The 57,488-nt window shown below is 58.2% G+C and carries 49 protein-coding genes, 1 tRNA gene and 3 pseudogenes (1 of these 53 cut by a window edge); 26 read left to right on the forward strand and 27 right to left on the reverse strand.

What is annotated here, in order from left to right; all coding sequences use genetic code 11:
* The first annotated feature begins 184 nt into the window (after positions 1–184).
* From ACMXYJ_RS14665 to ACMXYJ_RS14710, 10 genes are all read left to right on the forward strand, one after another.
* Complete coding sequence (locus ACMXYJ_RS14665; protein WP_095129765.1) at positions 185–433, forward strand: type II toxin-antitoxin system Phd/YefM family antitoxin; 249 nt, start codon at positions 185–187, stop codon at positions 431–433.
* Positions 423–704: a type II toxin-antitoxin system RelE family toxin gene (locus ACMXYJ_RS14670; protein WP_415760395.1), complete on the forward strand. Its 282-nt coding sequence runs from the start codon at positions 423–425 to the stop codon at positions 702–704. Before ACMXYJ_RS14665 ends, ACMXYJ_RS14670 begins: the two co-directional genes overlap by 11 nt.
* A gap of 297 nt (positions 705–1,001) precedes the next feature.
* A complete protein-coding gene (locus ACMXYJ_RS14675) occupies positions 1,002–1,850 on the forward strand; it encodes a transporter substrate-binding domain-containing protein (RefSeq protein WP_415760396.1) in 849 nt (282 codons plus the stop codon).
* A 51-nt stretch (positions 1,851–1,901) separates the two neighbouring features.
* Complete coding sequence (locus tag ACMXYJ_RS14680) at positions 1,902–2,564, forward strand: amino acid ABC transporter permease (protein ID WP_415760397.1); 663 nt, start codon at positions 1,902–1,904, stop codon at positions 2,562–2,564.
* Between the two features lie 9 nt (positions 2,565–2,573).
* A complete protein-coding gene (locus ACMXYJ_RS14685) occupies positions 2,574–3,236 on the forward strand; it encodes an amino acid ABC transporter permease (protein WP_415760398.1) in 663 nt (220 codons plus the stop codon).
* Positions 3,233–4,039 carry an amino acid ABC transporter ATP-binding protein gene (locus ACMXYJ_RS14690; protein ID WP_415760399.1) on the forward strand — a complete coding sequence of 269 codons (807 nt, stop codon included), beginning with the start codon at positions 3,233–3,235 and terminating at the stop codon, positions 4,037–4,039. Before ACMXYJ_RS14685 ends, ACMXYJ_RS14690 begins: the two co-directional genes overlap by 4 nt.
* A 44-nt stretch (positions 4,040–4,083) precedes the next feature.
* Entirely contained in the window at positions 4,084–4,473 is a 390-nt protein-coding gene (locus ACMXYJ_RS14695; RefSeq protein ID WP_415760400.1) for a RidA family protein, read from the forward strand.
* A 156-nt stretch (positions 4,474–4,629) separates the two neighbouring features.
* Positions 4,630–5,394: an IclR family transcriptional regulator gene (locus ACMXYJ_RS14700; RefSeq protein ID WP_415760401.1), complete on the forward strand. Its 765-nt coding sequence runs from the start codon at positions 4,630–4,632 to the stop codon at positions 5,392–5,394.
* A gap of 39 nt (positions 5,395–5,433) precedes the next feature.
* On the forward strand, positions 5,434–6,651 hold the full coding sequence (locus ACMXYJ_RS14705; RefSeq protein WP_415760402.1) for an amino acid deaminase: 1,218 nt from the start codon (positions 5,434–5,436) through the stop codon (positions 6,649–6,651).
* A gap of 126 nt (positions 6,652–6,777) precedes the next feature.
* On the forward strand, positions 6,778–7,758 hold the full coding sequence (locus tag ACMXYJ_RS14710) for a sugar kinase (protein ID WP_415760403.1): 981 nt from the start codon (positions 6,778–6,780) through the stop codon (positions 7,756–7,758).
* A gap of 33 nt (positions 7,759–7,791) precedes the next feature.
* Here ACMXYJ_RS14710 and ACMXYJ_RS14715 read toward each other — a convergent pair whose 3' ends face one another.
* Together ACMXYJ_RS14715 and ACMXYJ_RS14720 are read right to left on the reverse strand one after the other, a co-directional pair.
* Positions 7,792–8,067: a peptidylprolyl isomerase gene (locus tag ACMXYJ_RS14715; RefSeq protein ID WP_007898282.1), complete on the reverse strand. Its 276-nt coding sequence runs from the start codon at positions 8,065–8,067 to the stop codon at positions 7,792–7,794.
* Positions 8,068–8,135: 68 nt separating this feature from the next.
* Positions 8,136–10,673 (reverse strand): PAS domain-containing hybrid sensor histidine kinase/response regulator, encoded by a 2,538-nt coding sequence (locus tag ACMXYJ_RS14720; protein WP_415760404.1) that lies wholly within the window; start codon positions 10,671–10,673, stop codon positions 8,136–8,138.
* Between the two features lie 120 nt (positions 10,674–10,793).
* On the opposite strand from ACMXYJ_RS14720, the gene ACMXYJ_RS14725 reads away from it, so the two are divergent.
* Positions 10,794–11,903 (forward strand): PilT/PilU family type 4a pilus ATPase, encoded by a 1,110-nt coding sequence (locus ACMXYJ_RS14725; RefSeq protein WP_415760405.1) that lies wholly within the window; start codon positions 10,794–10,796, stop codon positions 11,901–11,903.
* 115 nt (positions 11,904–12,018) lie between these two features.
* Here ACMXYJ_RS14725 and ACMXYJ_RS14730 read toward each other — a convergent pair whose 3' ends face one another.
* The 11 genes from ACMXYJ_RS14730 to ACMXYJ_RS14780 all read right to left on the reverse strand — a co-directional run bounded on the left by ACMXYJ_RS14730 (position 12,019) and on the right by ACMXYJ_RS14780 (position 26,489).
* Positions 12,019–13,974 (reverse strand): acetoacetate--CoA ligase, encoded by a 1,956-nt coding sequence (locus tag ACMXYJ_RS14730; RefSeq protein WP_415760406.1) that lies wholly within the window; start codon positions 13,972–13,974, stop codon positions 12,019–12,021.
* A gap of 161 nt (positions 13,975–14,135) precedes the next feature.
* Complete coding sequence (gene hbdH / locus ACMXYJ_RS14735; RefSeq protein ID WP_415760407.1) at positions 14,136–14,909, reverse strand: 3-hydroxybutyrate dehydrogenase; 774 nt, start codon at positions 14,907–14,909, stop codon at positions 14,136–14,138.
* A gap of 7 nt (positions 14,910–14,916) precedes the next feature.
* Positions 14,917–16,308, reverse strand: a complete 1,392-nt coding sequence (locus ACMXYJ_RS14740; protein ID WP_415760408.1) for a GntP family permease — start codon at positions 16,306–16,308, stop codon at positions 14,917–14,919.
* A gap of 287 nt (positions 16,309–16,595) precedes the next feature.
* A complete protein-coding gene (locus tag ACMXYJ_RS14745; protein WP_415760409.1) occupies positions 16,596–18,011 on the reverse strand; it encodes a sigma-54 interaction domain-containing protein in 1,416 nt (471 codons plus the stop codon).
* A gap of 153 nt (positions 18,012–18,164) precedes the next feature.
* Positions 18,165–19,739: an ABC transporter ATP-binding protein gene (locus ACMXYJ_RS14750; RefSeq protein ID WP_415760410.1), complete on the reverse strand. Its 1,575-nt coding sequence runs from the start codon at positions 19,737–19,739 to the stop codon at positions 18,165–18,167.
* Positions 19,740–19,753: 14 nt separating this feature from the next.
* On the reverse strand, positions 19,754–20,776 hold the full coding sequence (locus ACMXYJ_RS14755; RefSeq protein WP_033061673.1) for an ABC transporter permease: 1,023 nt from the start codon (positions 20,774–20,776) through the stop codon (positions 19,754–19,756).
* Positions 20,776–21,837, reverse strand: coding sequence for a microcin C ABC transporter permease YejB (locus ACMXYJ_RS14760; protein WP_123368175.1), 1,062 nt, complete (start codon positions 21,835–21,837; stop codon positions 20,776–20,778). The genes ACMXYJ_RS14755 and ACMXYJ_RS14760 overlap by 1 nt, the downstream gene beginning before the upstream one ends.
* Positions 21,837–23,705, reverse strand: coding sequence for an extracellular solute-binding protein (locus ACMXYJ_RS14765; protein WP_415760411.1), 1,869 nt, complete (start codon positions 23,703–23,705; stop codon positions 21,837–21,839). Before ACMXYJ_RS14765 ends, ACMXYJ_RS14760 begins: the two co-directional genes overlap by 1 nt.
* Positions 23,706–23,840: 135 nt before the next feature.
* Positions 23,841–24,122 (reverse strand): peptidylprolyl isomerase, encoded by a 282-nt coding sequence (locus tag ACMXYJ_RS14770; RefSeq protein ID WP_046048458.1) that lies wholly within the window; start codon positions 24,120–24,122, stop codon positions 23,841–23,843.
* Between the two features lie 108 nt (positions 24,123–24,230).
* Entirely contained in the window at positions 24,231–25,112 is an 882-nt protein-coding gene (locus tag ACMXYJ_RS14775; RefSeq protein ID WP_415760412.1) for a lipase family alpha/beta hydrolase, read from the reverse strand.
* Positions 25,113–25,400: 288 nt separating this feature from the next.
* On the reverse strand, positions 25,401–26,489 hold the full coding sequence (locus ACMXYJ_RS14780; RefSeq protein ID WP_415760413.1) for a 3-deoxy-7-phosphoheptulonate synthase: 1,089 nt from the start codon (positions 26,487–26,489) through the stop codon (positions 25,401–25,403).
* Between the two features lie 625 nt (positions 26,490–27,114).
* On the opposite strand from ACMXYJ_RS14780, the gene ACMXYJ_RS14785 reads away from it, so the two are divergent.
* The 7 genes and pseudogenes from ACMXYJ_RS14785 to ACMXYJ_RS14815 all read left to right on the forward strand — a co-directional run.
* Positions 27,115–27,873 carry a carbon-nitrogen hydrolase family protein gene (locus tag ACMXYJ_RS14785; protein WP_415760414.1) on the forward strand — a complete coding sequence of 253 codons (759 nt, stop codon included), beginning with the start codon at positions 27,115–27,117 and terminating at the stop codon, positions 27,871–27,873.
* The gene (locus ACMXYJ_RS14790) at positions 27,873–28,316 is read left to right on the forward strand and encodes a GNAT family N-acetyltransferase (RefSeq protein WP_415760415.1); all 444 of its coding nucleotides are present in this window, start codon (positions 27,873–27,875) and stop codon (positions 28,314–28,316) included. The genes ACMXYJ_RS14785 and ACMXYJ_RS14790 overlap by 1 nt, the downstream gene beginning before the upstream one ends.
* A gap of 126 nt (positions 28,317–28,442) precedes the next feature.
* The gene (gacA, locus tag ACMXYJ_RS14795) at positions 28,443–29,084 is read left to right on the forward strand and encodes a response regulator transcription factor GacA (protein WP_008015884.1); all 642 of its coding nucleotides are present in this window, start codon (positions 28,443–28,445) and stop codon (positions 29,082–29,084) included.
* A 2-nt stretch (positions 29,085–29,086) separates the two neighbouring features.
* Entirely contained in the window at positions 29,087–30,910 is a 1,824-nt protein-coding gene (gene uvrC / locus ACMXYJ_RS14800; protein WP_415760416.1) for an excinuclease ABC subunit UvrC, read from the forward strand.
* A gap of 32 nt (positions 30,911–30,942) precedes the next feature.
* Positions 30,943–31,503, forward strand: a complete 561-nt coding sequence (pgsA, locus tag ACMXYJ_RS14805; RefSeq protein WP_415760417.1) for a CDP-diacylglycerol--glycerol-3-phosphate 3-phosphatidyltransferase — start codon at positions 30,943–30,945, stop codon at positions 31,501–31,503.
* Positions 31,504–31,565: 62 nt separating this feature from the next.
* A tRNA-Gly gene (locus tag ACMXYJ_RS14810) sits at positions 31,566–31,641 on the forward strand.
* Between the two features lie 167 nt (positions 31,642–31,808).
* Positions 31,809–31,945: pseudogene (locus ACMXYJ_RS14815) on the forward strand (oxidoreductase); the annotation flags it as partial.
* A 64-nt stretch (positions 31,946–32,009) separates the two neighbouring features.
* Here the strand turns inward: ACMXYJ_RS14815 and ACMXYJ_RS14820 are convergent.
* The 6 genes from ACMXYJ_RS14820 to ACMXYJ_RS14845 form a co-directional block, all read right to left on the reverse strand.
* Entirely contained in the window at positions 32,010–33,002 is a 993-nt protein-coding gene (locus tag ACMXYJ_RS14820; protein WP_415760418.1) for a LacI family DNA-binding transcriptional regulator, read from the reverse strand.
* A 75-nt stretch (positions 33,003–33,077) separates the two neighbouring features.
* Complete coding sequence (locus tag ACMXYJ_RS14825) at positions 33,078–34,547, reverse strand: glycoside hydrolase family 32 protein (RefSeq protein WP_415760419.1); 1,470 nt, start codon at positions 34,545–34,547, stop codon at positions 33,078–33,080.
* 29 nt (positions 34,548–34,576) lie between these two features.
* Complete coding sequence (locus tag ACMXYJ_RS14830; RefSeq protein ID WP_415760420.1) at positions 34,577–35,722, reverse strand: ABC transporter ATP-binding protein; 1,146 nt, start codon at positions 35,720–35,722, stop codon at positions 34,577–34,579.
* A 27-nt stretch (positions 35,723–35,749) separates the two neighbouring features.
* Positions 35,750–36,592 (reverse strand): carbohydrate ABC transporter permease, encoded by an 843-nt coding sequence (locus tag ACMXYJ_RS14835; RefSeq protein ID WP_415760421.1) that lies wholly within the window; start codon positions 36,590–36,592, stop codon positions 35,750–35,752.
* Positions 36,589–37,551: a carbohydrate ABC transporter permease gene (locus ACMXYJ_RS14840; protein WP_415760422.1), complete on the reverse strand. Its 963-nt coding sequence runs from the start codon at positions 37,549–37,551 to the stop codon at positions 36,589–36,591. Before ACMXYJ_RS14840 ends, ACMXYJ_RS14835 begins: the two co-directional genes overlap by 4 nt.
* Before the next feature lie 21 nt (positions 37,552–37,572).
* Positions 37,573–38,847, reverse strand: a complete 1,275-nt coding sequence (locus ACMXYJ_RS14845; RefSeq protein WP_415760423.1) for an ABC transporter substrate-binding protein — start codon at positions 38,845–38,847, stop codon at positions 37,573–37,575.
* A gap of 168 nt (positions 38,848–39,015) precedes the next feature.
* Here ACMXYJ_RS14845 and ACMXYJ_RS14850 point away from each other — a divergent pair, with 168 nt between their 5' ends.
* Positions 39,016–40,581 (forward strand): carbohydrate porin, encoded by a 1,566-nt coding sequence (locus ACMXYJ_RS14850; protein ID WP_415760727.1) that lies wholly within the window; start codon positions 39,016–39,018, stop codon positions 40,579–40,581.
* Between the two features lie 611 nt (positions 40,582–41,192).
* Here ACMXYJ_RS14850 and ACMXYJ_RS14855 read toward each other — a convergent pair.
* Together ACMXYJ_RS14855 and ACMXYJ_RS14860 are read right to left on the reverse strand one after the other, a co-directional pair.
* Positions 41,193–41,573, reverse strand: a pseudogene (locus ACMXYJ_RS14855) (LysR substrate-binding domain-containing protein); the annotation flags it as partial.
* 48 nt (positions 41,574–41,621) lie between these two features.
* Entirely contained in the window at positions 41,622–43,445 is a 1,824-nt protein-coding gene (locus ACMXYJ_RS14860) for an NAD(P)-binding domain-containing protein (protein ID WP_415760424.1), read from the reverse strand.
* 243 nt (positions 43,446–43,688) lie between these two features.
* Between ACMXYJ_RS14860 and ACMXYJ_RS14865 the strand changes: the two genes are divergently transcribed.
* The 3 genes and pseudogenes from ACMXYJ_RS14865 to ACMXYJ_RS14875 form a co-directional block, all read left to right on the forward strand.
* Positions 43,689–45,584: a sigma-54-dependent Fis family transcriptional regulator gene (locus tag ACMXYJ_RS14865; protein WP_415760425.1), complete on the forward strand. Its 1,896-nt coding sequence runs from the start codon at positions 43,689–43,691 to the stop codon at positions 45,582–45,584.
* A 365-nt stretch (positions 45,585–45,949) separates the two neighbouring features.
* A complete protein-coding gene (locus ACMXYJ_RS14870; RefSeq protein WP_134100720.1) occupies positions 45,950–46,165 on the forward strand; it encodes a hypothetical protein in 216 nt (71 codons plus the stop codon).
* Positions 46,166–46,327 (forward strand): annotated as a pseudogene (locus ACMXYJ_RS14875) (LysE family translocator); the annotation flags it as partial.
* A 47-nt stretch (positions 46,328–46,374) separates the two neighbouring features.
* Here ACMXYJ_RS14875 and ACMXYJ_RS14880 read toward each other — a convergent pair.
* Entirely contained in the window at positions 46,375–46,686 is a 312-nt protein-coding gene (locus ACMXYJ_RS14880) for a hypothetical protein (RefSeq protein WP_415760426.1), read from the reverse strand.
* A gap of 317 nt (positions 46,687–47,003) precedes the next feature.
* Here ACMXYJ_RS14880 and ACMXYJ_RS14885 point away from each other — a divergent pair, with 317 nt between their 5' ends.
* Entirely contained in the window at positions 47,004–48,041 is a 1,038-nt protein-coding gene (locus tag ACMXYJ_RS14885) for a GGDEF domain-containing protein (RefSeq protein WP_415760427.1), read from the forward strand.
* Positions 48,042–48,504: 463 nt separating this feature from the next.
* Here the strand turns inward: ACMXYJ_RS14885 and ACMXYJ_RS14890 are convergent, their stop codons facing one another.
* Together ACMXYJ_RS14890 and tnpC are read right to left on the reverse strand one after the other, a co-directional pair.
* Complete coding sequence (locus ACMXYJ_RS14890) at positions 48,505–48,882, reverse strand: DUF6678 family protein (protein ID WP_414925747.1); 378 nt, start codon at positions 48,880–48,882, stop codon at positions 48,505–48,507.
* Positions 48,883–48,938: 56 nt separating this feature from the next.
* On the reverse strand, positions 48,939–50,465 hold the full coding sequence (tnpC, locus tag ACMXYJ_RS14895) for an IS66 family transposase (protein WP_415760428.1): 1,527 nt from the start codon (positions 50,463–50,465) through the stop codon (positions 48,939–48,941).
* 119 nt (positions 50,466–50,584) lie between these two features.
* Here tnpC and ACMXYJ_RS14900 point away from each other — a divergent pair, with 119 nt between their 5' ends.
* Together ACMXYJ_RS14900 and ACMXYJ_RS14905 are read left to right on the forward strand one after the other, a co-directional pair.
* Positions 50,585–52,123, forward strand: coding sequence for an IS3 family transposase (locus ACMXYJ_RS14900; RefSeq protein WP_415760429.1), 1,539 nt, complete (start codon positions 50,585–50,587; stop codon positions 52,121–52,123).
* A 166-nt stretch (positions 52,124–52,289) separates the two neighbouring features.
* A complete protein-coding gene (locus tag ACMXYJ_RS14905) occupies positions 52,290–52,640 on the forward strand; it encodes a RidA family protein (RefSeq protein ID WP_415760728.1) in 351 nt (116 codons plus the stop codon).
* Between the two features lie 194 nt (positions 52,641–52,834).
* Here the strand turns inward: ACMXYJ_RS14905 and ACMXYJ_RS14910 are convergent, their stop codons facing one another.
* Positions 52,835–54,121, reverse strand: coding sequence for an MFS transporter (locus ACMXYJ_RS14910; protein WP_415760430.1), 1,287 nt, complete (start codon positions 54,119–54,121; stop codon positions 52,835–52,837).
* A gap of 100 nt (positions 54,122–54,221) precedes the next feature.
* A complete protein-coding gene (gene phnA / locus ACMXYJ_RS14915) occupies positions 54,222–55,445 on the reverse strand; it encodes a phosphonoacetate hydrolase (RefSeq protein WP_415760431.1) in 1,224 nt (407 codons plus the stop codon).
* A gap of 199 nt (positions 55,446–55,644) precedes the next feature.
* On the opposite strand from phnA, the gene ACMXYJ_RS14920 reads away from it, so the two are divergent.
* The gene (locus tag ACMXYJ_RS14920; RefSeq protein WP_415760432.1) at positions 55,645–56,514 is read left to right on the forward strand and encodes a LysR substrate-binding domain-containing protein; all 870 of its coding nucleotides are present in this window, start codon (positions 55,645–55,647) and stop codon (positions 56,512–56,514) included.
* Between the two features lie 28 nt (positions 56,515–56,542).
* On the opposite strand, the gene ACMXYJ_RS14925 is transcribed toward ACMXYJ_RS14920, so the two are convergent.
* Positions 56,543–57,488 carry the 3' portion of an MFS transporter gene (locus ACMXYJ_RS14925; protein ID WP_415760433.1) on the reverse strand. The gene runs 374 nt beyond the window's last position, so 946 of the gene's 1,320 nt are visible here — the last part of the coding sequence; its start codon lies beyond the right edge, outside the window; it ends in the stop codon at positions 56,543–56,545.

Raw genomic sequence — 57,488 nt, forward strand, 5'->3', positions numbered from 1 at the left:
CATGGACTGTGGAAAAGGAGTGTCTGAACAGATGAGTAGAAACCTGGAGCACAAGATCAATCCGCGAATCGAAGGGCTCAAAGCGGCAAATACTGAAGGCCTCCTTTATGACAAAAGGATAGAGGTAGATACGCTTCGGAGTGCTATTTTTAGCACTTCTAAAAGCACCCTAAGGAATAACTTCATGACACATATCGTGCTTTCGCAGGTGGTGGCGAGCATTTCTGAATTGAAAAAAAATCCTATGGGAACGGTCGCCGCCGGCGGTGGCCTGTCTGTTGCGATCCTTAACCGCAATGAGCCGGCTTTCTATTGTGTTCCCGCAAAAGAGTACGAAGCCATGATGAATCGCCTGGATGACTTGGAGTTACTTGCCCTTTGTAAAGAGCGGGAGAACGATCCAACCATAAAGGTTTCGATTGATGACCTATGAGCTGGAGTTTTCAGAAAAAGCCTGGAAAGAATGGAAAAAGCTCGGAGTAAACCTGAAGGAACAATTCAAAAGGAAACTTCAGGAGCATCTTGTAAACCCGCACGTTCCCGCTGACCGACTCAGCGGGCTTGGAAATGCTTACAAAATCAAGCTGCGTAGTGCCGGGTATCGAATGGTTTATCGCGTGCTCGATGATGTGCTGGTAGTGACCGTGATAGCAGTGGGGAAAAGAGAGCGGAGCGATGTTTACAAGGATGCAGCCGATCGCTGATCGGCCTTGTTAAGTTTATTGTCCGGCTGTCTTGTCTAGCGCAGCGCCGCACCGAATTAGCCCATCAAAACTCCAACTGTGAACCAGGTACCCGCACTTTGTAGCCAACGGTAGCGGTCGTTCACCTGTGCACTTCGTAACGTCGGTGTTGTATTTTTTTCCATCCATTTGATTCAAAACACTTTTCAATCTCCCCAACATTCCCCTCACATCCTGTGGCACACTTTCTGCTGTCTATTCCGTTGTTACACACCTACATCCGGTATAGCGGAATAACATCACCCTGGAGTGCTTGCCATGCATCGCCGACCTTCCTTGTTTAAAGCGTGTGTTTTTGTTCTCGCGGCTTCGGCTGCTGCCATGGGCGTGGTCCAGGCGGCGGACAGCAAGCTCGATAGCGTGCTGGCCCGCGGGAAACTGATTGTGGGCACGGGCAGTACCAATGCGCCGTGGCACTTCCAGGGAGCGGATGGCAAGTTGCAGGGTTTTGATATCGATATTGCGCGGATGGTGGCCAAGGGGTTGTTCAACGACCCGAGCAAGGTCGAGTTCGTGGTGCAGTCGTCTGATGCGCGGATTCCGAACCTGCTGACGGACAAGGTCGACATGAGCTGCCAGTTCATCACCGTGACTGCCAGCCGTGCCCAGCAAGTGGCGTTCACGCTGCCGTACTACCGCGAAGGTGTCGGCCTGCTGTTGCCGGCCAACAGTAAGTACAAGGAAATCGAAGACCTGAAAGCCGCCGGTGACGGCGTGACCGTGGCAGTGCTGCAGAACGTGTACGCCGAAGAACTGGTGCATCAGGCATTGCCCAAGGCCAAGGTCGATCAGTACGACAGCGTGGACTTGATGTATCAGGCGGTGAACTCCGGTCGCGCCGACGCCGCGGCCACCGATCAGTCGTCGGTGAAATACCTGATGGTGCAGAACCAGGGTCGCTATCGCAGCCCGGCTTATGCCTGGAGCCCGCAAACCTACGCGTGCGCGGTCAAACGCGGCGATCAGGACTGGCTGAACTTCGTCAACACGGTTTTGCATGAAGGCATGACAGGCGTGGAGTTCCCGGCCTACGCGGCGTCGTTCAAGCAGTGGTTCGGTGTCGATCTCCCGACTCCAGCCATCGGTTTCCCTGTCGAATTCAAATGATCCCGTGAGGGCGGGGCGGTTCCGATCGCCCCGTTCAAGGTACTGCTGACCATGAACTATCAGTTGAATTTTGCCGCCGTGTGGCGCGACTTCGACACCTTGCTGGCGGGGCTCGGTCTGGGCCTTGAGCTGGCGCTGGTGTCGATCGCCATCGGTTGCGTGATCGGCTTGATGATGGCGTTTGCTTTGCTGTCAAAGCACCGCGCATTGCGGGTGATGGCGTCGGTGTATGTGACGGTGATCCGTAACACGCCGATCCTGGTGTTGATTCTGTTGATCTACTTCGCCTTGCCGAGCCTGGGGATCCGTCTGGACAAGATCCCGTCGTTCATCATCACGCTGTCGCTGTATGCCGGGGCCTATCTGACCGAAGTGTTTCGCGGCGGGCTGTTGAGCATTCCCAAAGGCCAGCGGGAAGCCGGGTTGGCAATCGGTCTGGCCGAGTGGCAAGTCAAGGCGTACGTCACCGTGCCGGTGATGCTGCGCAATGTGCTGCCGGCCTTGTCGAACAACTTCATTTCGCTGTTCAAGGACACCTCGCTGGCCGCGGCGATTGCCGTGCCGGAGCTGACCTATTACGCGCGCAAGATCAATGTCGAGAGCTACCGGGTGATCGAAACCTGGCTGGTGACCACAGCGCTCTATGTGGCGGCCTGTTACCTCATTGCCATGATGCTGCGTTACCTCGAGCAGCGTCTGGCGATTCGCCGATAGGAGGCCCACATGTACGAATCCCCCAGTTGGTTGCATGAGTTATGGGTTGTCCGTGAAGTGTTGTGGCAAGGTTTTCTGACCAGTGTGCAGGTGTCGGCCCTGGCGATTCTGTTGGGCACGATGCTCGGCGTTGTTGCCGGTCTGGTGCTGACCTACGGCAGGTTCTGGATGCGCGCACCGTTTCGGTTTTACGTCGACATCATTCGCGGCACGCCGGTGTTTGTATTGGTGCTGGCCTGCTTCTACATGGCGCCGGCGCTGGGTTGGCAGATCAGCGCCTTTCAGGCCGGTGCGTTGGGGCTGACGCTATTTTGCGGCTCCCACGTCGCCGAGATCGTGCGCGGTGCGTTGCAAGCGCTGCCCAGTGGTCAGATGGAAGCGAGCAAGGCCATTGGCCTGACGTTTTATCAAGCGCTCGGTTACGTGTTGTTGCCTCAGGCGTTGCGGCAGATCTTGCCGACCTGGGTCAACTCGTCCACCGAGATCGTCAAAGCCTCCACGCTGCTGTCGGTGATCGGTGTGGCTGAATTGTTGCTCAGCACGCAACAGATCATCGCCCGGACCTTCATGACCCTCGAGTTTTACCTGTTCGCCGGATTTCTGTTTTTCGTCATCAACTACGCCATCGAATTACTCGGCCGGCACATTGAAAAGCGGGTGGCCTTGCCATGACTCAACCTTCGCTCTCTAACGTAAAAGCAGCTCAAAACGATCAGCCCCTGCTGGACATTCGCGGGTTGCACAAAAAGTACGGCCAGCTCGAAGTGCTCAAGGGCGTCGACCTGACCATGCAGCGCGGCAACGTCGTCACGCTGATCGGTTCCAGCGGCTCAGGCAAGACCACGCTGCTGCGTTGCGTGAACATGCTCGAAGAGTTCCAGGGCGGGCAGATCATGCTCGATGGCGAGTCCATCGGTTATGACGAGATCGACGGCAAGCGCGTGCGTCACCCGGAAAAAGTCATCGCCCGGCATCGGGCCATGACCGGCATGGCGTTCCAGCAGTTCAACCTGTTTCCGCACCTCACGGCGTTGCAGAACGTCACCCTCGGTTTGCTCAAGGTCAAAAAGCTGCACAAGGATGAAGCGGTGGCCCTGGCGGAAAAATGGCTGGAACGGGTCGGCTTGCTGGAACGCCGCGATCACTTCCCCGGTCAGTTGTCCGGTGGTCAACAGCAGCGTGTGGCGATTGCCCGGGCGATTGCGATGAACCCGAGCCTGATGCTGTTCGACGAAGTGACCTCGGCCCTCGATCCGGAACTGGTGGGCGAAGTGCTGAGTGTGATCAAAGGCCTGGCCGAGGACGGTATGACCATGCTGCTGGTGACCCACGAAATGCGCTTCGCTTTCGAGGTCTCGGACAAGATCGTCTTCATGAATCAGGGGCGGATCGAAGAGCAGGGGCCACCCAAGGAACTGTTCGAACGCCCGCAATCACCACGACTCGCGGAATTTCTCAAGAGCACGCGCTTCTGATTTTTTTCAGAAGCATATTCACTTTTTAATCAGGAGAAACACTCATGAGCATTACTCGTTACGGCACCGGCAGCACCGCCGGTGGCGGCCAGCCCCGTCCTTTCGCCCGCGCCGTTGAAGCCGGTGGCTGGCTGCACGTGTCCGGGCAAGTACCGGCGCTGGATGGCGAAATCATTGTGGGTGGCATCGTCGAACAGACTCACCAGACCATGAAGAATTTGATCGCGATTCTCGAAGAGGCTGGTTATGGCCTCGAAGATGTCGTGCGCACCGGTGTGTGGCTGGAAGACCCGCGGGATTTCTGGAGTTTCAACAAGGTGTTTTCCGAATACTTCAAAAGCGAACACGCACCGGCCCGGGCCTGTGTGCAGGCGAACATGATGGTCGATTGCAAGGTCGAGATTGACTGCATCGCGTACAAGAAAAAGGCCTGAACCTCGGTGACTTCATCGCGAGCAAGCTCGCTCCCACATTGGATCTTCAGTGTTCACACAATCCCTGTGGGCGCGAGCTTGCTCGCGATGGCGGCCTAACGGTCGACGCAGCACTCTGGTTAAACTCCCGGCCACTTTGAATGGGAACCTGAAGCAATGACCGAAGACACCATCAAGCGCCGGGCTCGCGGTCTGGACCGGGCATTCGATATCCTCGATTTCCTCAAGGAAGTCGGCAAGCCCCTGCGTCCGAACGAAATCGCCAGCGGCATTGGCAGCCCGAAATCCACGGTCTACGAACTGGTGGCCTCCCTGCTGGAACGACGGATTCTCGAGCCCGTGGGCAAGGACGGTCACGTCTACCTCGGGCGCCAACTGTACTTCCTCGGGCAAGCACATTTACGCCATTTCGACCTGACCCGAGAGGCCGATCACGCCTTGCAGGAGATCGTCAGCCAGACCCGCGAAACCGCGCAGATGTGCCTGCTCAACGGGCGTAAATATACCGTCGCGCTGATGAAAGAGGGCGAGCGGCATTTCCGCATTTCCTCGGACATCGGCGAGAACGCGCCGATTCCCTGGACCGCTTCCGGGCGCCTGCTGCTGGCGCACTTGAGCGACCAGGAAATCATCGATCTGATTGATCACGACGACTTCATCCTGCCCAACGGTGAACGCCTGCCGCTGGCGCAGTTTCTCCAGGAGATTCGTCAGGCTGGTATCGATGGCTTCTTCTCTTTCGATAGCGTTGCCGACACCTTTACCCATTGCTTCGCCGCCCCGGTCAAAGACCCGAACGGCGTGGCCATCGCGACCCTGTGCATCGTCGCCCCACGGGCCGATGCCAAGAACAATTACAACGACTATCGCCGGGTGCTGATTGACAGCGCCAACAGCCTGGCCCGTCGCATCAGTGAATAACAGCGGCTGCCTGCGGCCGCGAATGTGAGGAGTTCGACCATGTTTTCTGTCAAAAATACTGCCACCGTGGAAAAGGGCTTTGCCCACACGGGTGCCAACCTGGTCCGCGACGTCAGCCTGCCTGCGTTGGTGCTGCACCGCGAAGCGCTGGAACACAACATTCGCTGGATGCAGGACTTTGTCAGCAACAGCGGCGCGGAACTTGCGCCCCACGGCAAAACCAGCATGACCCCGGCGCTGTTTCGCCGGCAACTGGACGCCGGTGCCTGGGGCATCACCCTGGCCAGCGCCACCCAGACCCGAGCGGCTTACGCCCATGGTGTGCGTCGGGTGTTGATGGCGAACCAATTGGTGGGCACGCCGAACATGGCGCTGATCGCCGATCTGCTGGCAGACCCGACTTTCGACTTCCATTGCATGGTCGATCACCCGGACAACGTCGCTGACCTCGGAGCGTATTTCGCCTCCCGCGGTGTGCGCTTGAACGTGATGATCGAGTACGGCGTCGTCGGCGGTCGTTGCGGTTGCCGCACGGAAGACGAAGTGGTCGCGCTGGCCAACGCCATTGCTGCACAGCCGGCCCTGGCGCTGACCGGGATCGAAGGTTACGAAGGGGTGATTCACGGCGATCACGCGGTGAGCGGCATCCGTGCGTTCGCTGATTCTTTGGTGCGCCTGGCCGTGCAATTGCAGGACAGCGGCGCGTTCGCCATTCCCAAGCCGATCATCACGGCATCGGGTTCGGCCTGGTACGACTTGATCGCTGAATCCTTCGAAGCGCAGAACGCCGGCGGGCGTTTCCTCAGCGTGCTGCGTCCTGGCAGCTACGTAGCTCACGACCATGGCATCTACAAAGAAGCGCAATGCTGCGTGCTCGACCGCCGCAGTGATCTGCACGAAGGCCTGCGCCCGGCGCTGGAAGTCTGGGCTCACGTGCAGTCGTTGCCGGAGCCGGGTTTTGCGGTGATCGCCCTGGGTAAACGCGACGTGGCTTACGACGCCGGGTTGCCGGTGCCGTTGTTGCGTTACAAGGCGGGTGTGGTGCCGGCGACGGGCGACGACGTCAGCGCCTGCAAGGTGACGGCAGTGATGGACCAGCATGCGTTCATGACTGTGGCGCCGGGGGTTGAGTTGCGGGTGGGGGATATTATTTCCTTTGGTACTTCGCACCCGTGCCTCACGTTCGACAAGTGGCGTATCGGGTGTCTGGTGGATGAGCAACTGAATGTCATCGAGACCATGGAAACCTGTTTCTAAGGCTCCAGACCGAGGCGCGGCCATCGCGAGCAAGCTCGCTCCCACAGGGAACGCATTCCATTGTGGGAGCGAGCTTGCTCGCGATGACGGCCGGCCAGACAACACAGAAACACCAGAGACCCCACGATGAACACCATCAACACCCTTGGCCCCAACACCCCGCGCATCGCCCTGATCGGCGAATGCATGATCGAGTTGCAGCAACGCGCCGACGGCAGCCTGCAACAGAGTTTCGGTGGCGATACCTTGAACACGGCGGTCTACCTGTCCCGGGAGTTGGGCGAGGGCGGCACGGTGGATTACGTCACCGCCCTGGGCGACGACAGTTTCAGCGATGCCATGTGCCAGAGCTGGGCTGACGAAAACATCGGGCTGGGCATGGTCCAGCGCTTGCCCGGTCGCTTGCCCGGCTTGTATTGCATCCAGACTGACGCTGCCGGCGAACGGCGTTTTCTTTACTGGCGCAACGAGGCGGCAGCCCGCGATTGTTTCACCACCCCGGCCGCCGCGCCGATCCTGACGGCACTGCCGGATTACGATGTGCTGTATTTCAGTGGCATCACCCTGGCGGTACTGGGTGTGCAAGGTCGGGAGAAGTTACTGGAAACCCTGATCGAAGCCCGGCAGCGGGATGCGCGGATCGTGTTCGACAACAACTACCGGCCACGTTTATGGGCGTCGGTCGAGGACGCACGGGCGGCCTATCGCAGCGTTCTGCCCTATGTCGACCTGGCGTTGCTGACCGTCGATGACGAGCAGGCGCTGTTTGATTTTTCCGATTGCGCGGCGGTGTTTACCGCTTACGAGCAGATTGGCACGCCCGAAGTGGTTCTCAAGCGTGGCGCCGAGGCGTGTCTGATTCGTTGTGATGGCGAGTCGTTCGAGGTGCCGGCGCAGGTGGTCGAGCGGGTGGTGGACACCACGGCGGCGGGGGATTCATTTAGCGCGGCGTATTTGGCCAGTCGCCTGAAAGGAGGTAGCCCGGTTGAGGCTGCTGAAGCGGGGCATCGGTTGGCGAGTCGGGTGATTCAGGTGCCGGGAGCACTGATCCCAAAAGATGGGACTGCTGCGCAGTCCAACGGGGATAAATCCCCTCGCCACAAATAAATCCTTCACCCCTCGGGCCTTTAAGCCAACCGATCAATCCCGGTAAAACACCTGCACCAGGTGATAGCCGAACTTGCTCTTGATCGGTCCGTGCACCACGCGCAACGGTTTTTTGAAAATCACGGCATCGATGACCCCGACCATCTGCCCGGGCCGCACTTCACCCAGGTCGCCGCCGCGCTTGCCGGACGGGCAGGTGGAATACTTCTTGGCCAGCACATCAAAGGCTTCGCCCTTGGCGATGCGTTGTTTGAGCTGTTCGGCTTCTTCCGAGGTTTTCACCAGAATATGGCGGGCTTGAGCTTTCATTGGGGCAGGTACCTTGCAACGGTGGTGGCTATGTGGGTGCCAGCGGGGGCGCGCGATTATGCCTTAACTCAGTCCGGTTGGCCGATCATCGCGCGAATCTTGTTGGCCAACAGGTCAATGGAAAAGGGCTTGGTCACCATGTCCATGCCTTCCTCCAGGAAGCCCTGGCGCTCGGCGGCTTTTTCCGCGTAACCGGTCATGAACAGCACTTTGAGCTCGGGGCGGTGCTGGCGCGCAATCTCCGCCAGTTGCCGACCGTTCATCCCCGGCAGTCCGACATCGGTGACCAGCAAATCGACCCGCAGGCCGGATTCCAGCAGGGGCAGGGCGGTCTTCGCGTCTTCGGCTTCATGGGCGTGGTAGCCCAGCTCGTTGAGCAGGTCGAGCACCAGCATGCGCACCGCCGGATCATCCTCCACCAACACCACGGTTTCACCGGCAATCGCGGCCGGCGCTTCGCTGGTGACCGGCATCAGGACGTTTTCAGGCTCTGCGGCGTGCAGCCGCGGCAGGTACAGGCGAACGCTGGTGCCCTGGCCAGGCAAGCTGAACAGGCTGACATGCCCACCCGACTGCTGGGCAAATCCATAGATCATCGACAACCCAAGACCGGTGCCCTGGCCGATGGGTTTGGTGGTGAAGAACGGGTCGAAGGCCTTGGCCAGCACCGACGGTGTCATGCCGGTACCGTTGTCGCTGACGGCAATCATCAGATAATCCCCGGCCTTGACCGGTTCCAGGGTGTTGATGTCACTGCTGTCGAGGTAAACGTTGGCGGTTTCGATCCGCAACTCGCCGCCATCGGGCATGGCGTCCCGGGCGTTGATCACCAGATTGAGCAGGGCATTTTCCAGCTGGCTGACGTCGGTGCTGACCGGCCAGACGTCATCGGCCAGTTGCAGTTTGAGCTCGATGTGGTCGCCTTTGGTCCGGCTGAGCAGATCTTCCAGGGAATGGATCAGATCGTTGGCGTTCAGCGGCTTGCGGTCCAGTGACTGACGCCGGGAAAACGCCAGCAGGCGATGGGTCAGGGCGGCAGCGCGGTTGGCCGAAGACACTGCCGCTTCGGTGAAACGGCCCACCTCGGCGGCGCGCCCGTCGGCGATGTAGCGCTGCATCAAGTCGAGGCTGCCGATGATCCCGGTGAGCATATTGTTGAAGTCATGGGCGATGCCGCCGGTGAGCTGACCGAGCGCTTCCATCTTCTGTGCATGGCGCAACGCCTCTTCGGCGCGCTCGCGTTCGAACATCTCGTTCTGCAGTCGCTGGTTGGCTTCGGCCAGTTGTTGGGTGCGGGCGGCAACTCGTTCCTCGAGCGTTTCGTTGAGATTGCGCAGGGCTTCTTCGGTCTGTTTGCGCTCGGTTTCGTCAATCACAAAGATATAGAAACCATTCACCGCGCCATCCGCACCGTGGCGCGGCAAGTAGTTCATCAGGGCATGGCGGATGCTGCCGTCACGGTGCGGGGTGCGGATGCTGAAACAACAAGGCTTGCCGGACAGCGCCTGGGCGATGTATTCGGCGCGCAAGGCATAGGCTTCTTCACCCAATACTTCACGGATGGTCTTGCCAAAGAGCTCCTGAGGCGTCAGTCCGTACCAATCGAGGTAGGCCGCATTGTTCAGGCGAAAGCGTTCCTCGCTGTCCACGTAGCTGATCAGGATCGGCATGGCGTTGATGATCAGTTGCAGCTCGGTCTGACTTTGCCGCAAGGCCTGCTCGGTGTGTTTACGTTCCGTCAGGTCCAGGGCGGCGCCGAGGAAGCGGATCGGCCGGCCATGGTGGTCCTTGTAGCAACGACCCCGGGCAAACACCCAGCGCAACTGACCGTCGGCTTGCAGCAGGCGATATTCCTCGGCGTACTCGGTGCCGTGGGTGATGGAGTGCTTGATGCTGCGGGCGACCATGGCGCGGTCTTCCGGGTGCACTCCATGAAGGTAGGCGCTGATGGGCAACTGATTGGCGAGCAGCGGGTCGACACCGTGTAACTGAGCGAAATGGGTGTCGGCAATGAAGCGGTCTTCACCGATGTCCCAGTCCCAGGTGCCGACGGCGTCGGTGGCCGCGAGGGCCAGTTGCAGGCGCTCCTCGGTTTCGTGCTGGGCCTTGAGGCTGGCGGCCGAACGCTGCTCGAGTTCGAGGGCGATGCGTCGGCGCTCGTTGGTTTCGATGGCAGTGACCAGAATCCCGGCGACCTGGGCGCTTTCATCGCGGATGGGGCTGTAGGTCAGGTCCAGCCAGAAGTCGGAATCATGGCCATCACGCTGCAAGGTGAAGCGCTGCTCACTGTAGGTCCGCACCTGCCCTTGTAGGACGGCGCTGTAAATGGGGTCGGTAAAGTCTTTTAACTCAGGCCAGATCAGGTGTGTCGGCTGTCCGAATGCGTGTGGATGCTTGCTGCCGGCCAGGAGGGCGAAGCCGTCGTTGTAGATCTGCGTGAGCTGCGGGCCCCACAGCAACAGCATGGGCATCGGCGAATGAATCACGATATCCACGGCGGTTCGCAAGCTCTGCGGCCAGGTACTGGCAGCGCCCAGCGGGCTGCGTCTCCAGTCCAGTCGGGCAATCAAGGCTTGGGCATCGCTGCCGGTCGGTGATGCGTTCATCAAGATGTCCTGCACTTAAGTCGGTGTAGCGGTGTCAACTATCCTTGTACCGCAGTAGACGCTGGATGACCCAATTTGGGTCATTTTTATTCATTGAATGCTTCGCGGGTGCTTTTTGCCATGGAAATCGATGCACTGTTAAGGCTCCTGGCCAGCCAGAATGGCTCCGATCTTTATCTGTCTACCGGTGCGCCACCCAGCGCACGGTTCGAGGGTGTGCTCAAGCCTTTGGCCGATCAGCCGTTCAAACCGGGAGAAGTCGCGGCCATTGCCGCGTCCATCATGGACGCCGAACAGCGTCTGGAGTTCGACCGGGAGCTGGAGATGAACCTGGCCATCTCTTTGCCTGGTGTCGGGCGCTTTCGGGTCAATATCTTCAAACAACGCAACGATGTGTCGATCGTGGCGCGCAACATCAAGCTCGACATTCCGCGTTTCGAAGACCTCAAGCTGCCGCCGGTGCTGCTCGAAACGGTGATGCTCAAACAAGGACTGATGCTGTTCGTCGGCGCTACCGACTCGGGCAAGTCAACCTCGCTGGCGGCATTGATCGACTACCGCAATCGCCACAGCAGTGGCCACATCATCACCATCGAAGACCCGGTCGAGTACATCCACCGGCACAAGAAGTCGATCATCAACCAGCGCGAGGTCGGCGTCGATACCCGCAGTTTTCACGCCGCATTGAAAAATACCCTGCGCCAGGCACCGGACGTCGTGCTGATCGGCGAAATTCGTGACCGCGAGACGATGGAGCATGCACTGGCGTTTGCCGATACCGGTCATCTGGTTATCTCCACGCTGCATGCGCACAACGCCCATCAGGCGCTGGACCGGATTATCAACTTCTTTCCAGAGGAGCGTCGCACGCAGTTGCTTCATGATCTGGGCAACAACCTGAAAGCGTTCGTGTCTCAGCGCCTGGTGCATACCCGCAACGGTCAGCGACGGGCGGCGGTGGAGGTGATGCTGGGTACGCCGACCATTGGCGATCTGATCCGGCGCAATGAGTTTTCAGAACTGAAGGGGATCATGGAGAAGTCTGTGGAGCTGGGCATGCAGACGTTTGACTGTGCACTTTACGCGCTGGTCGTCGAGGGGGCGATCAATGAGGAAGAAGCGTTGAAGCATGCGGATTCGGTGAACAATTTGCGCCTGCGGCTGAAGCTGCACGCCGAAGCATCACCAGGCCCCCATGCACCGCCGGGTGAATGGGGACTCATGGACTGACACTGCGCCGATCAACTGTGGGAGCGAGCTTGCTCGCGATGGCGCCGGATCAGTCACTCTAATGTTGAATGACACACCGCTATCGCGAGCAAGCTCGCTCCCACAGTGGATTTTTTCAGTCCTTTAGTTCCGGGCGGTTTCGGAACTGCTCAAGCGCCTCGGGATTAGCCAAGGCATCGGTGTTCTTCACCTTCTGGCCGTGCACCACATTTCGTACGGCCAACTCGACAACCTTGCCACTGATCGTCCGTGGAATGTCCGTCACCGCGACAATCTTCGCCGGCACATGCCGCGGTGTGGTGTTGGCGCGGATGACTTGGCGGATCTCTTGTTGCAGCGCTTCGTCCAGTTCGACGCCCTCGCGCAATCGCACGAACAGCACCACCCGCACGTCATCCTGCCATTGCTGACCGATGGCCACGCTGTCCAGAACCTGTGGGACTTTTTCCACCTGACGGTAGATTTCCGCGGTACCGATGCGCACGCCGCCGGGGTTGAGCACGGCGTCGGAGCGTCCGTGGATCATCATCGCGCCATGGGGCAATTGTTCCGCGTAATCGCCTTGGGCCCAGACCCCGGGGAACTGACTGAAATACGAGGCGCGAAGCTTTTCCTGCTGAGGGTCATTCCAGAACCCGATGGGGATGGCCGGGAAGTGCCGGGTGCACACCAGCTCACCTTTTTCGCCGATGACCGGCTGGCCGTTGTCGTTCCAGACTTCCACCGCCATGCCCAGGCTTTTGCCTTGTATCTCGCCACGGCGTACCGGTTGCAGCGGATTGCTGTTCACAAAGCACGAAACGATGTCGGTGCCACCGGACATCGAGGCCAGGCACAGGTCAGGCTTGAGGTCGCGGTAGACGTAGTCGTAACTCTGCGGCGACAACGCGGAACCGGTGCACAGCAGGGTTTTGAGGCTGCTCAGGTCATGGCTTTCGCGAGGTTTGATGCCGCTGCTTTCCAGGGTCGCGAGGTACTTGGGGCTGGTGCCGAAGACACTGATGCGTTCGTCGTCGATCAGGTCGATCAAGCGCTCGGGGGCGGGATGAAACGGCGAGCCGTCGTACAGCACCACCGTGCTGTCCACGGCCAGCGCCGAGACCAGCCAGTTCCACATCATCCAGCCGCAGGTGGTGTAGTAGAACAACCGGTCGCCGGGGCCGAGGTCGCAATGCAATCCGTGTTCCTTGACGTGTTGCAGCAACACGCCGCCGGTGCTGTGAATGATGCATTTCGGCACGCCGGTGGTGCCGCTGGAATAGAGGATGTACAGCGGATGCGCGAAGGGCACGGGGACGAATTCCGGTTCGCTGCCCACGTCGTAGAAATCATCCCAGAGCGTCACGTTGGCCCGGGTGTGGAAGTGTTCGATGTGCGCTTGCGGCCGGGCGTAAGGCACGACAATCAACTGCTGCAAGGACGGCAAGCGTTCGAGGATTTCATTGACCTTGGCGGTCTGGTCGATCTCTTTGCCGGCATAGCGGTAACCGGCGCAGGTGATCAGCACTTTGGGCTCGATCTGGCCGAAGCGATCGATTACGCCCTGGGTGCCGAAGTCCGGTGAGGAGCAGGACCATATCGCTCCCAAACTGGTGGTGCCGAGCATCGCCACGAGGGTTTGCCAGGTGTTCGGCATGCACGCCGCGACGCGGTCACCGAGGCCGACACCGGCGGCTTTCAAGCTGTTCTGAAACCCGGCGACATGCTCGGCCAGTTCTGCCCAGGTCAGGTGTTCACGCTGGCCGTTCTCGCCGATGGCAATGACCGCTACGGCATCGTCGCGACGGCGCATCAGGTGTTCGGCGAAGTTCAGGGTGGCGCCGGGAAACCATTGGGCGCTGGGCATTTGCGCGCCCTCAACCAGTACAGCGTCCGGTTGATCGTGGAAACGGATGTCGAAGAAATCGACGATGGCCTGCCAGAACGCTTCACGCTGGTCGATGGACCATTGATGCAGGGCAGGGTAGTCGTCGACGTGGAGGTGGTGTCGCTGATTGATGAAGCGCCGGAAGGCCTCCATGCGGGTCTTGCCGATGCGCTTGGCGCCGGGTTGCCACAGGATCTCGGACATGGCTTGCCTCTTCTTGTTGTTCTCTCGTTGTCAGATCGTTCCCACGCTCCGCGTGGGAATGCAGCCCGGGACGCTCCGCGTCCCTAAAGCGGACGCAGAGCGTCCATTGAGGCATTCCCACGCGGAGCATGGGAACGATCAGTGCCGGGATTGGTGGTGGGTTACTGCGCCAACCACCCACCATCAATATTCCACGCCGCGCCACGCACCTGGCTACCGGCCTCGCTGCACAAAAACAGCACCAGTTCGCCCAATTGTGGCGGCGTCACAAACTCCAGCGAAGGCTGTTTCTCGGCCAGCAAATCATGCTGCGCCTGTTGCGGGTCGATCCCTTTGGCGATGCGGTCATCAATCTGCTTCTGCACCAGTGGCGTCAGCACCCAGCCCGGGCAGATGGCGTTGCAGGTGACGTTGGTGGTCGCCGTTTCCAAACCCACCACCTTGGTCAAACCGATCACTCCATGTTTGGCCGCTACGTAAGCCGCCTTGCCGACGGACCCGACCTGGCCGTGCACCGAAGCGATGTTGATGATCCGTCCCCAGCCCTTGGCGCGCATGCCTGGCAAACTCAAACGGGTGCTGTGGAATACCGATGACAGGTTGATCGCAATGATCGAATCCCAGCGCTCCACCGGGAAGTCTTCCACCGGCGCCACATGCTGAATGCCGGCGTTGTTGACCAGGATGTCCACGCCGCCAAACTCACGCTCGGCGTAGGCGATCATGTCGGCGATCTGCTCAGGGTTGCTCACGTCAGCCGGGTGATGGCCAACCTTGCCACCGAATTGCTCGACCTCGGCAATCACCTTGGACGCATCACCGAAACCGTTGAGGATCAGATTGGCGCCAGCCTTGGCCAGGCTGAGGGCGATGCCCAGGCCGATACCGCTGGTGGAACCGGTGACCAGTGCAGTCTTGCCGGAAAGAGTTGTCATGAATACCTCACACAATGCCAGTGGCGTAGAAAGTACCGATCACCACAAAAACCGCCAGGGTCTTGATCAGCGTAATACAGAAAATGTCTTTGTAGGCTTCGCGGTGGGTCAGGCCGGTGACCGCCAGCAAGGTAATCACCGCGCCGTTGTGCGGCAGGGTGTCCATGCCGCCACTGGCCATCGCGGCCACCCGGTGCAGCACTTCCAGCGGGATATTGGCGGCATGGGCCGCAGCGATGAAGTCATTGGCCATGGCCGCCAGCGCAATGCTCATACCGCCCGACGCAGAACCGGTGATGCCGGCCAGCAGGGTGACGGTAATCGCTTCGTTGACCAGCGGATTGGGAATGCTCTTGAGCCAGTCGGCCAATACCAGGAAGCCCGGCAAGGAGGCGATCACTGCGCCAAATCCATACTCCGATGCGGTGTTCATCGCCGCCAGCAACGAACCGCCGACCGCGCTTCTGCTGCCTTCGGCCAACTTGCCACGAATCGCCTGGAAGCCGAACACCAGCACCATGATGATGCCGACCAGCAAGGCTGCCTGAACGGCCCAGATCGCCGTGAGTTTGGCGATGTCGGTGGTCACCGGCGCGGCCATGCCCGGCAGCGCGAGGCTGTGGGTCTTGCCGTACCACTGCGGAATCCACTGGGTAAACAGCAGGTTCATGATGCCGACGGCCAGCAGCGGCGACACGGCGATCCACGGGTTGGGCAGTTTGATGTCGGCCGCGGTTTCCGGCTCGTTGCGCAGTTCGGTGCCATAACCCTCACCGGCGCGCTGCGCCTTGTTGCGCTGGCGCTGCAGAAACAGCATGCCGGCGCAGACCACGAAGATCGAGCCGATCAAGCCCAGCCAGGGCGCGGCCCAGGCGGTGGTGTTGAAGAAGGTGCTGGGGATGATGTTCTGGATTTGCGGGGTGCCGGGCAGGGCGTCCATGGTGAACGAGAATGCGCCGAGGGCGATGGTCGCCGGGATGAGTCGCTTGGGAATATTGCTCTGGCGGAACATTTCAGCGGCAAACGGGTAGACCGCGAACACCACCACGAACAGCGACACGCCGCCGTAAGTCAGCAGGGCGCAGACCAGTACGATCACCAGCATCGCCTGACTCGTGCCGAGCAGGCGAATTGCCGCTGCGACGATGGAGCGCGAAAAGCCCGACAGCTCGATCAGCTTGCCGAACACTGCACCGAGCAGGAACACCGGGAAATACAGTTTGATGAAGCCGACCATTTTCTCCATGAACACCCCGGTGAAAGCGGGGGCGACGGCGGAAGGGTCGGTGAGCAGAACGGCGCCGAGGGCGGCAATCGGGGCGAAGAGGATAACGCTGTAGCCACGGTAAGCCGCGAGCATTAGCAGCGTGAGCGCTGCCAAGGCAATGATCACACTCATGGTGTGTCTCCTGGATTGTTATTTTTGTAGGGTGGAACTGTTGTGGGAGAGGGCTTTAGCGAGTTTCGTGCCAGACATGCAAGTTATTGAAATATAAGGATATATGTAGAATATTTGAGTTGAGTTTCAGTTGGTTGTCTCTAGTTTGAGACTTGTGTCGGTAATGCCGGCCTCATCGCGAGCAAGCTCGCTCCCACAGTTGACCGCATTCTTACGCACAACTCGGTCAACCTGTGGGAGAGAGCTTGCTCGCGATGTTCTGTCTACAAGTGGAGATGTATGTCTCTTTATTGAGACTCAGCAATCCCCAACGCCACCATCTTCTTGTACAACGTTGACCGCCCCAGCCCCAACCGCGCCGCTGCTTCAACAACCTTCCCGCCACATTGCGCAAGGGTGCTTTCAATCAACTGCCGATCAAACCGCTCCCGGGCCTCACTGAAAGTCTCATGCGTAACCGGCTCAATCGTGACAGGCGCCACGCGCTCTACCGGTGTGAATGTACCAATTGCCGCGCGGATATCGGTGGCATTCAGCATCAAGTCATCACTGAGCAGTGCGGCGCGTTCGAGCACGTTGCGCAGTTCACGAATGTTCCCCGGCCAGGCATGTTGACCCAGCAGGTCCAGGGCTTCGCGGTTCAATTCGTGTTGACTGCGCAGTTCTTCCAGAATCGCTTCACTGAGAGCCGGCAGGTCATCGAGTCGATCACGCAGCGGCGGGACCTGGATCGGCAGCACGTTGAGGCGGTAATACAAGTCGGCGCGAAACTCTCCTCGTTTGATCGCGGCTTCCAGATCCGTGGAGGTCGCGGCAATCACCCGCACATCGCTCTGGATCACTTCGTTGGAGCCCACCGGTTCGAATTCTTTTTCCTGCAATACCCGCAGCAGTTTGCTTTGCAGTGGCAACGGCATGTCGCCGATTTCATCGAGAAACAGGGTGCCGCCCTGGGCAATCTGCAACTTGCCAGCGCGGCCCTTGCGATCAGCACCGGTAAACGCGCCGGGCGCGGTGCCGAAGAATTCCGCTTCCAGCAACGATTCGGGAATCGCCGCGCTGTTGATGCTGACGAAGGCTTTGTGCGCGCGCGGCGAAGCGCCGTGGATCGCCTGGGCCAGCAGCTCTTTGCCGGTGCCGGTTTCACCGAGCAGCAATACCGGAGACTCGGCGCTCGCGCTGCGCCGGGCGCGGCGTTTGACTTCGAGGCTGGCGGCGCTGGTGCCGATGAAGTGCGCGAAGTTGTACTTGGTCTGCCGCGCCCGCAACAGCGAGCGGGTGGACGCCAATTCTTCCTGCATGCTCATGTAGCGCTTGAGCATCGGCGAGAGGCTGCGTAATTCGTCGAACAGCGCAAACCCGATGGCGCCGATCACCACGCCGGCGTCGTCGTGAATCGGCAGGCGCATGACCACCAGTGGTTCTTTGGGGGTGTCTTGCATGTCGAGCAGGATCGGCCGACCGGTGCGCACCACCTCGCGCAACAGACTGCCGGGGATCACGCTTTCGCAGGCCTTGCCGATCGCCACTTCCGCCGATTCCAGGCCGAAGCGTCGGGCATAACGCTCGTTCATCCAGACAATGTTGGCGTCGCGGTCGACAATCACCGTGCCTTCACTCGACTGCTCGATGATCTCGAACAATGAACGGATCGCCAGCAAGCGAACGCGCTGATAGTCCTTGAGGCTTTCGGTGGTGTTCATGGGCTTCATGTCCAGAATGTGTAGTGTCTGTGCGGGCCTCATCGCGAGCAAGCTCGCTCCCACACTGGATCTGTGTCGTTCACAAATCCCCTGTGGGAGCGAGCTTGCTCGCGATAGGGGCGACTCGGTCCAACGACAGGCGCGGGATTATGCCTACCCCGGATGCGCCGCTGCCAACAGCTCCTTGGTATACGGATGCTGCGGCGATTCAAACACGTCATGACTGGCACCGCTTTCTACCACTTTGCCGTCCTTGATCACGATCATGTCATGAGCCAGTGCGCGCACCACCGCCAGGTCGTGGCTGATGAACAGGTAAGTCAGGCCGTGTTTTTCCTGAAGCTGGCGGAGCAGGGCGACCACTTGTTTTTGCACCGTGCGATCCAGCGCCGAGGTCGGTTCGTCCAGCAGGATCAGCGCCGGTTTCAGCACCAGCGCCCGGGCGATGGCGATGCGTTGGCGTTGGCCGCCGGAAAACTCGTGCGGGTAGCGATGACGGCTTTTCGGGTCGAGGCCGACTTCTTCCAGTGCCCGAATCACTTCGGCTTTGCATTCGTCAGCCGTCAACTGGCTATGAACCTCAAGGCCTTCACTGATGATCTGCGCCACGGACATTCGCGGGCTGAGGCTGCCGAACGGGTCCTGGAACACCACCTGCATTTTCTTGCGCCACGGCCGCAGCTGTTTTTGCGTCAGGCCGTCCAGCGCTGCACCCTGAAAACGAATGCTGCCTTCGGAGTCGAGCAAGCGCAGGATCGCCTGACCCAGCGTCGACTTGCCGGAGCCGGATTCGCCCACAATGCCCAGCGTCTTGCCGCGCTGAATGTTCAGGCTGATGCCGTCCACGGCCTTCAGGTAGGTCTTGCGCTGAAACAGCCCGCCACCGAGGGCGAACTGCACGCGCAGATTGTCCACTTCCAGCACGTTCTCGCGCTCGTCCCGGGGCAGCGCCTCACCTTCCGGTTCCGCGTTCAGCAGCACGCAGCTGTAAGGGTGTTTCGGTTCGGTAAACAAGGTTTCGCAAGGTGCCTGCTCGACGATTTCCCCGGCCTTCATCACGCAGACCCGTTGGGCAATGCTGCGCACCAGATTGAGGTCGTGGCTGATCAGCAGCAGCGACATGCCGAGACGCTGTTGCAGGGATTTGAGCAGCAGCAGGATCTTGCGCTGCACTGTCACGTCCAGCGCGGTGGTCGGTTCGTCGGCGATCAGCAGCTCCGGTTCGCAGGCCAGGGCCATGGCGATCATCACCCGTTGCCGCTGGCCGCCGGACAATTGATGGGGATAGGCCTTGAGCCGCTCCTTGGGCTTCTGAATGCCGACCAGATGCAGCAATTCGAGTATCCGCGCTTGCGCCGCTTTACCGGCCAGGCCCTTGTGCAGCAGAAGGGTTTCGCCGATCTGCTTTTCGATGCTGTGCAGCGGATTGAGCGAGGTCATGGGCTCCTGGAAGATCATCGCGATGCGGTTACCCCGCAGTTCTCGCAGCACCTTTGACGAAGCGCCGACCAGCTCCCGGCCACGATAGCGAATACTGCCCGTGGTTTCGGTGCCGGTCTCTGGCAGCAGTTGCAGGATCGAGTGAGCGGTCACCGACTTGCCGCAGCCCGACTCGCCCACCAGTGCCAGGCATTCACCGGGGCGGATGTCCAGGCACAGATTGCGCACCACGGTCTGGCCACTGAAGGTGACGCGCAGGTCACGGATTTCGATCAGGTTGTTACTCATATCAGTAGTCCGCATCACGATCGTGGATCAAAGGCATCACGCAACGCCTCACCAATAAACACCAATAAAGAAAGAATCAGCGCCAAGGTAAAAAATGCCGTCAATCCCAGCCACGGCGCTTGCAGGTTCTGCTTGCCCTGACCGATCAATTCGCCCAGCGATGCACTGCCGGCGGGCATGCCGAAGCCGAGGAAGTCCAGCGCAGTGAGGGTGGAGATCGCTCCGGTCAGAATGAACGGCAGGTAGCTTAGGGTCGCATTCATCGCGTTAGGGAGGATGTGCCGGACGATGACTTTACGGTCGGTCAGGCCCAGCGCCCGCGCGGCTTTGACGTATTCCAGGTTGCGCCCGCGCAGGAACTCGGCGCGCACCACGTCCACCAGGGCCAGCCAGGAAAACAGCGCCATGATCCCCAGCAGCCACCAGAAATTAGGCTCGACGAAACCCGACAGGATGATCAGCAGGTACAGCACCGGCAGCCCCGACCAAACTTCCAGCAACCGTTGACCGATCAGGTCGACCCAGCCGCCGTAATAGCCTTGCAGGGCACCGGCAGCGATGCCGATCAGTGCGCTGACAAACGTCAGCATCAAGGCAAACAGGATCGACACCCGAGCACCGAAAATCACTCGGGCCAACACGTCCCGCGCCTGATCGTCGGTGCCCAGCCAGTTGACCTTCGTCGGAGGGCTGGGCGCCGGTTGGTTGAGGTCATAGTTCGGCGTGTCGTCGCTGAAAGGGATTGGCGGGAACAGCATCCAGCCACCGTCCTTGTGAATCAGCTTCTGCACATAATCGCTGCGGTAGTCCGCCTGGAACGGCAGTTGCCCGCCAAATTCCTGCTCGGTATGACGCTTCAGGGCCGGAAAGTAGAGGGAGCCCTGATAGCTGACGATCAGCGGTTTGTCGTTGGCGATCAGCTCGCCACCGAGGGTCAGCAGGAACAGGCCGACAAACAGCCACAACGACCACCAGCCGCGACGGTTTTTCTTGAAACGCTCGAAACGACGACGACCTAACGGCGAGAGCTTGAACATCAGGCGTTCCTCGCGGCGAAGTCGATACGTGGGTCGACGAGGGTGTAGCAGAGGTCGCCGACCAGTTTTATCAAGAGACCGAACAGCGTGAAGATGAACAGCGAACCGAATACCACCGGATAGTCCCGTGAAACCGCGGCCTCGTAACTCATGCGACCCAGGCCGTCGAGGGAGAAGATCACTTCAATCAGCAGGGAACCGGCGAAAAATACGCTGATAAACGCCTGGGGAATTCCCGAGACCACCAGCAGCATGGCGTTGCGAAACACGTGACCGTAGAGCACTCGGCGTTCGCTCAGACCCTTGGCGCGGGCGGTGACCACGTACTGGCGCGTGATTTCATTGAGGAAGGAGTTCTTGGTCAGGATGGTCAGCGTGGCGAACCCGCCGATCACCAGCGCCGTCACCGGCAATACCAGGTGCCAGAAGTAATCGGCGATTTTGCCCACGGTCGACAGCGATTCGAAGTTGTCCGAGACCAGGCCGCGCACCGGAAACCAGTTCAGCGAGGTGCCACCGGCGAAGACCACGATCAGGAACATCGCGAACAGGAACGCCGGCATGGCGTAGCCGATGACGATCGCGGTGCTGCTCCAGATATCGAAATGGCTGCCGTGGTGCACGGCCTTGCGGATGCCCAAGGGAATCGACACCAGGTAGGTGATCAGCGTCGCCCAGAGCCCGAGGGAAATGGTCACCGGCATTTTTTCCAGGATCAGGTCGGTGACGGTCGCACCGCGGAAAAAGCTCTTGCCGAAGTCCAGGCGCGCATAACTGGTGAGCATCAGCCACAGGCGTTCGTGCGCCGGCTTATCGAAGCCGTATTGCTTTTCGATGTCCTTGATCAGTTGCGGGTCGAGGCCGCGACTGGATCGGGAAGTGCCGGACATGCGTTCGCCGGAACCGCCGCCGACACTCGCGCCGCCGATGCCTTGCAAGTGCGCGATGGCCTGTTCCACCGGGCCGCCCGGCGCGGCCTGGACGATGATGAAGTTGACCAGAAGAATGATCACCAGCGTCGGGATGATCAGCAACAGACGCCGCAGTATGTAAGCCCACATCAGTGCGGCCCTCCGGGTTTGCCACGGCTGATTTGCTCAGCGGTCATCTGTTGGTTGGTCAGCGGCGTGGTGCTGATTTCCCACCAGCTCTCGATGGCTTCGTCATTGCTCGCCTGCTCGTTGGGCCTGCCGAAACGATTCCACCACACGGTGGAGCTGCCCGGCGGGTAATAGTTGGGAATCCAGTAGTAGTTCCATTGCAGCACCCGGTCCAGCGCGTGGGCGTAGTGCAGCATTTCGGGTTGGGTGGTGGCGCGAATCAGCCCGGCGATCAGGGTGTCGACCGCTGGACTTTTCAAGACCATGTAGTTATTGGCACCAGGGTCGTTGGCCGAGACCGAGCCGAAGTAATTGAGCAGTTCACCCCCGGGCGACGTCGTGACCGGATAGCCGGTGACGATCATGTCGTAGTCGCGGCTCATCAGGCGATTCACGTATTGGGACGAGTCGATGCGGCGGATGTTCATGTCGATGCCGATCTGTTTCAGGGTGCGCTTATAAGGCAGCAGCAATCGATCCATGCCGTTCTGGCTGACCAGGAAAGTGAAACTCAGCGACTGGCCTTCGGCATTGACCAGTTGATCGCCATCGGGTTTCCAGCCGGCCTGTTCGAGCAAATCGAGTGCCTGCAACTGTTTGTCGCGTATCACGCCGCTGCCATCGGTTTTCGGTGCTTGGAAAACCTGGGTGAACACCTCGTCGGGGATCTGCCCGCGCAGTGGTTCGAGAATCGCCAACTCGCCGGCGTCCGGCAGGTGTCGGGCGGCGAGGTCGGTGTTGGAAAAGTAACTCTGCTGGCGGATGTACAGGTCGCGCATCATCTGCCGGTTGCTCCACTCGAAATCCCAGAGCATGGCCAGCGCCTGACGCACTCGACGGTCCTGGAACAGCGGGTTTTGCAGGTTGAACACAAAGCCCTGAGCCGTTTGGGGCGCTTGCGTTGCCAGGTGCGCCTTTTGCAGGCGTCCGTCACTCAGGGCCGGGCCGTCGTAGCCGATGGAGTAACCGGTGGCGGAAAACTCTCGATTGTAGTCGTAGGCCCCGCCGCGCAGGACCTGACGGGCGACGTCGGTATCGCCGAAGTACTCGATGCTGAAATGATCGAAATTGTAGAGGCCGCGGCTGACCGGTAAATCCTTGCCCCACCAATCGGCGTTGCGTTCGAAGGTGATGCTGCGACCGGAGTCGACCTTGCCTACCCTGTAGGGGCCGCTGCCCAACGGTGGCTCGTAACCGCCACCATTGGCGAAGTCGCGAGTCTTCCACCAATGCTCGGGAAACACCGGCAAGGTCGCGATATCGAGGGGAAGGGTACGGTTTTCACTGCTTTTCAAGTCGAACCGAACCGTTAGAGGTGATTCCACTTCGACGCCTTTGACGTCGGCAAATTGGGTGCGATAACGCAGGCTGCCCTGGGTCATCAACAGGTCGAAGGTATAGCGCACGTCTTCGGCCGTGATCGGTTTGCCGTCCGCGAAACGGGCCTTGGGGTTCAGGTAGAAGCGCAGGAACAAACCGTCGTCCGAGCGCTCCATTTTCTGTGCCACCAGACCGTACACGGTGTAAGGCTCGTCCAGCGAACGCTGGGCGAGGGGCGAGTAAAGCAGGCCGTCGATCTGTGTGACGCCAATGCCTTTATCGATGTAGGGCAACATATGATCGAAATGACCGATTTCGACAGCCGAGCGGCGCATGGTGCCACCCTTGAGTGCTTGCGGGTTTGTGTAGGCAAAATGACTAAAGCCGGCAGGATACTTCGCCGGTTCACCGTACACGGTCAACGCATGTTGCGGTGCTGCAGTCACACCGGTGACGCTCAACAACAGGGCCACGGCCGTGAACAATAAAGTAGGGAACGCCAGTCGCATTGTCAGCCTTAGAGCCGGGTGGTCAATAACCGCAATTTGTACGCTAGCGGCGCGTCCCTCGCCACTCGTATCACGTATCCGAAACACAACGGCCCACCAAAAGGCGGGCCGTTGAGCAGAAAACCTAAAGCTTGATCAGTCCTGACGGCTGGTCACTTCCAGCAGGTGGTAACCAAACTGGGTCTTGACCGGGCCTTGCACCACGTTGATCGGTGCGCTGAAGACCACGGCGTCGAATTCCTTGACCATCTGGCCTGGACCGAACGAACCCAGATCACCGCCCTGGCGGCTGGACGGGCAAGTGGAGTTGGCTTTGGCGACTTCGGCGAAATCAGCGCCGCCTTCGATTTGGGCTTTCAATTCGTTGCACTTGGCTTCGCTGGCAACGAGGATGTGACGGGCAGTGGCTTTAGCCATGGTGAAATACTCCTTTCAATGTTCAATAAAATGCGGAGCCTACCGGATTCAGTGGTCTATTTCTTCTCAAAGTTCCGTACAGCCTATGCAGACCGGTACGGTATTCCTTTATAGGCCGGCATTTTTCAGGCGCTCCGCATGCTGCACATACAGGTCAATCGGGTCGATGCCCTTGCGCAGTGGGCCAGCGGTCTGGCTGAGGCTGTCCAGATGATCCAGCGGGTAGTCGGACCGGATGACTTTGCCCAAATGAGAGCTGTAGCGGCCAACAAGGCCATCGTTCTGCTCGGGCTCGGTGGTGAAGTAGTGGGAAAAGGCGCGGAGGAACCCGTGTAGCGGACTCAGTGCATCGAGCCCTTTGTCGAGGGTGTCGCCCTGCAGGGTGCCGCTCCAGGAGTAATAACGTACGCCGTCGACCAGTTCGCGACCCTTGCCACCCCAGGTTTTCGGCAACCCCTGGGGGTACTTGTCATTGAACGCGCCTACACCTTCGGTGGTCAGGGCATTCAGCGCGGCGATGGCGTTCTGCGGCAGGTGACGGTGACCGCTGAGCAACGATAGAAAGTCTGCAAACAACGTTGCAACGGTTGCAGCGACTCGTTCCGGCAGGCGCCCGGGCGTCAGCGCCTTGCGCAAGTAGTCGGCCAGTTCCGAACCGTGATTCGGTCCGCTGACGGACGTCACCGAAGCGATTGCCTCCGGCGCCGTCGCTGCCGCATAACGTGCAGCGAGTGCGCCTTGGCTGTGGCCGATCAGGTTGACTTTGTTCGCACCGGTTCCTTCCAGTACCCGTTCGATCTGCACCAGAAGTTGGTCGCCGCGGACTTCATTGCTATGGGTGGCCGACAAGTGCGGGATAAACACTCTTGCGCCTGCACTCCTGAGGGCCTGCTTGACGTCATGAAAGAGTTCGATCTTGCCGATGCGATCGAAGCCGAAGAGCCCGTGGACCAACAGGATCGGATACTGAGTAGTTGCATTCCGTAGCATGTTCTTTCCTTTTTCGCAGTCGTTCAGAGGTGTGTTGATGGGCTCACTCTAAAGCACACCCGCTGTTCGACGTTGTATGAAAAAGCCGCTGTAACTTGATGAATACGGAATAGAAAGTGTACGAAAGCTCGAAAGGAGATGAGGTCTTGGTCGGAATATTTGGACATCTTTTTATCTGTAACAGAGCATTTTCCTGCGATGGCCTACTTCGGGAACATCCTTTGCCTGTTGATAGTGTCTCGATTCCGACGTCCAGTCCTCAATGGGAGGACTGGAAGAGGGTGTGGCTCACGCCGATTGTTGATCCCCGCTCTGAGCTCTGAGCCGATCGGCTGCCTGGCGCAACAATGATTCCGTGCCGCTCCAGCCAAGGCAGCCGTCCGTGACTGACACGCCGTAACGCATTGAGGTGCCCAACGGTTGGCAGCCTTCGAACAGATGACTCTCGATCATCATGCCGATCAGTGAACGATCACCTTGCAGGCGCTGTTCAAGCACATCGTTAAACACCGCTGGTTGACGCAACGGGTCTTTGCCGCTGTTGGCATGGCTGCAGTCGACCATGATCCGGGCCGGGATCTTCAGTTGGGTCAAATCGCTGTTCACCCGGGCGACACTGTCGCGGTCGTAGTTCGGCCCGCGGTGTCCACCACGCAGCACCAGGTGGGTGTCGGGATTGCCTGGCGTTTGAATGATTGCCGGATGACCCTGGCTGTCGACACCGAAATGGCGATGCGGATGGGCGGCAGAGCGCATGGCGTCGCTGGCCACACCGACACCACCATCGGTGCCGTTCTTGAAGCCGACCGGCATGCTCAGGCCGCTGGCCATTTCCCGATGGATCTGCGATTCGGTGGTGCGAGCGCCAATAGCGACCCAGCTCAGCAGATCGTCGAAGTAGCCGGCAGCCATCGGTTGCAGCAGTTCGGTGGCAATCGGCAGTCCCAGTCGGAGCATTTCGCGCATCAACTCGCGGGACAGCGTCAAGCCGCCGGCCATGTCATCGCTGCCATCCAGACGGGGATCGTAGGCCAGGCCTTTCCAGCCGACCGTGGTGCGGGGTTTTTCGACGTAAGCGCGCATCACCAACAGCATTTCATCACTGACCTCGGCAGCGAGGCGGGCGAGGTTGCCGGCGTATTCGAGGGCGGACTGAGGATCGTGGATCGAGCAGGGGCCGACGATGACCAGCAGACGGGAGTCCTCACCGTTGAGGATCGCGCGAACCGCGTGGCGGTGGGCGGCGACTTGCTGGCTCAGGGCATTGCTGAGTGGCAATTGCTGTTTGAGTTGCAATGAGCTGGGCAGACGCAGGGTCAGCGCTTCATTGGCAGGGCTCAAGGTGGACAGCGGCAGAGCAGAGACGGACGAGTTCATATTCGGGCTTCCTGGGCTGGCGGCGGGTTCGTTCCCGCGCACTCGGCCCTACTGGGGTGTTCGACAATTGGCCGGATTGGCTGCGTGTGTGTGCTTGCCACCTGTGGGTGACCGATCGGAGGCGGCAGGCTGTCCCGAGCGGAGGCTGCTAAATCGCCAGGCGGTAAAACTGTCGTGACGGTAATAAGTGGCGTAGTTCATTGTTGAATCCTCTGGTTGTCTGGTGTGTCGCTAAAAATGTGTAGGGCTGAAAAAACAAAACCCCCGGTCGGGAAGCCGACCGGGGGTTGAGAACTCTCTGGTGGCGACCCGTTTAAAGTGGGCGCCGTGTGGGTATCAGGCGCGCCAGTGGCTAAACCAATACCCAAAATAAAAGCTGACCGGAGCACAAACGTCATTCACCCGGGCAGCCGCCACCGAGCGCAGGGCGCTGACGGTACGAAGCTGTGAGAGGGTGCTGGACATGGTCTTTCTCCGATGAATGCGCCGAGCTTACGCGAGGCCGGTACGTGGATTCAATCAGAAAATGCTATCGATCACTGGCGGCATTTTCTATCACTTGAGTGCGTCGTCGGTTGTGACACACTTTGTGCTTCGCTTATGTACATCGTCACAAGGACGAATCATGACGTCACTGATCATCGCCGCTGCTCAATCGATCTCCATCGCCGGCGACCTTGCCGCAAACATGGTGTGGCATCAGCGCTTCATGCAAGTTGCCGCGGAGCAGGGCGTGCAGTTGCTGGTGTTTCCGGAGTTATCGCTGACCGGGTACGAGCGTGGACTTGCGGCTGAATTGGCCATTTTGCCAGCCTCCGAGGTGCTGCAACCGCTACGGGATTTCGCGCGGGAAGTCGGTGTGACGACGGTCGTCGGGATGCCGATTCGCCTGTCGGAAGATTCGCCCGTATTGATTGGGGCGCTGGTGTTGGGCGCTGATGGATCGCTCGGGATCTACAGCAAGCAACATCTGCATCCAGGCGAGGAGGTGGCATTTGCACCGGGAACCGGCGGTTCGACCCTGACCCTAGGTGCCGATACGGTCGCGTTGGCGGTGTGCGCGGATTTCTCTCACGCCAGTCATGCCGCCGCAGCGGCGCAGCAGGGCGCCGATCTCTATGCGGCGGGCGTGCTGATCACGGAAAAAGGCTACGCTCCGGATACCGCGTTGTTGCAAGGCTACGCCAGCGCTCATTCGATGACGGTCCTGATGGCCAACCATGGCGGTGCAACGGGTGGCTGGGAATCGGCAGGACGCAGCGCGATCTGGGCGCCGGACGGCTCGCTGATTGCGGCCGCACCGGGGACCGGTAATCTGATGGTCGTTGCTCGACGCAACGCTGACGGCTGGAAAGGGCAATTAGTGGAGGTCGCATTGGGGTGATGGTATTTGAATTACGTCCGGCGACATCCCGGGACCTCGACTTCGCTCGTGAACTGACCCGTAACAACATGCTGCGCTATTACATTCAGCACGATCTGCTGTGGCAGGACGAAGGTTTCGATGTTGGCTGGGCAGGGCGCGAGAACTGGTTGATTGTAAGTGGCAGTACCGTGTTGGGCTTTTTCAGTCTGAGTCGTGACGCCAAAGCCCTGTACATCCGCGAACTGCACGTCCTCGAAGCGTTTCGAGGGCAGGGCGCCGGTTCCTGGGCGATTGATCAGGTATTCGCCATGGCGTGCAAGGAACGGCGTCCGGCATTGCGTTTGACGGTTTTTGAGAATAATCCCGCGCAAGCGTTGTATGTGAGAAAGGGCCTGAAGGTGGTCGGCACAGACGAGTGTTTCCTGAGAATGCAGCGTGATATCGATGCCTCGCCTGGCTGAAACACGCATACGACAAGCCTTTCAAGATGTATTGAAACTTTTTATATGACGCTTGCCGCTAGGTCTGCCAGTTGCTTTTTGCTAAGGTGTCGGCAACCCAATAAGACCATTTCGCGAGGTGTCTGCTTGATTAGGGTGCTAGTAGTCGATGATCATGATCTCGTTCGTACAGGCATTACACGAATGCTGGCTGACATCGATGGCCTGCAAGTAGTCGGCCAGGCTGAGTCAGGCGAAGAATCCCTGCTCAAGGCGCGTGAGTTGAAACCCGATGTGGTGCTGATGGACGTCAAGATGCCTGGTATCGGCGGTCTTGAAGCCACGCGCAAATTATTGCGCAGTCATCCGGATATCAAAGTCGTCGCGGTCACCGTGTGCGAAGAAGATCCGTTTCCGACTCGGTTGTTGCAGGCCGGTGCCGCGGGCTATCTGACCAAGGGCGCCGGATTGCCGGAAATGGTCCAGGCCATCCGCCTGGTGTTTGCCGGGCAGCGCTACATCAGCCCGCAGATTGCACAGCAACTGGCGATCAAGTCTTTCCAGCCGACCAATGATTCGCCTTTCGACGCCTTGTCGGAGCGGGAAATCCAGATCGCGCTGATGATTGTCGGCTGTCAGAAGGTCCAGATCATTTCCGACAAGCTCTGCCTGTCACCAAAAACAGTGAATACCTACCGTTACCGCATTTTCGAAAAGCTTTCGATCAGCAGCGATGTCGAGTTGACGCTGTTGGCGGTTCGTCACGGCATGGTCGATGCCAGCCTCTGAAAATGACTGAAGTCTTCGATCCAAGCGCCTTTCTGTCGACGGTCAGTGGGCGTCCCGGTGTGTATCGCATGTTCGACAGCGAGGCACGCCTGCTCTACGTCGGCAAGGCCAAGAACCTCAAGAATCGCCTGTCGAGTTATTTCCGCAAATCCGGTCTTGCGCCCAAGACCGCGGCCCTTGTTGCGCGTATCGCTCAGGTCGAAACGACGATTACGGCCAATGAAACCGAAGCCTTGTTGCTTGAGCAGACGCTGATCAAGGAGTGGCGTCCGCCCTACAACATCTTGCTGCGCGACGACAAATCCTACCCCTACGTCTTTCTCTCTGATGGCCAGTTTCCACGCTTGAGCATCCATCGCGGTGCAAAAAAGGCCAAGGGCAAATATTTCGGCCCTTATCCCAGCGCGGGTGCGATTCGCGAAAGCCTGAGCCTGCTGCAAAAGACGTTTTTCGTTCGTCAGTGTGAAGACAGTTATTACAAGAACCGCACACGCCCTTGTCTGCAATACCAGATCAAACGCTGCAAGGCGCCCTGTGTCGGGCTGGTGGAGCCCGAGGTATACGCGCAAGACGTACGGCACTCGGTGATGTTCCTCGAGGGGCGCAGCAATGCGCTGACGGATGAGTTGTCCGCCGGAATGGAAGAGGCGGCGATCAATCTCGAGTTCGAGCGTGCGGCCGAGTTGCGTGATCAGATTTCATTACTGCGCCGGGTCCAGGACCAGCAAAGCATGGAAGGCGGAACGGGCGATGTCGACGTGATCGCAGCATTTGTCAATCCGGGTGGTGCCTGTGTTCATTTGATCAGTGTGCGTGGCGGGCGGGTGCTGGGGAGCAAGAACTTCTTTCCTCAGGTGGGTATTGAAGAGGACGTTTCCGAAGTCATGGCGGCGTTTCTCGGCCAGTATTTCATCAGCAGTCCCGAGCGCGACTTGCCCAGCGAACTGATCGTCAACGTGGTTCACGAAGACTTTCCGACCCTGATCGCGGCCATTGATAAGCTGCGTGGTCGCGAATTGACCATCAGTCATCGGGTTCGTGGTACGCGAGCACGCTGGCAACAGTTGGCGGTCACCAATGCCGAACAGGCTCTGGGAGCGCGACTGGCCAACCGTCAACACGTTGCTGCACGGTTCGATGCCCTGGCGGAAGTGCTGAACCTGGATGAGCCACCGCAGCGCCTGGAGTGTTACGACATCAGTCACTCCAGCGGCGAAGCGACCGTGGCATCCTGCGTGGTGTTCGGCCCCGAAGGCCCGATCAAGTCCGACTACCGTCGCTACAACATTGAAGGCGTCACTCCGGGTGATGACTACGCCGCGATGCACCAGGCCCTGACCCGACGCTTCAGCAAACTGAAGGACGGGGAGGGCAAGCTACCGGATATTTTGCTGGTGGACGGTGGCAAGGGGCAGCTGTCCATGGCCCGCGACGTGCTCAATGAACTGGCCGTGCCTGATCTGATTCTGCTGGGCGTAGCCAAGGGCGCCACGCGCAAGGCCGGTTTCGAAACCCTGTACCTGAACGATGCTGCCCACGAATTCACCTTGCGCGGCGATTCCCCCGCGCTGCATTTGATCCAGCAGATACGCGACGAGGCTCACCGTTTCGCGATTACCGGGCACCGCGCACGCCGTGGGAAAACTCGCCGCACGTCTACACTGGAGGGCGTCGCCGGTGTCGGACCGACCCGTCGCCGCGATTTGTTGAAACATTTTGGTGGATTGCAGGAGCTGTCTCGTGCCAGCATCGAAGAGATCGCCAAAGCACCCGGGATCAGTAAAAAGCTCGCAGAGTTGATTTATGCCAATCTGCACAGCGAGTAGAATGCCCCCTCACCTCGTAGCCAGTTGTGCCGATGAATATCCCTAATCTGATTACCGTACTACGCGTCCTGCTCATTCCGATCTTCATTTTACTGTTCTACCTGCCGTATCAATGGAGCTACATGGCCTCCGCCTCGGTGTTCGCATTTGCCGCCGCCACCGACTGGCTGGATGGGTATCTGGCCCGCCGACTGGAACAAAGCACACCGTTCGGGGCTTTCCTCGATCCTGTGGCTGACAAGCTGATGGTTGCCGTTGCGCTGGTATTGCTGGTGCAAGAACATGGCAACCTGTGGCTCACGCTGCCGGCCGCCGTGATCATCGGTCGCGAGATTGTCGTCTCGGCACTTCGCGAATGGATGGCCGAACTCGGCGCCCGCGCTCACGTCGCGGTGTCGAACCTGGGCAAATGGAAGACCGCCGCGCAAATGCTGGCGCTGGTGATCCTGCTGGCCAATCCGTCGGATTTCACGTTCTGGGTACTGCTGGGTTATGCCTTGCTGCTGATATCCGCGGGCCTGACTCTGTGGTCCATGGTCCAATATTTGCGGGCTGCCTGGCCGCATCTGAAGACCGACGTGGAAAAGAAATAAACTTTTTTGAATCAAGGGGTTGACGGGGCATCAGGATTCTATAGAATGCGCCTCACCAAGACGCGGGAATAGCTCAGTTGGTAGAGCACGACCTTGCCAAGGTCGGGGTCGCGAGTTCGAGTCTCGTTTCCCGCTCCAAGCATTAAAAAATGGATCTCTGAAAAGAGGTCCATTTTTTTTCGTCCAAAGAAAAGGTCGCCGGCGAGAAACAGCTTCAGCTTCTGGGAAAAGCGCTCCACCTTCAGCAAGCATCCGGAAACTCGATCAGATTGGCTGACGCGTAGCGCAGGCTATCGAGCAGGTCGGCGACCCTCAAGGGCATGGCGCGTGCACAGATCGTCGGCGAGCCCAGGGCATGCTGAAGATTCTGTTCCACCGCGAAACCCTGGAAGTGCTGGGCGTTCACTGCTTCGGTTATCAGGCGTCGGAGACCGTTCACTTGGACAGTGAGCCGAGGCAGCCGGAAATATCCTGCCTGGGTCATCGGGGTTTTCTGGCGCAATCTGTCATAGCGACGCCCTGTCCACCAATGGACAATCGACTGGCTGCGCTCCCGTTACCTCGAGGGCCTCGATCAGGTGCCGGGCCGCATTGCGACCGATCTCGTAGTAAGGCAGTTGCACTGTGGTCAGCGGCGGAATGAACAGTTCGGCGATGCCGATCATGTTGTCATAGCCGAGAACAGCGACATCGTCGGGGATTTTCAGGCCCCGGCCCAACAACAGCTGATAGGCACAGAAGGCAATGCGGTCGTTGCCACAGATCAGAATGTCGAATTGGGGATGACCGTCAATGATGTGCCGGTCGAGGATGGCTGCGGTTTCACCATAGGCGTCGTGATCGGAAAGGTCGTATTGCAGGAGTGCCTCAGGCGCCAGGCCGAATGCCTGACAGGCACGCTGCAGGCCTTTTTGTCGCAGACCCCAGGCCAGGCTATGTTTTGGCAGATTGATACACAGAGGGCGCCGATAGCCTTGGCTTAACGCGTGATGTACGGCTCGATACTGCCCCTTTTCGTCGTCTGGCACATAACTGACCAGGCGGCTGTCATCGGCCAGGCAATTGGCGAGTACCAGTGGTTTGCTCTTCAACCGCTCGGGAATGCTCACCTGGCGCAACCCCATGGCGCTGAAGATCAATCCGTCGGGACGGTGCGATAACATAAGGTCGATGTTCTGATCGGTGGGCGGGTTGCTCAACAGGTTAAGGATGAACACATTCCAGCCTGCTTGCTGCGCGGTCTGTTCGATGGACAGCAGCAACTCGACCGCGAACGGTGTGGTCGCGGTGTCCAGCGCGAATACACCGATGGTTCGCGATTGGAGGTTGTCGCCGCGCATCTTGCGCGCCGACAGGCTCGGTACGAATTGCAGTTCATCAATGGCGCGACGCACCCGCAGAAGGGTTTCGGGGCTCAGTTTTTCCGGGTTGTTGAGCGCTCGAGAAACCGTCATCAGGGACACGCCGGCCAGTTGTGCAACGTCTTTCACTGAAGTCATGCGAGGCGAGGCCGGTCAGGTTGACGCAGGATCATGACACAGGGCCCGGGCTTCTCGCGACTCGAATGACGCTGCTCATAGCCATCCAGAGCCGAGAGGCCATGCCTTGGGAATCGAGACACGCCCGCCACTCCCGCTGGCAAACAGCTTCACGCCCAGACTGTCGGGCCGCGGATAAAGGCGACTGCTGAGGCTGAAGCGCCCGTTTTCGTCGAACACCTCGATGGACGAGCGATCGAGAAACACGTGCAATTGCAGTCGCTCTTGTGTCGGGTCTATCGGCACACTGCGCTGACCGGTGACTTGCGCACCCGAACGGCTGCGGTCCAGGACCAGTCGCTGCAGCGACGCATCGTAGTAAAGCAGGGTTTCTTCATGACCATCGTCGCTGCACCGCAAGGCGATTCCCAAGTAGCCGTCGGTACAGCCGAGCACATCCAGATGCACATGGATTTCGAGCATATCGCCATTCACTTCCGGCACACACCGGGTTCCCGATTCATCCCACCAGGGCGTGCTCGGCAATGGCGCCATGCGCAGAGCAGTGAGCTCCCGTGCTGGATATACGCAAAGACGATCGGCGTGCAGTTCAAGCTCGCGCGGCAAACCGAGCATGCCGCACCAGTGATGGGCCTGGCTCGGCATCGGGCTTTCCCACATGTCGAGCCACGCCCACACAAGGCGCCGACCGTCGGCGGCCAGTAGCGTTTGTGCGGCATAGAAATCGTGGCCGTTATCCAGCTCGATAAAAGGCCCGCCGGTGAAGTGCCATTCGTTGTCGAGTCGGCCCACTCGATAACCGGTCTGGTACTTGTTGAGCCGTTCGTAACCCTCGGGTTGCATGCCCTGGGGGGAGTAGAGCAGCACATCGCGTCCGTTCAGTCGGAACAGATCCGGGCACTCCCACATGTAGCCATCGCCCTCGCTGCCGCTAGACACATAGTCGAGGAACTCCCAGGTATGCAGATCGGCGGAACGGTACAGCGGCAGCAACGGCACATCGCCCAGACGTGCGCCGGCAATCAGGTACCAATAGTCCTCCTCCTGCCATACCTTGGGGTCACGAAAGTGCATGATTGCGTCTTGCGGCGCGGTCTCGATGACTGCGCCATGCTTGACGAACCGGATACCGTCGATGCTGGTGGCCAGGCACTGGACTTGACGGATCGAGCGCTCGTCACCCACTTCCCCCAGCCAGGTGTGCCCGGTGTAGATCAATGCCAGTGTGTCTCCACACACCACCGCGCTACCGGAAAAACATCCGTCACGGTCGAAGTCATCGCCGGGCGCTAGGGCAATGGGTAGATGCTGCCAATGAACCAGGTCGGCACTCTTGGCATGCCCCCAATACATCGGGCCCCATTTCGCTTCGAAGGGGTGGTGTTGATAGAACACGTGGTATTCGCCCCGAAAGTACACCACCCCGTTAGGGTCGTTCATCCAGCCTGCTGGGGGGGCAAGATGATAACCGGGCCGATAATCATCGATGACGCGAGACAGACCATCACTCAGCGCATGCTGCGCGATCTCAAGGGCAGCGGACATTGGAACACTTATGGATTTCAAAGACACAGTCATAGGGCGCTTGCTCGTGCCGAGCGCTGAGGGACGCCATCCGGCAGGGTTTCGATGGCGTGTGGGTGGCGCTTCAAGGCCGTGCCGGCGGCGTCGAACAGGTGCAGGTTGTCGATGTCCAGTTGCAGCTCGACCCGATCGCCTGCCTGCCAGCCGGCGCTGACCTCGCAACGACAGATCAGTGGCTCGTCCTGACCTGTTTCGAGGTGCACATAGGTCTCGCTGCCCAGGTATTCGACCGCAGTCACGAGGACGGCGGCGGTTCCGTCTGCCGCCTTGAGCGTCACGTGTTCCGGGCGAATCCCGAGGCTCAGATGCGCGTCCGCTGCCAGGTTCGAGCTGTCAAAGGGCAGGGAGGTCATACCCAATACGGGGCAATCGACCAGACTGGTTTTGCCTGAGGCATGCAGGCGTGCCGCCAAAAAGTTCATTTTGGGCGAACCAAGAAAGCCGGCGACAAAGCGGCTGGCCGGGCGCTCATAGAGTTCGCGCGGTGAGCCGACCTGTTCTACGCGACCGCCATTGAGCACGACAATTTTGTCGGCCAGGGTCATCGCTTCAACCTGATCGTGGGTGACGTAGATCATGGTCGAGCCCAGTCGATCATGCAGTCGGGCGATTTCGTTGCGCATCTGCACCCGCAAGGATGCATCCAGGTTGGAGAGCGGTTCATCGAACAACAAAATGTCCGGCTCCCGCGCCATGGCTCTGCCCATGGCCACACGCTGACGCTGCCCTCCAGACAGTTCCTTTGGCTTGCGTTGCAGCAGTTTGTCTAATTGCAGGATCTGCGCAGTTTTCAGTACGCGCTCGCGCAGGCTGGTCTTTTCAGTCTTGGCCAGTTTGAGACCAAAACTGATGTTGTCGTAGACGCTCATGTGTGGGTACAGCGCATACGACTGAAACACCATGCCGACACCACGCTCGCGCGGCTCGAGGTCGTTGACCCGACGCCCGTCGATCAGGAGGTCGCCGCCGCAGATCGAATCCAGTCCGGCGATCAGTCGTAGCAGGGTCGACTTTCCGCAGCCCGAAGGGCCGACGAACACCACGAATTCACCCGCAGCAATCTCCAGGCTAACGTCGCGAAGAATCCGCACGCCGCCCAATTGTTTGTTTACGTTGTCCAGTTTCAATTTGATCACGATGCTGTTCCTTGTACGTGTTGGGCATCAACCCTTTAACGCGCCGGTAGTGAGACCGGAAACGATTCGGCGCTGGAATATCAGCACCAGAATCACCAGTGGGACGGTGACCAGCACCGAGGCGGCCATCAGCAGCCCCCAGGGCAACTCATGGGGGCTACCGCCGGAAATCAAGGCGATGGCGACCGGTACTGTGCGTTGCGTGTCTGTGAGGGTGAAGGTCAAGGCAAACAGGAACTCGTTCCACGCTGCGATAAAGGCCAACAGGCCAGTGGTGACCAGTGCGGGCCATAGCAGCGGCAACAGCACTCGGGTAAGCGTGACCCAGGGCGAAGCACCATCCATGATTGCCGCTTCTTCCAGTTCATGGGGCAGTTGGCCCATGAACGTGGTCAGCACCCAGACGGTGAAGGGCAGGGTGAAAATCGTGTAGCTCAGGATCAATGCCCAAGACGTGTTGTACAGACCCAGGGCGCGGATCACTTCGAACAGCCCCGACAGTACAGCGACCTGGGGAAACATCGACACGCCGAGAACCATCATCAATACGGTGCCACGCCCCCGGAATTTCACCCGTCCCAAGGCATAGGCGGCGGTCACGCTGAGGAACAGCGCCAGCGTCACCACGCTAAGCGCAACCACCAGGGAGTTACCGATAGCCCGCAGGAATGAGGCTTGGTGGAGTACCGCCGCGTAATTGGAGAAGTCGGGGTTTTCTATCCAGTAGCTCACCTGGAACAGGGCACTGGACGGCTTTAGCGAAGTCACGATGGCGTAGTAGAAAGGGAAGACTGCGTACAGCAGCAAAACCCCGATCAGGCACCAGAATCCGAGGCGCAACAGCGCTTTTTTCAGTAGGCGCGGGCTCATGATCGAACCTCCATTTGACGGCGTCCGAGGTAGAGATAAAGCATGGCGATTACCGCAACGACCAGAAACAGCAGAGTCGAGGCCGCGCTGCCATAGCCAACATCCTGGAACTCCACCAGGTGTTGGCGGGCATAGACCGACATGCTCATGGTGCTCGAAGAATTCGAGGTCAGCACATAGATGACGTCGAATACCCGCAGGGAATCGAGGATGCGGAAGATCGCCGCCACCAACAATGCAGGCATCAACAGTGGAAGCGTGACGCGCCAGAACACTTTCAGCGGATGAATACCGTCGACCCTGGCGGCTTCGTAACAATCGCTCGGCAACATCTGCAAGGCCGCCAGCATCAGTAGCGTGACAAAAGGTACGGTCTTCCAGACGTCGACGATGATGACCGCCCACATCGACAGATCCGCATCTGCTGTCCAGGCCAGGGGGGCATCAATCAGGCCGACACTCAGCATCATGTGATTGATGATGCCGAACTGGTCGTTGAGCATCCATGACCAGATCTTCGCCGAGACTATGGTAGGAATCGCCCACGGAATCAGAATCAACGCACGTACCAAAGAACGGCCGGTGAACTTGATGTTCAACAGCAACGCCACCAGTAGCCCCAGGACGACTTCCAGTCCCACCGACACCACGGTGAAATGCAACGTGTTGCGCACAGCGTTCCACCATTGTGGATCGACCAGGACGCCCGACCAGTTGGAACCGTTGTGGAACAGATAATTGCTCAAGCCTACGAAGGATCCACCACGGGTGTCCGCCAGGGTGGCGTCAGTCAGGCTGAACCAGAATGTACGCAGTAGCGGCCAGGCGGCCACGAGGGCCAGACACATCAACATCGGTGTCAGAAACAGCCAGGCGGCGCGTACTCGGCGACGCTGTACAGGCGTTTCCCTGGTGAGCAGGAGCTCGTCACAGGGGGCATGGGTAGTAGAGACAGACATGGTGATTTCCTTCCTTGTGGCTTACCAGTTCCGGCGTTTGATGCGCGTGAGTTCGCTTTCCAGTTCGGCCAGCGCCTGATCGACAGGCAACTCGCCCGCCAGCACGCCATGCACTCGATCGAAGAACGCATTGGAGACCCGTGGATAGCGATCGGCAGTGATGGAGGCGGGACGCATCACCCCATCGTTGAGAATGCTGTGCAGCTGAGCGTAATAAGGCATTGCCGCGAGCAGTTCGGGGTCTTGATACAGCGACTCGATAACCGGGTTGTAGGCGCCTATCAGGGCACGATGTTTTTGCTCTCGGGCACTGGTCAGGTAGCTCACCAGTTCTGCGGCAAGTTTGGGATGGGCGCTGTAACGCGATACCGCCAGGCCCCAGCCACCGAGGGTGGAGGCATGGCTGCCGGTCTCGCCGCCGCGGGGCAGGGGAGCGACCCCGACCTTGTCTTTTACGGCACTGTCCTGGCTTTGTACCAAGGCCCAGACATAAGGCCAGTTACGCATGAACAACGCATTTCCCGACTGGAATACGCCTCGTCCTTCTTCTTCGGTGTAGTTGAGTACGCCCCGCGGGGAGATGTCTCCTACCCAGCTTTTCGCCAGGGTCAAAGCAGTTTTCGAGGCCTGACTGTTGACCACGATATCTCCTGCTGGATTGACCAGTCCGCCTTCCGGTTGGCTGCTGATCCACTCCAGCGCATTACACGTCAGCCCCTCGTAAGCGCGTCCCTGAAAGATGTAACCCCATGCATTGGGGTTACCGGCAGTGCGCTCTGCCTGTTGAACATCCCGGGCGGTAGCAGTCATTTCCTCCCATGTCTGGGGAACCTGCTTGGCGTACTTATCGAGCAAGTCCTTGCGGTAATACAGCAGGCCCGAGTCGGTGAACCACGGCATCGTCACCAGCCGTCCGTTCACCGTGGCGTTATCCACCTGTGCCTGGAAGTAACCTTGAGTCGCGTTGGCGGGCAGCACCTCGCGCAGATCCATCAGATGTTTGGCCAGCATCCCCGGCCACACCATATCGATTTGAATGATGTCGATGTCGGTGGACTGAGCACTGAGGATCTGTTGGTAGAACGACAACCTCTCGGTCGCCGAGTTAGGCGTGGAAACCACCTCAACGTTGTTGCCGGTCTGTTTCGACCACGCCTGGACAGCCTCCTTGCACAGTTGTAATTCCGCACCCACTGCACCGCACGAAATCGTCAAATCGGCTGCGCTCGAGACGGATGGAAGTCCGGCGCAGAGGGTGATTAGTGCTGCTGGAAGGAGAGATTTCAGATGTTTCATTGAGCACCCTTTATTTTTGTTTTTAGAAAAGTTAACGTTAACATCGCCAAATGTAGCAGCGTATTTGCGATGAGGCATCCATTTTTTCGTCGATTGCCACAATTTACAACTCACGAAAAAAGGGCTGGTCGCGGGAATTACACAATAAAAACAAAACAGGGAATCCACATGCAGAAAGCATCAAGCTGGCTACTCGCAGGTGTGCTCGGCACCTCGGCGGCGACCTCTCAGGCCGCGACTCTGGAAGAACGCATGGCCGCGTTTGAAGTCCGTGCCAGCGCAGCGGAAAAGCGCGCAGCCGCAGCTGAACAACAAACCCAGGCACTCGCCAGGGAATTGCAGCAGATCAAACTCGCCACTCCCGCCGCGAAGCCTGTTGCGTCCACTGCGACAGCCATTGAGACGCCTGGGTTGGACACCCGGCTGGCAAAACTGGAAGCCCGTCAGCAAAGCATGGAAAAGCAGGGCAGCAGCGGCCACCTCACGGACGGCTTCAGCTTTAAGGGTTATGCCCGTTCCGGATTGCTGATCAACGATGGGCTAGGTGGTGGTCGTGGCGGCCCTTATACAACCCCGGCCGGTTCAGTCGGTGGCGCCGTCGGGCGACTCGGCAATGAGGACGACACCTACATGCGCATCGACCTGTCGAAAGAGGCCTATGCGCAGAACGGCACCCATTCCAAATTCACGGTGTCCATTGCCGACGGTGTGGAAAGCTCCAATGACTGGACGGCCGACGAAAGCAACCTGAACGTGCGTCAGGTCTTTACAGAACTCGATCATCTCGCCGCCTTCAAGGGCAACTCAGTGTTCGAGAACTCCACCTTGTGGGCAGGCAAACGATTCGACAGAGATAACTTCGATATCCATTGGCTGGACTCCGACGTGGTCTATCTGGCTGGCACTGGGGGTGGTATCTACGATGTGCAGATGAACAAGAACTGGCGCTCGAATTATTCTTTGATCGGGCGTAACTACGGGGATTTCAGTGAGGGCGGTATCAACGCCGATGTGGAAAGCTACATCCTGACCTCAAACCAGTTCTTCGACAGTGGTCAGTGGCAGTGGATGTTCAACGCCATTGGCTCAAAGAAAAACGATATTGGCACTCGCAGCAATGAAGCAGGGCTGACGCCTGCGGATTCCGGCTTGCACAGCATGTTGGCCAATCACCAGAAAAACTTCTTCGGCCGGGAAGGCTTCTTCAAGACAGCGCTGCTCTATGGGCAAGGTCTGGGGGCAGAGGTCAAGAACGTCGGCTCGGATGGTGAGCTGATTGACGATGCCCGCGCTCTGCGTCTGGCACTTTACGGCGAGACTCCCATTGCGCCTGGTTGGCGCATCGGCCCCAGCTTGTTGGCCGAACAAAGCAAGGATAGATACGTCAAGGGTGACAATTACCGCTGGATGACCCTGAACATGCGTTTGGCCAATGCAATCAACAGCAATTTCGAGATGGCCTACGAAATGAGCTGGCAAACCATGAACCTCGACCCGAAGGGCTATCTACAACGTAATGCGGTCGACGGTAACTTCTGGAAATTCACTGTCGCCCCGACATTCAAGCCTGACGTTGGAGACCTGCTCACACGTCCCGAATTGCGAGTGTTCGCAAGCTTCATGAATTGGTCTTCGGATCTGGACAGATACAGTACCTCAGACTCCTTCGGCAAGACGGACTTCAACGCCGGAGGTGTGTGGCAATACGGGATACAAATGGAAACCTGGTTTTAATACTTGAACGCGTCCGGCCAACCCGCCTTCAGCGTACCTGCGGGCGGCTGTTGCAAATAGAGATGTCGGTTGGGGAGATCTGCTTTGAGATGGGCTATGAAAACTCTCTAGCTTCAACAATCACTGCCCTCCCAAAAAATATTTTTCCGTGCCCTTGAATCTAAAAAAAAAGGAAATGGAGTTCTTATATTTGATACCAAAAAAAGCGGGGATCTCGATGGCTGTGAGCTTTCGTGGCTACCACAGGCTTTAGGGCGATCGACTCGATTGCTTCGCCGTTGCTGTTGTCTCTGTCCTTACCTTTTGGAAAATTAGAATGAAGTAAATGGCAGGGAATAGCAGCAGACGGCTTTGCCCGCAGGGTAGGGAGATCGTTTTTTTTGCGACGTCAGACGTGGCTTGCTTTTGATTTCAGAGCAACCCGAAAACCAAAAAACTAGCTTTTCCAAACCTCCGGGTACGCCTGAATACCGTTGTCGGAGGCGTCTAGCCAATGCGCAACGTTTGATACGTTTCACCTCTCCAGATAAAAAACGGAATGTCATGCCTCGGACGCCACTCGATCCATAGTTGCCGGTCGGGATGGTTCTGAATCTGATTCGCAAGTCACCCGCTCTGATGAATTCGATGAGCGCTTTTAAGGCAGGTGGCACATGACGCCGGCTGGAGTAATAAAGAAAGAATAGGCTTGGCGGTGCCTTCCATTCCTGGAGTATTTCTTTGAGATGCCCGCTCCGGCTATCGTCGCGCGCCAGTTCCTCCTAGACATAGGCGATACTAGCCCCATCTTTCGCCGCTTGGATCATCAGCGCATCGTCTTCCAGAATGAGCGGGCCTGTGACGGACAAACGTATCAGTTGGCCGTCCGCTTGATACTCCCAAGCGTAAAGTTTGCCACTGGGAAAACGCCTGGCAATGCACGCATGGTCGAGCAAGTCGCGGGGAGCGTGCGCCACCCCCTTCGCTGCCAGATAGGTATCCATAGACTGCGTCCGGGGCATTGTGGAGCGGCGCCCAACCACGGCTGGGCGCCATTTGACTCAGCCAGTGTGGTGACTCTCGGCAAGGCCGTAGACGGATGTGTCGATGCCTTCGAAGCGCGCTTTTAACTGCAGCGCCAGATACAGCGAATAATGCCGTGACTGATGCAGGTTACCACCGTGGAACCAGAGATTTTCCTGCTGTGTTGGCTTCCACATGTTCCGCAGTTCGCCCTCGTACGGGCCAGGATCATTCGTGGTTCCAGAACCCAAGCCCCAGCAGCGGCCGACCTTGTCAGCTACTTCCTGGGAAATCAGCTTCGCCGCCCAACCATTCATTGAGCCATAGCCCGTGGCGTAGACGATCAGATCTGCCGGTAGTCGGCTTCCATCGTTGAATACGACGGCATCTGCTTCGATGCGTTCGACACCCAGGCCAGGCGCGCTTTTGAGCTTGATCGTGCCGTTAGCGATCAGTTCCGAGGCGCCGACGTCGATGTAGTAACCAGAACCACGGCGTACATACTTCATGAAAAGGCCAGACTCGTCGTCACCGAAATCTAGCATGAAGCCGGCCTTGGCCAAGCGCTCGTAGAAGTCCTTGTCACGCTCCTTGATCGCGTCAAATATGGGTTGATGAAAGCTTGGCATAACCTTGTAGGGGATCGAGGCGAACAGCATGTCGGCTTTGTCTGTGGTCAAACCGGTCTCCAGGGCGTCTTCAGAGTAGAGCCCGCCGAAGACGAGATCCATTAAACTGTCGGAACGCACGATGTGGGTGCTGGAGCGTTGCACCATGGTCACCTCAGCACCGTTCTCCACCAAGTCGGCGCAGATATCGTGAGCCGAATTGTTCGCACCGATGACCACCGCGCGCTTGCCGCTCCAGGCGTCTCCGCCGGGATGGCGGCTAGAATGATGCTGCTGGCCATTGAAAACCTCGGCACCCGGATAACTGGGAACATTGGGTACGCCGGACATGCCGGTGGCGAGGATCAACTGGGTAGGCTGTAAAGTTACACGCTCGCCCTCGCGCTGCACTTCAACCTTCCAGGTGCCACTTTGTTCGTCAAAGCTGGCGCTCACGCATTCTGTACGCGGCCAATAATTGAGCTCCATGACTTTGGTGTACATTTCCAGCCAGTCGCCAATCTGGTCTTTTGGAGTGAAGACTGGCCAGTGATCGGGGAAGGGGAGGTAAGGCATATGGTCGTACCAGACAGGGTCGTGCAGGCACAGCGACTTGTAGCGACCGCGCCACTGATCACCAGGACGCTCAGCCTTGTCGACGATCAGAGTTGGCACGCCCATTCGCTTGAGCCGCGCAGCGAGCCCCAGCCCACCTTGGCCGCCCCCCACGATCAGGCAGTAAGGTTGGGTGGTGATCCCTAGCGAAGCTTCTTCATCGCGCCGGCGCTCTAGCCAGTTGCGTTTGTCGGCGTGGGTGTGACCATGACTGGCACCCATTGGACGACGGCGGCCGCTGGGTTCTTCAAAGCCTTTGAGCTCGCGCATGGTCGTCAACAGCGTCCAGCACAGGCCGTCCTTTAGACGCACATAGCCTTTACCACGCGCCGCATTGGTTTCCAGACTGATCCAACCTTCGATCACACCGTCATTGAGCGTCGCCTCACCTTCCAGTTTCCATCGCTCAGGACGAGTCTGGTCGAGGCGTGTTTCGAGCATGTCTCGGATGGCAGGCTTGCCTTCCAAGGTCACTAAGTTCCAGCTGAAAAGTAGTAAGTCACGCCAGTGACACTCTTCGGCAAACAGTTCCAGCACGCCGTCCACATCACGTTGGGCGAGACGCTCGCCGAGGTTTTCGACCCAAGCCGCGAGTTGAGCAGTTGGCGTGTGCAGAGGTGTTTCAACAGCGATGTTCATGGGGCTTCTCCGATCTTGTTGTATTTGTACAACTTGCCCCTGAGCAAGGCTCGGGCCACTTTCGCGAAAGCCCCATTGCAAAGCGGCTGCTGCGGTGTTGCTCAGGCTTGGATTCGGGGATCTGTCACGATTCTGAAAATGGTGGATGACAGAGTGTCACTCGGTGCAAAAAACGCTGGTTGCGATCTTTTCATATAAGCTGCGAACAGACCCGTGTCCTAACCGTAACGGAGAACAAGAATAATGAAGCCGGCCTTGATCAACGCCCATGCACAACAAGTGCTGCAAGCAGTGCAGGGCACTCACGCCAATCACGGCCCTATTGCTGACCGTGCCATCACACGATCTTGGCGCCGGTGCCTGGATCAGTATCAGCTCGATCCTGCCAGTTGCCGCGCACCTAACGTGGTTGAGCATCCACGCTTGCAAGATCACCGCGCGCCACTGGAACACATCATCGCTGTGGCGCACTGGCAGATGAGCAACCTGCACCAACAGCTCGGACGTGATGGACACGTGGTATTACTCACCGATGCTCACGGTGTGGCTATCGACAGTGTGTTTAACGAATCAGAACGAGCCGAATTTCAGCGTTCCGGACTGTGGCTCGGCTCGGTATGGAGTGAAGATTGCGAAGGCACCAACGGTGTCGGCACCTGCCTGGTTGAGCGCAAGCACGTAACCATCCGTCGTGATGAGCATTTCCGTGGCAAGCATGTCGGTCTGACCTGTTCGGCAAGCCCGATATTTGATGCGAGTGGAGAGTTGCTAGCCGTGCTCAACCTCTCTTCTGTAAGGGATGACCACAGCCTTCAGCAACACTTCCAGGCCATGGCATTGACCAACCTATCAGCCAAGTTAATAGAGAGCTGTTTTTTCTTGGGGCATGATCCACAGCGATATTTGCTGCGCTTCCACCCTGAGGCAGGCTTCGTTGGACTGCTGGGTGAAGGTCTGCTCAGTTTCGACGAGAGTAGCCGTATTTGCTCAGTCAATAATGCTGCGCTGGATCTGTTGGGGCTCAGCCGTGATCAAGTGATCGGCCAGTCTCTAACAGTGCTGTTGGAAACACCTATTGAGCAGGTGATGAGCCAGGCCAGCTCTCAGCCGAGTGTCTGTTGGCCAGTGCGACTGGTGGACGGACGCCAGTTCTACGGGCAGCTGCGAGAACCCGCGCACCAGGCGCCCTTAGTCGTTCCCGCTACTCCCAAAATCAACGACGTGCACGTGTGCTTGGAAGACCCACGCCTGCAACGCGGCTTTACTCGCGCATTACGTGTTTTGGAGCGTGACGTTCCGGTGCTTTTACAGGGCGAAACCGGTACTGGCAAAGAAGCTTTTGCTGCGGCGCTGCACCGCGCCAGCTCCCGAGCGACCCAGCCGTTTGTGGCGATCAATTGCGCAGCCATTCCAGAAGCGCTTATCGAAAGCGAGCTGTTCGGCTATCGCGGCGGCAGCTTCACCGGTGCACGTAAAGACGGGATGATCGGTAAGTTGGAACAGGCCCATGGCGGCATACTATTTCTTGATGAGATCGCCGATATGCCACTGGCTTTACAGACTCGCCTGCTACGCGTGTTGGAAGAGCGTCAGGTGGTGCCCTTAGGCGGCGCGACGGCACGTCCGCTCGATGTTCGCCTCATCAGTGCCAGCCACCAGGATCTGCACGCCTGCGTGGCCGAAGGGCGCTTGCGCGAGGATCTGTTCTACCGCGTTGCGGGGTTCGCCGTGCAGCTCCCACCGCTGCGTGAACGATCAGACAAGGGGCGCTTGCTCGACCTATTGCTGCGGGAGGAGGCAGCAGGGGGCAGGATTCGGCTAGATGCGGGCGTCAGAGAGCGCCTGCTGACGCAGCCTTGGCCGGGCAATGTCCGGCAGCTGCGTACGTGCCTGCGCACACTGGTAGCGTTGGCGTTGGAGGGGCGTGTCACGCTGGACGATTTGGCGGAGTTGCTGCCGGCAGAGCCAGCGACAGTTGCGCTGGCTGAAAATCCACTAGGCGTATCCGAGCGGCAGACACTGCTCACATTGATTGAGGCGGAACACTGGCATATTGCCCATGTTGCCGCTCGCCTAGGGATCAGCCGCAATACGCTCTATCGCAAACTGCGTCATCACGGTATTTCACGACCCGGTTGAATGCAGAACGACATCGTCGCGTTTCCTGCCTCTGTGGACTTGGACTGAGGGTAGATACGACATGTGTTCTCGACCTTATCGGTTGACCGGAGAGGGAAGGGCTCGCTAGAGCCTCGTTACGTGCCTCAGTCAGCGGTAGCACCTGCTGATTGTTGTAATCGCTCATTCGGGCAAGGCCCGGCTTAATGGTATCGCTTTAGTTACATCACGGATTGGCGCGACAAACGTAATTGACACCTCACGGGCCCCCTCCAGCTAGCATCAAATGAGCCGGAGCCGGTAATTCAAGCCAGTTCGTGCAGCTGAAATACTGATGAAACATTCTGGCCATATGATTCGCGTCACTGAAATCCAGGGAGTTGGAGATGAATCGACCATCAAGAAGCATGCGCAAACTGCTCGACTCCGTCGCCACTAACAATGAGGTAGCGGCGCTCGATATGATGCGCGCCGTAGAGCAGCTCCAAGACGAAGTGCTACGCCAACGGTTGCTCAACATGATTCACCGACTCAACCAGGACGCTATTGACTTACGAATGGCGCGTGACGATATCCAGGGCGGAGCCATAAAGCTCGCGTGATCGGTCTCGGTGACGTCTCTTGGTCTGTATGCCGCACTGGTCTCTTGGGCCCGGGGGCGTGTTGGCCCGTCCCGAGCTATCCCGGTGGGTCAGCCGGGTAGTGGGTCGACGTTCATCTGCTTTGGGGCAGTCATCCTGACCACGCGTCGACTGGCTGCATAAGAGGAGGGCGGCTAGGTACCGATTAGCGCAGAACAGGCGCCAAAACATCACCACTGATTTGATGCAGAGCCTGCCTCTTTCAAACCAGGGTAATCATTGAGCGCAAGGCTAGACTCACCATCGTCCATTGGCTCTCGCACTGATTTATGTATCACTCCGGCTTCAGCATCCGCACGCATCTGATCGAGCTCCCTGTGAAATGCCTTGTCCTGAACCGTGGGCTTACTGGTGTATGGCCTTCTTTCAGGTTCAGGCTGTGCTGCATAAGTCGTTACCGCATCAGGGTCGTGCTGCAGCTTTTCTTGAACTTGCGATTCCAGCATCGCACGTAGCGCATCTTTGTCAGGGCGAGTCAGCAATTTGTCAATCCTATTAGGAAACCAGGTACCCAGTAATCGACTGGGCCAGTGGCCGCTTGGGGAACATCCAATCGATCGTGTCGAAAGTTTGGGCTGCAGATACAGCCACAGGATTTCAGGTCGAAGAGAAGAGGCGACTCATCAATTTCTTCCAACACGGCGATCGTGTCAAATTGGGAACATGCCTGGGATGATTTCGTAATCGACAGGAACGCTGGACGTCTTGCTCATGGACTTATGTATGGCTGCTTGGTGTACGTAAGGATATGCTGCCCCCGACTTCATATATGCCAATAAAAACCAACCACAGTGACGTTATGAGCCAATCAGAGACGCGAGCGACAGCCCTAGCGCTGTATCCAGAGGACTCCCGCGAGGCGGCGGCTCTGCTTAAGCAGGCCGTACCACTGATGGTGCGTCACAACATTCCACCAAATCCTGTGCACTATGCTCTCTGGTACACCTACAGCAAAGGTCAGGAGCCAGAGCTTAATCGCCATCTGGACAGGGTGGTCAAAGACTTCGACTGTTTCCCTCCAGAATCCGCTACGAAGCTTTTTCGCGACTACATCATTCGTGACGAATTGGAGGAGGCGCGCGCAGGGCAACAACAAGCGATCAATCTGGTTGACGACATGGAGCGTAATGTCTCGCGTAGCGTGAATGGCAGTGCCAACTTTCAAGCCAGTCTTGGGCACTGCATGGAAATGCTCGCGGAGCCGGTCGACCAGAGGTTGCCCGCCATTCTGAGCGAGCTGCAACAGAGCACCCAGGTCATGCAGGATCAGCAAGAGCTTTTCCTCTCCCAGCTGCACTCGGCGCAAAATGAAATCAAGAGTCTGAGAGACAAGCTCGAGCGTGCCCAACTGGCTGCATCTTTGGATGGTCTGACTAAGGTGTTGAACCGAGCTACCTTCACTCGCTTGCTGGAGCATGCATTGAACAACGCTCCTCATGGGGTGGCATTGGTCATGTTGGATATTGATCATTTCAAGCAGTTCAATGACCGGTATGGCCATCCTTTGGGTGACCGCGTCCTTGAGCATGTGGGTCAGGTGTTACGAAACTCGATCCCGCCTCAGGCCCTGGCGGCACGCTATGGTGGTGAAGAGTTCTGTGTAGTCCTGCAGGAGTGTTTTGATCTCACCAGTGCTCATACTTTTGCTGAGCAGTTGCGCCTAAAAATTCAGGCGCTGCGGATCAAGGTTCGTGGCACGGATGAGGTGCTAGACACTGTAACTGCGTCTTTTGGTGTCGCCCTCGCCAAAGCGGGTGACGATGTGGAAAGCCTTCTGACTCGTGCCGATGATGCCCTCTATCAAGCCAAGCGCAGCGGGCGCAACCGAGTGAACTGAAACTGGCGTTCGGACTCTAGCTGCAATCACATAGCTCCGCAGGATAATCGATGAGTGTGAGGGTAGGCGGATTTGTTGGTGCGGACGTTTTCGAGGATGAACTTGCGTAACTGATGCCTTCAGTTTGATAACAATCTTCAGCAGGTTAAGAGCAGAACCCAATGGGCTGCCTTGGAGTTTCTCCTTTTTTTTGCTCTTGAAACACTCCCAAAACAAGTCCGGAATTGAGTATTTTCCTGCTTCGGTAAAAAAAGAAACCCCTTAGATTTCAATGGGTCGGACGCTAGATGCGAGTTTCGTTTCCTGCTCCAAGATTCAAAAAAACGCCACTCAATGAGTGGCGTTTTTTTGTGCGCGACATTTACGTTCTGCGTTGAAAATAGAGGCTTCGGCGTCTTTTTTCGGTATGCGTCCGGCAAAGTCATCTAGCATAAGTTTGCCAGCTAGGCGAAACCTCAGGAACTCAGTCCCAAAGAGGCTGCATGCTAGGTCTGGTATAACCCCAAACGCGTGGCACTCCATCCTCTAGAGAAAAGGGAAGGTTGTGCTTTCTTAGCGTGGAGAGTAGCCAATCCAGTGAAACCGCTCTGAGTTCGATCCACTCAATTTCTGCTACCGGATGGATGTGGTAATGCCATTCTCGATCCCAATCTGTGCAGTAATCGCTTGGAGCTAAGGTACTGTGCAATCTGAACTCTGGCTTCATTTGCGGGGCGTTAATCATTGCGTTGATCAGCTCAGCCCATTTGGTGTTGTTCATGACGGGAAAAATGATGCCCGCAGTCAGCAGCCTGCGAATTTTCGCTTTTGTAATCTCGTCGAGTTCAGGCAGCTGATACATAAGATTCGCGCAATTGTATGAAGTGAGAACAGTCTAACCCAACACACCTTGCGTGATTAAACGGGCGCCCACCTGTGTGGCAGCAACTCAGTAATCTCACTCATCCGCTGCGTCGGCAGGCGATTGAGGACATCTTTCAAGTACGCATACGGATCATGTCCATTGAGCCTTGCCGACTGGATCAAACTCATGATCGCAGCTGCACGTTTACCGCTGCGTAAAGAGCCCGCGAACAACCAGTTCGAACGCCCAAGTGCCCAAGGCCGGATTTGGTTTTCGCACCAATTATTGTCAATTGGGACGGCCCCATCATCGAGATAGCGCGTCAGCGCTATCCAGCGTTTGAGGCTGTAATCCAAAGCCTTGGCAATGGCCGATCCCTCAGGTACAAGCTGCCTCTGGGCGATCATCCAGGTATGAAGTACGTCGATGATTGGCGCTGCTTTCTCTCGCCGTATTCGCTGCCGATCGCCCGGTTCCAGCTCGCGGACTTCTCGCTCAACTTCGTATAAAGCTGCGATGTAGTGCAATGCCTTTTCGGCGATCTGGCTCTTGTTGGTCGCGTGCAAGTCGAAGAACTTGCGCCGTGCATGGGCCATGCAGCCGATCTCCGTAACACCCAGTTCAAATCCTGCTTTGTAGCCAGCGAAGTCATCGCACACCAGCTTCCCGTTCCAGTGGCCGAGGAAGTTCCGGGCATGTTCGCCAGCACGGCTCTGACTGAAGTCATAAATGACGGCCGCCAGATCGGAGAACTGGCTGGTGGCATAAGCCCAGACATAAGCGCGATGAGTTTTCTTCGCGCCTGGCGTCAGCATTTGTACCGGGGTTTCGTCGGCGTGGACGACACCATGCGTCAGCACGGCTTCACGCAGCGCGTCCACCAGCGGCTGCAATTGCACGCCGCAGTTGCCCACCCATTGCGCCAAGGTCGAGCGAGCAATAGGTAGTCCGGCGCGGCCGAAGATTTTCTCCTGCCGATACAGCGGCAGATGGTCGGCAAACTTGGCCACCATGACGTGGGCCAGCAGGCCCGCTGTCGGTATGCCTTTGTCGATAACATGCGCCGGTACCGGCGCCTGGATCAGCGTTTCGCATTGTTCGCAGGCCCATTTCCCACGGATGTGGCGCTCGACCGTGAACACGCCGGGCGTGTAGTCGAGCTTTTCGCTGGCATCTTCGCCGATGCGTTTTAAGGCGCAGCCGCACTGGCAGTGGCTGTTTTCCGGTTCGTGATGGATCAACGTGCGAGGGAACTGCGATGGCAGCGCAGCGCGCTTGGGCTGCTGGCGAACTTTGGCTTCGACTGCTGCTGGTTGCAGCGCCTCAAGTTCGGCTTCGATAGCCGCGATATCGGTGTCGATCAAGTCGTCGAGCAAGCTGGCTTGATCCGGACTTAGCTGCTCGCTACGCTTGGCAAATTTGAAGCGTTTGAGCAACGCGATCTCGTGGGCCAGCTTCTCGTTGACCGACTTGTGATGGGTAATTTGCTTGTCCATCGTCTCGACACGCTGGATCAACTGCGCCGCCAAGGCACGCAGTTCTTCAGGGTTTAATTGATCGAGATTCGGATGCAAAGTCATGCCGCCGATTTTGCCAGAGAGGGCTAATGGCGGCGATAGACTGATGGGCCAATTGCGCTGGCAAGCGCGCCATGGCGGGGGGGATGCGGCGGAAATCTTGGACTACCTGGAGGTAGTTCATGTACTCATACGAAGACCGTATCCGAGCGGTCAAGCTCTACATCAAACTGGGCAAGCAAACCGGGGCAACTATTCGTCAGTTGGGCTATCCGACGAAGAACTCTTTGAAGAGCTGGCACGCAGAGTATGAGCGATGCCTCGACCTGCCGCGTGGCTACGAGAACTCGAAGTCGAAGTACTCACTGGCCCAAAGGGAAAAGGCTGTCGGGCACTATCTCGAATACGGTCGCAACATCGCCGCTACCATCAAGGCGTTGGGCTACCCCGCGCGGGATTCGTTGCGTGCCTGGATTTACGAAATGCACCCCGAGTTGCATACGCGTATTGTCGGTCGATCAGACGGGTTAGCCCGGCCGCCAGCGGTGAAGCAGGCAGCGGTCATCGCGCTGTGCACGCGAAAAGAAAGTGCGAAAGCCCTGGCTCAAAAGCTGGGCGTGTGCAGGCCGACCTTGTACAACTGGAAAAACCAGCTACTCGGCCCAGAGGTATCCCCATCCATGAAGTGTCGGCTTGAACCCTCATCGTCACCGGAACGAGAGGAGTTGCAGCGGCAACTCGAATCTCTCCAGCTCGATGTTCGCCGTTTGCAGCTTGAACATGACCTGTTGATGAGGGCGAATGAACTCATAAAAAAAGAGACGGGCATCAACCGGCAAGTCCTGACCAATCGGGAGAAGACATTGCTGGCTGATGCCCTAAGGCAGAGGTACTCCTTGCTAGAGCTGCTTGACGCGTTGGGCTTGGCCCGAAGCTCCTATTTCTATCATCGAGCCCGAATGCAGGTCGCGGAAAAGTACACCGAAGCGCGTCGTGCCATGGCGGACATATTCGAGCGCAATCATCGTTGCTATGGCTACCGTCGGATGCGAGCTTCGTTGAGCAGGCAGCGCGTGCGCCTTTCAGAGAAGGTGGTGCAGCGCTTGATGAAGCAGGAGTGCCTAGTCGTCGCCAAGCCGAAACGGCGTCGATACGGTTCCTACCTCGGGGAGATCAGTCCGGCGCCGGAAAACCTCCTCAACCGCGACTTCACGGCCCTAGCTCCGAATGAGAAATGGCTGACCGACATCTCGGAGTTCCAGATCCCGGCCGGCAAGGTGTACCTGTCCCCCATGATCGACTGCTTCGATGGGAAGGTAATCAGTTGGTCGATCGGCACGCGTCCCGACGCCGAGCTTGTGAACACGATGCTGGATGCCGCTGTCGAAACGGTGGCCAGCAACGATAAACGGCCTGTTGTTCACTCCGATCGTGGCGCTCACTACCGCTGGCCCGGCTGGTTATCGCGCATCGCTGATGCGAAGCTGATTCGTTCGATGTCGCGCAAAGGCTGCTCACCTGACAACGCGGCTTGTGAAGGTTTCTTCGGCCGACTGAAAACGGAGCTGTTCTATCCTCGCAACTGGCAGTCAACGAGCATCGAGCAGTTCATTCAGGCCTTGGATTCATACATTCGCTGGTACAACGAAAAACGAATCAAGATTTCCCTCGGCGCGCTCAGTCCCATTGAGTATCGTGAAAGCCTGGGCTTCGCGGCATAACCAGTCCAAGTTTTTGTCCGCATCCCCCGTCTGGGCAGCAGCGCACGCACGGTCACCGACTTGTTTCCGCATTTGGGGCATTGACCGTTTCAAATTGGCTACCAGTGCGCAGCCTTCATCTTTTCAATCCGCTTCAACCATCACGAAACATTGAGGAGTTCACATGTTGGAAATTAAACGCATCGAAACCAACCAACGCATGAGCCGCGTCGTTCAATGCAACGGCTTCACCTTTCTCGGCGGCCAGACGGCCACCGACCGCACCCAGGACATCAAGGGCCAGACCGCCCAGGTGCTGGCCAAGATCGACAATTTCCTGGCCCAGGCCGGTTTGGACAAAACCCGTATCCTCACCGCGCAGGTCTGGCTGTCGGACATCCAGGCCAATTTCGCCGGCATGAACGAGGTGTGGGACGCCTGGGCACCCGAAGGCCACGCGCCTGCACGTGCCACCGTTGAATCGCGTCTGGCTGCGCCGGACCTGCTGGTGGAAATTACTGTGGTCGCGGCGGGTTGATACCAAGTGGCTCATGGAGTGGACCGGGAGCACCGGTTGACTCCAAGGTTCATCGTTTCATGGGCTATCCCTGCGATGATTGCCATCGATACGCGCTGCAACGACAGACCAGTAGAGCCAGTATCTCAATCATCAATCGCTCAGGGCACGAGAATCGTTGCGCTTGTGGCGCTACGATCCGCGCACAAAGGTTGTCAGCGCTTGATCAATAACGACAACATCGCGCTCGCCGCACAAAGTCCAGCTACAGTCGGAAAAATGATCGACGTACTACCGGTTGAATCGATCATGTGGCCGATGACCGGCTCACCAATGCCTGCGCATACATAGGACATGGTATTGAGTACGCCCGTCGCAGTACCCGCAACGCGCCGTCCAAAGATGTCCGGGCAGAGTGCCCAGAACGACGATGCTGGCCCGAAGACGAAAAATCCACAAAGAAACAGCAAGCCTATCGCGACCATGCTCCCGTGCGGTACGAACATCATGATAATCGCGGTTGCTGACGCAAGAACCATATACGAGACGATCGCCAGATAACGTCTTCCCTGAAACACAACGTCTGAAATCCAACTGTTCGACAGTGCCCCCAGCGCCATACCTACCGGCAGTGCGACGGTGATCCACTTCGGGTCAATCAGTGTTGACGAAGTCTTCCAGTCCAGACCGAGAAAATGCACCGGCACCCAGACCACCAGTGCGTATCGCGCAGCGTTCTGGAAACCGATGGCGAATCCGGCGATGTAAAGTCGCCAGTTTCGCAGCACGATCATGTATCGCTGTTTGCTCGTTAAATCATCTTTCACGGCCAGCGGTGAATTGTCATCCGAGTGTTCAATGGAACGTAGCTTTTTGTCTTCGGGACGCTCGGATACAAAGAGCCACAAAACCACTACTCCAAGGAGCATCGACAACGGGGCCAGTCTGAAAATCCAGATCCAGTCGAGATGCATCGCGCCCAGAATGACAAGGGGTAGAACAAACGCGAGTACAGAAGAAAACCCGGAAAATCCGACATACACGCCGTAAACAAAGCCGCGATTTTTATGACCCCACCAGTTCGACAGCAGGCGGCTGCCTGGCGCGAAACCCATCGACTGAAAGTAGCCGTTCGCCCCCCAGGCGAGCAGAAAAAACCAGAATGAGTGACCGAAGCTAAAGACCCAGTTTGCTCCCAGCGAGAGAATCGCGCCGGCGATCATCATTCGCTTGCCACCGAGCTTGTCGCCCAGATTGCCGTTGATGAACTGACCGGCTGCGTAGCACCACAACATCGTGGCGCTGATCCAGCCAATTTCGTATTTCGACAAACCGTAGTCATGCTGAATGCCGGGGATCGCGAAGCCCAAAGTCTGGCGCCCGGTGTAATAGAAGAGATAGCAGAACGTCACGCCGATCAATGCGCGCCACTTGTATTGATCAAACGTGGATGTTCGCGATGTCGCTTTGTATTGCAGGGTATCAGCGGTTTTTGTAGGCATGCCTGTCTCCGTGTGGCGCGCAGTCTTGCGCTGCGCTAACCAGTTTTTGGATTAAGCGAGGAGGGGGGCGCAGTCTTCGCTGCGCTGAAGAGTTTCTGGATTAAGCGAGTTGGTTAAGGGCGATATCGATAATGTCGAAGTTACGCAGACGACCAGGTTTATCCATGCCGGCCAACTTGCGGTTGAAGATGAGGGGCACTTTTTGCTCGGAGACACCGCCGTGCGAACGCAAGGGCACGGTCAATCCCGACAGGTCGTGTTTGTCGGCAGCCGTTCCAAGCACCGTCAATCGTTCTCCGAGTACCACCAGATCGCCGATCCGGTCTTCGGGTAGTTCGAAACGTTGGCTGGCTTGGGTGCGGGTCAGAACCGCCTCGATGCCCGGGATGCCGGCGAGATAGTCCATGACGTCTAGCTGCTGCTCTGCGTGGGGCAGATAGACTGTCGCATAAGATCCAAGCGCGCCGTGATGCACCACATAGGGATCGGTAATAGGCAGGAGGACTCGTGTGCGCTTCGCGCCGTAACGGGCGTCCAGAAGGTCTTGCAAAAACAGGATATTGGGGCGGCCGATCGCATCGGTCTTGGCATTCATGCCGTGGTCCGCGGTAATCGCCACGACCGCGCCGGCCTCGTGAAAGCGCTTGAAGTAGCTGTCCATCATCGCGTAGAACGCGTTTGCTTCGGGCGTGCCCGGCGCATGCTTGTGCTGCACATAATCGGTTGTCGACAGGTACATGAAGTCGGGGCGCTCATTGGTCAGCAATGAGAGCCCGGCAGCAAACACAAACTCGGAAAGCTCCGCGCTGTATACCGAGGGCACGGGCATGCCGACCCTTTCCAGGATGTTCTCGACGCCGTGCTCCTCCAGGTTGACCTGATCGGCTTTTTCCGCCGAGAAGCAGATGCCTTTGAGCTGATGCCCAAGCAGGTTGCGCAGTTTGTCCTTTGCGGTCACCACGGCGACGAGCTGACCCGCTTTGGCCATCTCGGCAAGAATGGTCGGCGCGCGAAGGTACTTCGCGTCATTCATCAAAACCTCCGCTTGCACCTCCTGGTCAAAAAAGAAGTTGCCGCAAATACCGTGAACGGACGGCGGCGCACCGGTGACGATCGACAGATTGTTCGGGTTCGTGAACGACGGCACCACGCAGTCGCCGGTTAATACGGTGCCGAAGCCGATAAGTTCGGCGAGAAACGGCGCCTGCCCGGCTTGAATGGCTTGATTGATGTATTCCTGCTCGCATCCGTCGACGCAAATAACAATCGTCGGGGTCGATGGCAGTCGATAGTTGCGGGAATTAACGTTGATTACTTCATTCATGGTCAGGCCTTCTCTTCGGTATTGAGCGCGCGGTGCGAACTCGAATGTGAGCTGCGCGTTAGCTGCGTTTTTTGATTTGCGGTTTCTGAAACTCGCAATTCACCGTAAGCTGACCGCTGTTCTCACACAATCGAATAAAAGTCGCGATATCTGTGCGTAGGGCTCACACATGAGACAAAAACTTCCGCCGCTTCACGCGTTGCGCATCTTTGAAGTGGCCGCCCGGGCAGGCAGTTATTCGGCTGCGGCTCGGGAGCTGAACCTGACTCATGGCGCAGTCAGCCGACAAGTCGCGGCGCTGGAGGACTGGCTCGGTCAACCGCTGTTTGTGCGTGAGGGGCAGAGCATGGTGGCGTCGCCACATGCCCGGGCGCTCGCCCGGGAAATCAGCGCTGCGTTCGATCACATCGCAGACGCCGCAGAACGCTATGGCAAGAAACAACAGCTGAAGATCATCCGTGTCAGCGCCCCGGCTACAATCGCCATGCGCTGGCTGATTCCCCGATTACCTTTATTTGCCGAGACTCACCCCGGTGTGGATGTGCGCGTTTCAACTGTGCTTTCGACTCAACCGGCGTTCAGCGGAAGTTTCGACATTGCAATCCGACGGGGCGTACCGCACGGTGGTCAATTTCAGGCAATACCCTTGTTTCGCGAATCGAATACGGTGATTGCGAGTCCGTCACTGCTCGCCAGAGCGGGCGTCGAGACGGTCGAGCAACTGGCCGCCGAAACCTGGTTGACCACCGAAACCCGCCCTGGTGACTGGGAAGCCTGGATGGAAAGTGCGAATCAACCCATGCTTCGAGCGAGTCGGACCTTGCGCTTCGATCATTTCTTCGTGACCTTGCAGGCCGTCGTCGATGGGCTTGGCTTCGGCATAGGTCCCTTTCCAACGCTGGAGGCCGAATGTGCAGCCGGGCGGTTGCAAAGACCCTTTCCGGCTTTGCGTTCGCTTGGTCCGACTTATCATGCGCTGGTTCCGCTTGACGCCGACAAGCCGGTCCATTTGCGAGCCTTTGTTGATTGGCTGCAATCAGTGAGTGCGAAAGATGAGGAATCGCAATGATGGTAGTCGTCGATAGTACGTACACATTTCAGCTAGGCGATGGCGCCACCTGAACCGCACCCTCTTGGTTGTCCGGCTCGTGCCCCGTACTTGCCGAGCGAATCAGCATCAGCGCGCCGATCAGGGCGGTAGCCGCCAGGAAGTACATCCCCGCGTGGGCGTTATTGAAGTACTGCTCGGCCCAGGTTTTGACCGTCGGCGCGAGGAAGCCGCCAAGGTTGCCCAAGGCGCCAATCACCGCAATCCCGCTGGCCGCTGCGGCACCGCCCAAGAAGCGGGTAGGCAAGGTCCAGAACAACGGTTGCACGGTGATGAACCCGGCGGCGGCAACGCAGAACGCCAGAATCACCAACGGCAGACTGCCACTCAAGGTCGAACCCACCATCCCCACTGCTGCCAGTGCCAGCATTAAGGCAGCGTAGCGAGTCTGCTGGCCTTTACGGTCGGCGTAGCGGGTGACCGCATATAGTACGCAAACGGTGGCAATCCAAGGGATGGCGGTCAGCATGCCGACTTTCAGGCCAATGCCGGTGCCGAGCAGTTCGGCGATTCGCGTAGGCAGATAAAACAGTACTCCGTAGACACTGACCTGAATCGTGAAGTAGATCATGGTGAAGTACAGTACCTTGGAGTTGATCAGCGCGGCACGCCATGAAGACGGGCCTTTATTGGCTTTCAACAGCTGTTCTTTTTCCAGTTCGTGCTCAATTGCGGCTTTTTCTTCGATGCTCAACCACTTGGCATCACGTGGTTTGTCGGTCAGATAAAAGAACGCTAATACGCCGATGATCGAGGCGGCGAGGCCTTCGGTGACAAACATCCATTGCCAGCCGGCCAGGCCGAACTGGGCGGTGTCCAGCAGCCAGCCCGACACCGGCCCGCCTACCATCAACGACACCGGTACACCGAAGTAGTAAATGCCGTAGGCCGAACCTCGCTGGTTCTGCGGGAACCAGTAGGTCAGGTACAGCACC

This window comes from Pseudomonas arabinosi (assembly GCF_047758675.1).
Taxonomy (GTDB): Bacteria; Pseudomonadota; Gammaproteobacteria; order Pseudomonadales; family Pseudomonadaceae; genus Aquipseudomonas; species Aquipseudomonas arabinosi.

Coding starts and splice junctions, on each gene's coding strand:
- ACMXYJ_RS14725 (WP_415760405.1), top strand. CDS start 10,794: ATGGAAATCGATGCACTGTTAAGGCTCCTGGCCAGCCAGAATGGCTCC.
- ACMXYJ_RS14675 (WP_415760396.1), top strand. CDS start 1,002: ATGCATCGCCGACCTTCCTTGTTTAAAGCGTGTGTTTTTGTTCTCGCG.
- ACMXYJ_RS14755 (WP_033061673.1), bottom strand. CDS start 20,776: ATGTTCAAGCTCTCGCCGTTAGGTCGTCGTCGTTTCGAGCGTTTCAAG.
- ACMXYJ_RS14820 (WP_415760418.1), bottom strand. CDS start 33,002: ATGACTTCAGTGAAAGACGTTGCACAACTGGCCGGCGTGTCCCTGATG.
- ACMXYJ_RS14835 (WP_415760421.1), bottom strand. CDS start 36,592: ATGAGCCCGCGCCTACTGAAAAAAGCGCTGTTGCGCCTCGGATTCTGG.
- ACMXYJ_RS14670 (WP_415760395.1), top strand. CDS start 423: ATGACCTATGAGCTGGAGTTTTCAGAAAAAGCCTGGAAAGAATGGAAA.
- ACMXYJ_RS14860 (WP_415760424.1), bottom strand. CDS start 43,445: ATGAACATCGCTGTTGAAACACCTCTGCACACGCCAACTGCTCAACTC.
- ACMXYJ_RS14760 (WP_123368175.1), bottom strand. CDS start 21,837: ATGTGGGCTTACATACTGCGGCGTCTGTTGCTGATCATCCCGACGCTG.
- ACMXYJ_RS14705 (WP_415760402.1), top strand. CDS start 5,434: ATGTTTTCTGTCAAAAATACTGCCACCGTGGAAAAGGGCTTTGCCCAC.
- ACMXYJ_RS14775 (WP_415760412.1), bottom strand. CDS start 25,112: ATGCTACGGAATGCAACTACTCAGTATCCGATCCTGTTGGTCCACGGG.
- ACMXYJ_RS14910 (WP_415760430.1), bottom strand. CDS start 54,121: ATGCCTACAAAAACCGCTGATACCCTGCAATACAAAGCGACATCGCGA.
- ACMXYJ_RS14850 (WP_415760727.1), top strand. CDS start 39,016: ATGCAGAAAGCATCAAGCTGGCTACTCGCAGGTGTGCTCGGCACCTCG.
- ACMXYJ_RS14665 (WP_095129765.1), top strand. CDS start 185: ATGACACATATCGTGCTTTCGCAGGTGGTGGCGAGCATTTCTGAATTG.
- ACMXYJ_RS14840 (WP_415760422.1), bottom strand. CDS start 37,551: ATGTCTGTCTCTACTACCCATGCCCCCTGTGACGAGCTCCTGCTCACC.
- ACMXYJ_RS14780 (WP_415760413.1), bottom strand. CDS start 26,489: ATGAACTCGTCCGTCTCTGCTCTGCCGCTGTCCACCTTGAGCCCTGCC.
- ACMXYJ_RS14690 (WP_415760399.1), top strand. CDS start 3,233: ATGACTCAACCTTCGCTCTCTAACGTAAAAGCAGCTCAAAACGATCAG.
- ACMXYJ_RS14790 (WP_415760415.1), top strand. CDS start 27,873: ATGGTATTTGAATTACGTCCGGCGACATCCCGGGACCTCGACTTCGCT.
- ACMXYJ_RS14685 (WP_415760398.1), top strand. CDS start 2,574: ATGTACGAATCCCCCAGTTGGTTGCATGAGTTATGGGTTGTCCGTGAA.
- ACMXYJ_RS14745 (WP_415760409.1), bottom strand. CDS start 18,011: ATGAACACCACCGAAAGCCTCAAGGACTATCAGCGCGTTCGCTTGCTG.
- hbdH (WP_415760407.1), bottom strand. CDS start 14,909: ATGACAACTCTTTCCGGCAAGACTGCACTGGTCACCGGTTCCACCAGC.
- tnpC (WP_415760428.1), bottom strand. CDS start 50,465: ATGACTTTGCATCCGAATCTCGATCAATTAAACCCTGAAGAACTGCGT.
- ACMXYJ_RS14680 (WP_415760397.1), top strand. CDS start 1,902: ATGAACTATCAGTTGAATTTTGCCGCCGTGTGGCGCGACTTCGACACC.
- ACMXYJ_RS14700 (WP_415760401.1), top strand. CDS start 4,630: ATGACCGAAGACACCATCAAGCGCCGGGCTCGCGGTCTGGACCGGGCA.
- ACMXYJ_RS14845 (WP_415760423.1), bottom strand. CDS start 38,847: ATGAAACATCTGAAATCTCTCCTTCCAGCAGCACTAATCACCCTCTGC.
- ACMXYJ_RS14740 (WP_415760408.1), bottom strand. CDS start 16,308: ATGAGTGTGATCATTGCCTTGGCAGCGCTCACGCTGCTAATGCTCGCG.
- ACMXYJ_RS14765 (WP_415760411.1), bottom strand. CDS start 23,705: ATGCGACTGGCGTTCCCTACTTTATTGTTCACGGCCGTGGCCCTGTTG.
- ACMXYJ_RS14885 (WP_415760427.1), top strand. CDS start 47,004: ATGAGCCAATCAGAGACGCGAGCGACAGCCCTAGCGCTGTATCCAGAG.
- pgsA (WP_415760417.1), top strand. CDS start 30,943: ATGAATATCCCTAATCTGATTACCGTACTACGCGTCCTGCTCATTCCG.
- uvrC (WP_415760416.1), top strand. CDS start 29,087: ATGACTGAAGTCTTCGATCCAAGCGCCTTTCTGTCGACGGTCAGTGGG.
- ACMXYJ_RS14695 (WP_415760400.1), top strand. CDS start 4,084: ATGAGCATTACTCGTTACGGCACCGGCAGCACCGCCGGTGGCGGCCAG.
- ACMXYJ_RS14870 (WP_134100720.1), top strand. CDS start 45,950: ATGAATCGACCATCAAGAAGCATGCGCAAACTGCTCGACTCCGTCGCC.
- ACMXYJ_RS14750 (WP_415760410.1), bottom strand. CDS start 19,739: ATGAGTAACAACCTGATCGAAATCCGTGACCTGCGCGTCACCTTCAGT.
- ACMXYJ_RS14900 (WP_415760429.1), top strand. CDS start 50,585: ATGTACTCATACGAAGACCGTATCCGAGCGGTCAAGCTCTACATCAAA.
- ACMXYJ_RS14715 (WP_007898282.1), bottom strand. CDS start 8,067: ATGAAAGCTCAAGCCCGCCATATTCTGGTGAAAACCTCGGAAGAAGCC.
- ACMXYJ_RS14865 (WP_415760425.1), top strand. CDS start 43,689: ATGAAGCCGGCCTTGATCAACGCCCATGCACAACAAGTGCTGCAAGCA.
- ACMXYJ_RS14730 (WP_415760406.1), bottom strand. CDS start 13,974: ATGTCCGAGATCCTGTGGCAACCCGGCGCCAAGCGCATCGGCAAGACC.
- phnA (WP_415760431.1), bottom strand. CDS start 55,445: ATGAATGAAGTAATCAACGTTAATTCCCGCAACTATCGACTGCCATCG.
- ACMXYJ_RS14785 (WP_415760414.1), top strand. CDS start 27,115: ATGACGTCACTGATCATCGCCGCTGCTCAATCGATCTCCATCGCCGGC.
- ACMXYJ_RS14770 (WP_046048458.1), bottom strand. CDS start 24,122: ATGGCTAAAGCCACTGCCCGTCACATCCTCGTTGCCAGCGAAGCCAAG.
- ACMXYJ_RS14720 (WP_415760404.1), bottom strand. CDS start 10,673: ATGAACGCATCACCGACCGGCAGCGATGCCCAAGCCTTGATTGCCCGA.
- ACMXYJ_RS14825 (WP_415760419.1), bottom strand. CDS start 34,547: ATGTCCGCTGCCCTTGAGATCGCGCAGCATGCGCTGAGTGATGGTCTG.
- ACMXYJ_RS14710 (WP_415760403.1), top strand. CDS start 6,778: ATGAACACCATCAACACCCTTGGCCCCAACACCCCGCGCATCGCCCTG.
- ACMXYJ_RS14890 (WP_414925747.1), bottom strand. CDS start 48,882: ATGTATCAGCTGCCTGAACTCGACGAGATTACAAAAGCGAAAATTCGC.